The organism is Streptomyces sp. CB01373 (genome assembly GCF_002803075.1).
Lineage (GTDB): Bacteria > Actinomycetota > Actinomycetes > Streptomycetales > Streptomycetaceae > Streptomyces.
Window position 1 is genome coordinate 403462 of sequence record NZ_NNBK01000012.1, and the last position, 57671, is coordinate 461132.

A 57671-nucleotide genomic window follows, 5' to 3' on the forward strand; every position below is an offset into this window, starting at 1 on the left:
AGCGGGCCGCAGGCCAGGGCCACCACGTGCAGCAGTCCGCCGAGACCGTTCAGCACCAGCGCCGCCCACCAGGCGGGCCGGCGCAGCGGCGCGTACTGCTCGCCGGGCGAGGACACCGCGACCCGCTCCTGGACGATCGCACCGCCGGCGTAGGCGACGGCGGACACGAACGACAGCAGCACGGACAGCGCGAGGGCGCTCATGAGTCGCACCTCCGCGCGGGGCTGGGGCGGCGACCCCGGCGCGACGAACGGTCGGCTTCCATGGTTGACCACCCTGCCGTGCCGATCGCCTCACGTCGTCGTCCCTGAGCAGTCAATAGGTCCTACTGCCGATGGAGTACACCCCGCCCGCCGTCCTCCCCTGGGTGGGCGACACGGGACGGAGACACCCCCACGAATCCCCGGCGAATCCCCCTTGCGCGCCCCGGGACCGGCCTTGGTACTACTGCTTTCCGTGAACCTCGCGCCCGACCTCGCCGCACTGAACGACCTCGGCGGTTTCTTCGCCCTGCGCACGGGCACCCCGCCGCACGGCCCGCCGCCCACCCTCGCCCAGGCCTACGCGGACCCCGCCACGGATTCCGCGACGCATCCCCTAGTGGTCCGGGTCCGCCGGGTCGCCGACGGCATCGGCGCCCCCGAGGCGCGGGTCGCCGCCTCGGTCGCGCACCAGGCGCTCGCCGCCCGGCTGTGGTCGGCCGCACTCGGCTGCGCCGTGCTGTACGGGCGGCTCCCCGACCTGGACGCCCGCCTCATCCGCTGGGACCCCGCGGGCAGCGCCCCGGACGACCTCTGGCTCACCGAGGTGCGCGCCCGCCCCGCGGACCCGGAGACGGTCGCGGACGTCGTCCTGCACGGCCACCTCGAGCCGCTGGCGGCCGCCCTGCGCGCCCGGTACCGCCTCGCACCGGGGCTGCTGCGGGGCAACGCGGCCTCCGCGCTGGCGGCCGCCGCCCGCCTGCTGGAGAACCAGGTGCGCGCCGGCGGCCGTACCGAGGCGGCCGACCTCACCCGGGAACTGGCCGCGGGGCTCCTCGCCCATCCCCTCCTCGACGGTGCCGGCACCCTCACCGGCACAGGCTTCCGACGGCGCAGCTGCTGCCTGTACTACCGCGTCCCCGGCGGCGGACTCTGCGGGGACTGCTGCTTCACACGGGTGCCGGGCTCTTCCCCACGGGCCGCATCTGGGTGACCATGAATGCGACCGGCCGCTTCGGACAGGGGGTTGCGGGTGCGCGTGGGACTGCTGACCCGGGAGTACCCGCCGGACGTGTACGGCGGCGCCGGCGTCCATGTCGAGTTCCTGGCGCGGGAGCTCCGGCCGCTGGTGGACCTGGAGGTGCACTGCTGGGGCGAGGGCCGCGCCGACGGCGTCGTACGCCACCGGCCCTGGTCCGCGCTGGACGGCGCCAACGACGCGCTGCGTACCTTCTCCGTGGACCTCGCCATGGCCGCCGCGCTCAAGGGCCGTGACCTCGTCCACTCCCACACCTGGTACGCCAACCTCGCCGGTCACCTCGGCAAGATGCTGTACGGCGTGCCGCACGTGATGACCGCGCACTCCCTCGAGCCCCTGCGCCCCTGGAAGGCCGAACAGCTCGGCGGCGGCTACGCCCTGTCCGGCTGGGCCGAGCGCACCGCGATCGAGTCCGCCGACGCGGTCGTCGCGGTCTCCGGCGCCATGCGCGAGGACATCCTCGGCTGCTACCCGGCGCTCGACCCGGCCCGGGTGCACGTCGTCCACAACGGCATCGACACCACCCTGTACCGGCCGGACCACGGCACGGACGCCCTCGACCGTGTCGGCCTCGACCCGGACCGCCCGTTCGTGCTGTTCGTCGGCCGCATCACCCGGCAGAAGGGCGTGCCGCACCTGCTGCGGGCGGTACGGGGCATCGACCCGGCGGCGCAGGTGGTGCTGTGCGCGGGGGCGCCCGACACCCCGGAGATCGACCGGGAGTTCCGGGAGCTGTACCAGGAGCTGAGCCGGACCCGCGACGGAGTGCACTGGATCCCGCGGATGCTGCCGCGCCCGGACGTCATCCAGCTCCTCACCCATGCCGCCGTCTTCGTCTGCCCCTCGGTCTACGAGCCGCTGGGCATCGTCAACCTGGAGGCGATGGCGTGCGGCACCCCCGTCGTGGCCTCCCGGACCGGCGGGATCCCGGAGGTGGTCGACGACGGCCGCACGGGGGTACTCGTGCCGGTGGACGACGATTTCGAGTCCGGGCTCGCCCGTGCCCTGGACTCGGTGCTCGCGGACCGGGACGGCGCGCGCCGCATGGGCGAGGCAGGACGGCGGCGCGCGGTGGAGGAGTTCGGCTGGGACGCGGTCGCCCGGCGCACCGTGCGGCTCTACGAGGAGATCCTCGAACAGGCTTAGGGCTCAGTCCCTCCTGCTCAGGAGCGGGAGGCAGGCAACCGGGTGAGGGGAGCGGCCATGCGTCGTGGTGGACCTTCGGTCCTCGGGATCGTCCTCGCGGGCGGAGAGGGCAAACGGCTGATGCCCCTGACCGCGGACCGGGCGAAACCCGCGGTCACGTTCGGCGGCACGTACCGGCTCGTCGATTTCGTCCTGTCCAACCTCGTCAACGGCGACATCCTGCGGATCTGTGTGCTGACCCAGTACAAGTCGCACTCGCTGGACCGGCACATCACCACCACCTGGCGGATGTCCAGTCTGCTCGGCAACTACATCACCCCGGTTCCCGCGCAGCAGCGGCTCGGGCCCCGCTGGTACCTGGGCAGCGCCGACGCGATCCTTCAGTCGCTCAATCTGATCCACGACGAACAGCCCGACTACGTCGCGGTGTTCGGCGCCGACCACGTCTACCGCATGGACCCGCGGCAGATGCTCAAGGAGCACATCGAGGGCGGAGCGGGCGTGACGGTCGCGGGGATCCGGGTGCCGCGGGCCGAGTCGTCGTCGTTCGGGGTGATCACCCCCGGTACGGACGGGCAGACGGTGCAGCGCTTCCTGGAGAAGCCCGCCAACCCTCCGGGCCTGCCCGACGACCCGGAGAGTGTCTTCGCCTCCATGGGCAACTACGTCTTCTCCACCAAGGTGCTGATCGAGGCGCTCCAGCGGGACGCGGAGGACGAGCGGTCGGCGCACGACATGGGCGGCTCGATCCTGCCCCAGCTCACCGATCGCGGAGAGGCGCGGCTCTACGACTTCGGCGCCAACCACGTGCCCGGCGAGACCAGCCGGGACCAGGGCTACTGGCGGGACGTCGGCACGCTCGACGCGTACTACGACGCCCATATGGACCTGATCGCCGAGCGCCCGGCGTTCAACCTCTACAACCGCGACTGGCCGATCTACACCCACTCGGGGCAGCTCTCGCCCGCCCGGTTCAACGCGGGCGGGATCGCGGGCGAGTCGATCATCAGTGCCGGCTGCCTGATCCGCGGGCAGGTCACCCGCTCCGTGCTGTCGCCGGGGGTCCGGGTCGACCCGGGCGCGGTCGTCCAGGGCTCGGTGCTGCACGACAACGTCCGGGTGGGCCGGGGCGCCATCGTGCGTGGCGCGGTCCTGGACAAGAACGTCGAGGTGCCGCCCGGCGCGACCATCGGCGTCAACCCCGAGCGGGACGCGGAGCTGTACACCGTCTCCCCGGGCGGCGTCATCGCGCTGGGCAAGGGACAACTGGTCCCTTAGGGCCTCTCGTCCGGATCAGGCCGGATCCGGACGAAAGACCCTGGCCCGGCGGCCTCGAGCCCGGCGCGGCGGGTGGGGGCGCGCGCCGGGGGCGCGAACCGCGACGCGTCGCGTGCGACACCCGCCGGTTGCCGGGCTGACCGGCCTTCAGACCCGATCATGCAGGCAGTGACGTCTCCCTCGGAGGTCTTTCCTGCATGAGATGGACCCGGCGCCTGCGGCTGTGCGCGGTGGCGGCGGTGGCAGCGTCCGCGCTGACCGCCGCGCCCGTCGCCGCACCGGCCGTCGAAGCGCGCGACGACCGGCTCACCGATCTGGTCGACCCGTTCATCGGCACCGCCAACGAGGGCAACACCTTCCCCGGCGCGGCCGTGCCCTTCGGCATGGTGCAGCTCTCGCCGGACACCGGCCACAGCACCGGCTACGACCACACCCAGGACCGCGTCCGCGGTTTCTCCCTGATCCATCTCTCCGGCGTCGGCTGCCGCATCGGCGGCGACCTGCCGGTGCTGCCCACCACCGGTGACGTCACGCGGACGGACTACACCAAGTACGCGGCCCCGTTCGGCCACGACACCGAGCGGGCGAGTCCCGGCTACTACCGCGTCGGCCTGTCCTCCGGTGTCGGCGGTGTCGGCGGTGTCGGCGGTATCGGTGCCGAACTGACGGCGAGCGCGCGTACCGGGGTGCAGCGCTACACCTTCCCGGCCACGGCCAAGGCCAACGTCCTGCTCAACGCCGCCCAGGCGCTGCACAGACCGGTCGCGGCGACGGTGGAGATCCTGGGCGACCGCACCGTGCGGACCACGATCACGGGCCGCGGTTTCTGCCGGGACACCCGGCCCTACACCGTGTACACCGTCACCCGTTTCGACCGCCCGTTCACGGCGTACGGCTCCTGGGACGGCGCCACGGTCACGGCGGGGTCCAGAACCGGACACGGCGGCGCCTACGTCCGCTTCGACACCACCGAGGACCGCACGGTGGAGGCGACGACCGCCCTGTCCTACGTCGACGCGGCCGGCGCGGCGGGCAACCTGGCGGCGGAGGGCGGCCGTTCCTTCGACGCGGTGCGCGACGCCGCCCGGCGGTCCTGGGAGAGCCGGCTGGACGTCGTACGCGTCCGGGGCGGCGACGCGACCCGGCGCCGTACGTTCTACTCGGCCCTGTACCACGTGTTCCTGGCGCCGAACGCGGGCAACGACGCCGACGGCCGCTACACCGGCTGGGACGGGCGGATCCACCGCGCGCTGGGATTCACCTACTACCAGAACTGGTCGCTGTGGGACACCTACCGTACCCAGGCCCCGCTGCTCGCCCTGCTCGCGCCGCGCGAGTCCCGGGACATGGCGATCTCGGTGATCAGGGTCGCCGAGGAGAGCGGCTGGCTGCCCAAATGGGGCTACGGCACCGTCGAGACGAACGTCATGACCGGCGACCCGGTCACCCCGTTCCTGACCAACGCCTTCCAGCAGGGCCTGCTGCAGGGGTACGAGGAGCGGGCCTACCGGGCGCTGCGGCGGAACGCCGACGGGGTGCCGCCCGCCGGCTCCCCGGCGCTGGGCCGCGACGCCAACCCGGACTACCTCGCCCGCGGCTACGTCCCGTACCTCCAGGGCCACGAGCCCGCGAAGCCGGGCCACTCCGACTACGCGTTCGGCGCGTCGGCGACCCTGGAGTACGCCGTGTCGGACGCCGTGCTCGCCCAGATGGCCCGCGCCCTCGGCCACCACGCGGACGCCGCACGGTACGCCGCCCGCTCCCGCGGCTACCGCGCGCTGTTCGACCCCGCCACCGGCTTCTTCCGCGCCCGCGACGCCTCCGGCGCCTTCACCGGACCGGCGGACCCGTCCCGCGGCCCCGGTTTCCACGAGGGCACTTCCTGGCAGTACCAGTGGCTCGTGCCGCAGGACCTGCCCGGCCTGGTGGGCCTGATCGGCGGCCGGCGCGCCGCCAACGAGCGTCTGGACACGTTCTTCGCCTACGCCGGCCTGCTGAAGGACCCGGAGTGCACCGTCCGCGAGACCTGGGTCCGCGGGCCGTACGCCTACTACGGCAGGGCCACGTACAACCCGATGAACGAGCCGGACCTCGCCGCGCCGTACGCCTACCTCTCGACGGGGCAGCCGTGGAAGACCACCGACGTGGTGCACGTCGCGCTGACCCTGTTCACCGACGAGCCGGCCGGGCTGAGCGGGAACGACGACCTGGGCACCATGTCCGCCTGGAACGTGCTGGCCTCCATCGGCCTGTTCCCCGTCCAGCCGGGCTATTTCACCTGGGGCCTGTCCACGCCCGTCTTCGAACGCGTCGACCTGCGCCTGGACGACGGCCACCACCCGCGCGGCCTGACCATCACGGCGCCGGGCACCTCGCGGAAGGACCGTTACATCCAGTCGGTCTTGGCCGGCGGGGTGCCGCACGACCGGACGTATCTGACCACCCGCGCCCTGCGGTCGATCGGCACCCTGCGCTACACCGTGGGGCCGCGGCCCTCGGCGTGGGGCACGGCCGCGCAGGCCGCGCCACCCGCCCTGAGGTGACCCTTGCGGGGGCCCTGAGTGACCTCAAAGGCCCCATGTGTCCCACCCCTTTCCCCAGGGTCGGACTTAATCTGTTGTTAACTGAGCGTAGCTTGATCGTACTTGACTGTAATCGGTCGAGGGCGGTTGACTGCCAAAACACCCACCGCCGATGCGAGGCAAGCCATTGACTCCCGACCTGCTCGCTCCCCTCGACCTGGCGTTCTGGAACATCGAGTCCGCCGACCACCCCATGCACCTCGGCGCCCTCGGGGTCTTCTCCGCCCACTCGCCGACCGCCGGAGCGCACGCGGCCGACCTGCTCGCCGCCCGCGCGGCCGCAGTGCCCGGCCTGCGCATGCGGATCCGGGACGTGTGGCGGCCGCTCGACCTGCGCCTGTCCCTTGCCCAGGCACTCCGTCCGCCGCTCGGCTTCGGCGGCGCCGCCCGCGAGCCCGACCCCGGCTTCGACCCGCTCAACCACGTCCGGCTGCACGCCCCGGCCACGGACTTCCACGCCGAGGCGGGCCGGCTCATGCAGCGCCCGCTGCAGCGCAACCGCCCGCCGTGGGAGGCGCACGTGCTGCCCGGCGAGGACGGTGTCTCCTTCGCCGTGCTGTTCAAGTTCCACCACGCCCTCGCCGACGGCCTGCGCGCCCTGACCCTCGCCGCGGCCGTCCTCGACCCCATGGACATGCCCACGCCGCGGCCCCGCCCGGCCGCGCCCGCCCGCGGCCCGCTCCCCGACGTGCGCAAGCTGCCCGAGGCACTGCGTGGCGCCCTGTCCGACGTGGGCCGCGCCCTGGACATCGGCACCTCGGTCGCCCGCTCGTCCCTCGCCACCCGGTCCACCCCGGCGCTCACCGCCGAGCCCACCGGAACCCGCCGCACCGCCGGCGCGGTCGTCGACATCGACGACGTGCACCTGGTCCGCAAGGCCGTCGGCGGCACCGTCAACGACGTACTGATCGCCGTCGTCGCCGGCGCCCTGCGGCGCTGGCTCGACGAGCGGGGCGAGGGCACCGACGGGATCGCGCCCCGCGCCCTGATCCCGGTCTCCAGGCGCCGCCCGCGCGCCGCCCACCCGCAGGGCAACCGGCTCTCCGGCTATCTGATGGAACTCCCCGTCGGCGACGCGGACCCGCTGCGCCGGCTCGCCGCCGTCCGCGCGGCCATGGACCGCAACAAGGACGCCGGACCCAACCGGGGAGCGGGCGCCGTCGCGCTGCTCGCCGACCATGTGCCCGCCCTCGGCCACCGGCTCGGCGGACCGCTGGTCGCCCAGGCCGCCCGGCTGTGGTTCGACATCCTGGTCACCAGCGTGCCGCTGCCCGGCATCGGCCTGAGGCTCGGCGGCCACCCGCTGACCGAGGTCTACCCCTTCGCGCCGCTGGCCCGCGGCCAGTCCCTGGCCGTCGCGATCTCCACCTACCGCGGCCAGGTCCACTACGGGCTCGTCGCGGACGCCAAGGCCGTGCCCGACCTGAACCGGCTCGCCCGCGCCGTGACCGAGGAGGTGGAGACCCTGATCACGGTCTGCGGATCCTGATCAACGGCGTTTGGCCTACCGGCCCGGCGCTGCCGTAAAATCCCCCGTTCGAAAGCAGGCGCGAGTCCGAGCGCCGCACAGTGATCAGGGAACGGCAGCGCGATGACGGTGACAGACGAGGGCCCGACGGCCACGGACGAAGTGGTGTACGGGCCCGGGATCGACCCCGAACGCCTGGCCGTGTGCCTCGAAGTGCTAAAGGAGCTCGACGGGATCGACGTGGACCACCCGGACGCCGTCGCCGTGCGCCGGGCCACCTCGCAGATCTACCGCACGGTCAAGCAGCGCCGCCGCCAGGAGCGCCGGGCCGCCAAGACCGCGAACGACAAGGCGGTCACGGAGGCCACGGCCACCGGATCCGCGCAGCGCATCGACGACGAGACCGAGGGCATCCTGCCCTCGTCCACGACGGGCGCGGGACGGATCGCGGGCATACTCGAGCGCCCGCGCTCCTGCTACGTCTGCAAGACCCGCTACGTCGAGGTCGACTACTTCTACCACCAGCTCTGCCCGCGGTGCGCGCTCGAGAACCGCGCCCGCAGGGACGCCCGCGCCGACCTCACGGGCAAGCGCGCCCTGCTCACCGGCGGCCGCGCCAAGATCGGCATGTACATCGCGCTGCGGCTGCTGCGCGACGGCGCGCACACGACGATCACGACCCGGTTCCCGAGTGACGCCATCCGCCGCTTCAAGGCCCAGCCGGACAGCGACGAGTGGATCCACCGGCTGAAGATCGTCGGTATCGACCTGCGTGACCCGGCCCAGGTGGTGGCCCTGGCCGACTCGGTCGCCGCCGAGGGACCGCTGGACATTCTGATCAACAACGCGGCCCAGACCGTACGGCGCTCCCCGCAGGCCTACAGCGAGCTGGTCGCCGCCGAGTCGGCCCCGCTGCCGGCCGGTGAGCTGCCCGCGGCCGAGGTGATCGGCACATTCGGCTCGGGGGCGGTCGCGGAGCTGCCGGTGGCGGGCGGCGGCGCGCTCACCGCCCAGGACGTCACCGACCTGGCCCTGGTCTCCGGCTCGGCGTCCCTGGAGCGGATCGCCGCCGGCACGGCCATCGACGCCGGCGGTCTCGTGCCCGACCTGCACGACACCAACAGCTGGATCCAGGCGGTGGAGGACGTCACGCCGGTGGAGCTGCTCGAGGTCCAGCTGTGCAACTCGACGGCGCCCTTCATCCTGATCAGCCGCCTGCGTCCGGCGATGGCGGCCGCCGCGGCCCGCCGCGCCTACATCGTGAACGTCTCCGCCATGGAGGGCGTGTTCAACCGCGGCTACAAGGGCGCGGGACACCCGCACACCAACATGGCCAAGGCCGCCCTGAACATGCTCACGCGGACCAGCGCCGAGGAGATGTTCCAGAAGGACCGCATCCTGATGACGGCCGTCGACACCGGCTGGATCACCGACGAGCGCCCGCACCCGGACAAGGTCCGCCTCGCCGAGGCCGGCTTCCACGCCCCGCTCGACCTGGTGGACGGCGCCGCCCGCGTCTACGACCCGATCGTGCGCGGCGAGGCGGGCGAGGACCTGTACGGCGTCTTCCTCAAGGACTACGCGCCGGGCAAGTGGTGAGCCGGCCGCCGGTCCGATGCCTCTGACGAGGTATCAGTCCACGGTCCGTAGCCGGTAGTTGCCCGCCGCGACGAGTTCCAGGACCGTGCGCCAGTCCTCCAGGACGCCCGCGTCGAAGCCGGCGGCGCGGGCCTCCTCGGCCGCCTGGCGCAGCGACAGCGCGTCCTCCTCGGACAGGCGGCCGTCGGCGGGCGCCGCATGCTGTCGCAGGAGGCGGGAGACGCGCTCGCCGAGCAGGGCGCGCACCGCGTCCGCCGCCGGGTCGGCAGCACCGTCGACGCCGCCCGGCCGCAGCAGCCGGCCGATGCCGTGGACCAGGCCCGCCACCTGGAGCTCCTTGTCGGCCGGGTGGCGCCGGCGCAGCAGGGCGGCGGTGCGCAACGCGTGGGCGCGGGCGTCGGGCGGGCAGGCGTACAGCAGGTCCATGAGCTCCTCGGCGCTGCGCAGCTCCATGCGTCGGTCCTCCCGCGAGAAAGCCGTCGTGGTGGGTCAGCAGATCATGGCGAGCTTGCGGCGCGGCCAACGGAACCTGAACCCCGCCCGGCACATGATGCGACAAATCACCCCGCAAGTGGTCCAATCAACACGCGCGACGTCAGATAGTTACCTGGTCTTTGCCGCGCTATCGAGCGGGAGGCCGCTCATTTGGTTAATCTGGGGTGGACGGACAGCGACTACGGGTTCCATCCACACCCATGGTCCGTCCCGGGGCAAGCCGGTGCACCACGGCCTGCTCGCACCTCAGTTGCCGACGCCACCGCGTCCGAGATGCATACCAACCAGACCCGAGCGGGCTTGGGCGGCGCGGTGCGTACCGGCCGCATGCCCCGAGGGTGACCGACACATAAGGAGTGCGCGGTGACACCGGAGAAGACGAATCGCGAGCAGCGCCCCAACGAACGCATGGAGCGCGCGGGCCGAAGGCCCGCGGACCTGGGCAGCCTCGACGTGTGGGCCCGCTCGGCACCGATCCGCCTGGCGGGGTACGAGGACGACCTGGCCGAGCCCCACATCCTGCCCAGCGTGGACTGAGCGGCCAGAACCCGTCGCGATCGCCGACCGCATGGGCGTGCCAGACTCACGCCCATGCTGATCAGAGAAGCCACGGCCGGGGACTGGCCGCGGATCTGGCCTTTCTGGCACCGGATCGTCGCCGCCGCCGAGACGTACGCCTGGGACCCGGACACCTCCGAGGAGGATGCCCGGGCCTTGTGGATGGGCCCCGCCAAACGCGTGTACGTCGCCGAGGACGACACCGGCGCGGTCGTCGGCTCCGCCTACGTCACCCCCAACTACGGCGGTCCCGCCGCCCGCGTCGCCAACGCGGGTTTCATGGTCGACCCCGACCGGTCCGGCCTGGGCATCGGCCGCGCCCTGGCCGAGCACGTCCTCCGGGCCGCGACGGCCGCCGGCTACCGGGCGATGGTCTTCAACGCCGTCGTGGAGACCAACCCAGCCGTCGGGCTGTGGACCTCGCTCGGCTTCCGGATCCTCGGCACGGTGCCGGAGGCCTACGAGCACCCCCGGCACGGCCCGGTGGGCCTGCACATCATGTACCGGGCCCTGTAGACGAGGCGCTCCGAACGGGCCCTCCGGAGACCCGGTCCTACGACCCCGGCGGCAGGTCCGCCGTCCTCGGCCAGGGACGCAGCCGCTCGATCTGCTCCGCCAGGTCCAGCAGATCCGCCTCCGCGCCCGGACGCCCCACCAGTTGAACGGCGCACGGCGCGCCCGAGGGCAGCGTCCCGAACGGCACCGCCATCGCGGGCCATCCGGCGAGGTTCCACGGCGGGGTCATCGGCGAATAGAGGGTGTCGGCCAGCACATTGCGCAGCCAGCCCCGCTCGTGCCAGGGCCCGGCCTGCGGGGAGCGGCGGGCCAGCGCGGGGGTGAGCAGCGCGTCGTACTCGGCGAAGAACGGCTCCATCCGCCGCCGCAGCTCCTCCCGGCGCGTGTCCGCGCGCACCCCCTTCAGGAACCGGCGCCCCAGGGCGGCGTGCACCCGGGTGCGCCGGGTCAGCAGCCGCGGGTCAATGCCCGCCGCGTCCACGGCCGTGCCCGCCGTCCAGTGCCGCAGAGCCGTCACGCCCAGCGACACCGGATACGGCGGCTCGGCCCGGCGCACCCGGTGACCCGCCCCGGCCAGCAGCCGCGCCGCGTCCCTGGTGGCGGCGGCGTAGGGCCTGCTCACGCCCACCCCGGCGAGTGGGCTGCGCACGGACACGGCGATCGTGCGCGGGCTCGCCTCCCGACCGCTCTCGGCCTCGGTGCCGGCCAGCACGGAGAGCATCAGCCGGGCGTCCTCGACGGTCGTGGCGAGCGGCCCGTTCTCGGACATGCCGAACCAGTCGCCCTCGCCGATCCCGGCGGGCACCACCCCGTGCCCCGGTTTGACGGTGACCAGCCCGCAGTTGGCGGCAGGGATGCGCAGGGAGCCCATGCCGTCGTTGCCGAGGGCGAGCGGGACCATGCCGGCGGCGACCGCAGCCGCGCTGCCACCCGAGGAGCCGCCCGCGTTCCGGCTCGGGTCCCACGGGTTGCGGGTGATGCCGTGGACGCCCTCCGTGGTGCCGAACACGCACAGCTCGGGCACGTTCGTCAGCCCGACGACCACCGCGCCCGCCGCCCGCAGCCGGGCCACGGTGACATGGTCGCCGGCGGCCGGGGTGTCCGGGGTCGCGGCCGACCCCACGCGGCTGGACTCGCCCCGCACCGCCAGGTTGTCCTTCACGGCCACCGGCACGCCCGCGAGCGGCAGTACGGCCAGATCACCGCGGGCCGCCACCTCGTCGGCCTCCGCGAGCGCGGCCTCGGCGCGGACGGTGCGGAAGGCGCCGACGTGGCCGTCGAGCCGCTCGATCCGGGCGAGGTGCTCGGCCACCACCTCGCGGGGCGTGGCCCGCCCGTCGCGTACGGCGGCGGCGATCTCGGCGGCACTGCGGCCGGCCCACTTGGTCACGGGCGCTCCTCGGAAAGGGGACGGACGGTTGGGTACTCGCGAGTATGCAGGCACGACCGTGCCCGGCGGCAGGTGCCGCGTCGAGACGTGCCCGCCGGTGGAAGGGCCGGTGGAATGGCCCGTGCAGCGCCGTATGCGGGCCGTCCGAGTGGGTCTAAGGTCGAAGACAGAGGACGCGTACGAGGGGAACCGGTCGGCGATGGCACAGGACGAGGCCGTGATCGGCTGCACGGGGGAGATTCTCATCGGCACGCGCGGTTCCGCGGGCCCGGGCGAGATCCTGGTGCGGGTCAGAGGCGGCTGCGAGACCTTCCTCGCCTGGTCGCAGGAGCCGCTGCCGATCGGTGCGACGGTGCTCGTGGTCGAGTCACGCGGACGCCGCGAGGTCGACGTCATCGCGTGGGGCGACCCCTTGGAGAGATTGCGGGACGTTCCTGTCGATCCGGGGTGAGCCCCGGGCTGATCCCGGGCTGACCCGGGCTAAGGAGAACAAGGCCATGTTCGGTTACCGCGTTCCCGCCCCCGACGAGGCGATGCTGATCTCCGGAGGCAGGCGGGGACTGGGGGGCGCGCCGTTCCGGGTGGTGACGGGACACGGGAAGTTCGTGTTCCCCGTCTTCCGCAAGGTCCGCTTCCTGACCCTGTCGATGTGCGAGTCCGAGGTCGTGGAGACCTGCGTCACCAAGCAGGGCATCGCGCTGCACGTGCGCGCCGTCATCGCCTTCAAGGTCGGCAACGACACCGAGAGCATCATCAACGCCGGTCAGCGCTTCCTCTCCGACCAGGACCAGATGTCGGTCCTGACCGGCCGGATCTTCGCCGGCCATCTGCGAGCCATCATCGGCTCGATGACGGTCGAGGAGATCGTCACCGAACGCCAGAAGCTCGCCGCGGAGGTGCTGGACACCTCCAAGACCGAGATGGCGAAGATCGGCCTGATCGTGGACTCGCTGCAGATCCAGTCGATCGACGACGGGGACACCGGCTACATCGACGCGATGTCCGCGCCGCACAAGGCGGCCATCCGGCGGCAGGCCCAGATAGCGCAGGCCCAGGCCAACCAGGCCGCCGCCCAGGCCGAGCAGGAGGCGGCGCGCAAGCAGGCCGAGTACGCCCGGCAGACCGCGGTGGTGAAGGCGGAGTACTCGGCCGAGGTGGACCGGGCCCAGGCGCAGGCGGCCCAGGCAGGGCCGCTGGCGCAGGCGCACGCCCGGCAGGAGGTGCTCGACGCCCAGACCGAACTGGCCCAGCGGCAGGCCAGGCTGCGCCAGCAGGAGCTGGTGGCGGAGATCGTGAAGCCCGCCGAGGCCGAGGCCGAACGCGTCCGGGTCCTCGCCGCCGCCGAGGCGCAGCGGATGAAGGTCCAGGCCGAGGCCGCCGCGTCGTACGACCGCGTCGCCCTGGACCGGATGCTCATCGACCAGCTCCCGCTGATCGTGAAGGAGGCCGCGGGCGGTCTCTCCGGGGCCAACGTCAACGTCCTGAACGGCGCCGACGGACTCGGCGAGATAGCGGCCGGCCTGGTCGCCCAGGGCCTGACGATCCTGGACTCGGTCCGGCAGAACCTGAACGGCCAGGGCGATCGGCACCCCGGCGGCGCCCGCCCCGAGGAGGGCGACGGCAGGCCCGCACTGCGCGGCCCCGGCGCGCCGCGGCCCGGCACCGGGCAAGAGGAGCCGGGCGAGGGCACGTCCGACGGTGAGCGGCCCGATCCCCGCACCCGCTGAGGTCCGCGCCGGCCGCACCGCTGTCCGCCCACCCCACGGAGCCTGACTCATGCATGACGACCCCGGCCTGGTCGAGGCCCGCCTCCGGCGGGTGCTCGACGAGCGCATCCGCCCCGCCGTGTATCCCGAGTCCGTCCCGCTGGACGTCGCGGTCCGGCACGCGCCCGGCGAACCCGTACCGGTCGCCGAGGGCCTGGCCGCCGAAGCCGAGCCGATCGAGGCGGGCACCCGGTGGGGTGCGCCGTGGGGCACCAGCTGGTTCCGGGTGACCGGTACCGTGCCCGAAGCGTGGGCCGGGAGGACCGTCGAAGCGCTCCTCGACCTCGGCTTCGACCAGAACATGCCCGGCTTCCAGTGCGAGGGCCTGGTGTACCGGCCGGACGGCACCCCGGTGAAGGGGCTCAACCCGCGCACCTCCTGGGTCCGCGTCGGCGCCCCCGCCCGGGGCGGCGAGGAGGTGCGCCTGCACATCGAGGCCGCCTCCAACCCCGTCATCCCCGGCTTCCTGCCCACTCCGCTCGGCGACCCGGAGACGGCGGGCGACGAACCGCGGTACTCGCTCGGGCGCATGGACCTCGCCGTGTTCGACGAGAACGTATGGCGGCTGGTCATCGACCTGGAGGTGCTGGGGGAGCTGATGGCCGAGCTGCCGCCCGACGCGCAGCGCCGCTGGGAGATCCTGCGCGCGATGGACCAGGCGCTCGACGCGGTCGACCTCCAGGACGTGAACGGCACCGCCCGGCGGGCCCGGGCCCGGCTCACCGAGGTGCTTGCCGCGCCCGCAGCCGCCTCCGCGCACCGGATCAGCGCGGTCGGGCACGCCCACATCGACTCGGCGTGGCTGTGGCCGCTGCGCGAGACCGTGCGCAAGGTGGCCCGCACCGCCTCCAACATGACCGCGCTGCTCGAGGACGAGCCCGAGTTCGTCTTCGCGATGTCCCAGGCCCAGCAGTGGGCGTGGCTCAAGGAACGGCGGCCCGAGGTGTGGACACGGGTGAAGAAGGCCGTGGCGGACGGGCGGTTCGTTCCGGCCGGCGGCATGTGGGTGGAGTCCGACACCAACATGCCCGGATCGGAGGCGATGGCCCGGCAGTTCGTGCACGGCAAACGGTTCTTCCTCGACGAGTTCGGCATCGAGAACGACGAGGCCTGGCTGCCCGACACCTTCGGCTTCGCCGCCGGACTGCCGCAGATCATCAGGGCGGCGGGCTCCACCCGGCTGCTCACACAGAAGATCTCCTGGTCCCGCACCAACGCCTTCCCGCATCACACCTTCTGGTGGGAAGGCATCGACGGCACGCGGATCTTCACCCACTTCCCGCCCGTCGACACCTACAACTGCTCCATGACGGGCCACGAACTCGCCCACGCGGCACGCAACTTCAAGGACAAGGGCGCCGCCCGGCACTCCCTCGCCCCCACCGGCTGGGGTGACGGAGGCGGCGGCACCACCCGGGAGATGGTCGCCAAGGCGGCCCGGTTGCGCGACCTGGAGGGCTCGCCGCGGGTGGTGTGGGAGACGCCGCGGGAGTTCTTCGACCGGGCCCAGGCCGAGTACCCGCAAGCCCCCGTCTGGGTCGGCGAGTTGTACCTGGAACTGCACCGCGCCACCCTCACCAGCCAGGCCGGTACCAAGCGGGGCAACCGGCGCAGCGAACACCTGCTGCGGGAGGCGGAGCTGTGGGCGGCGACTGCTGCCGTACGCACCGGATTCGCCTATCCCTACGACGAGTTGGACCGGATCTGGAAGACGGTGCTGCTGCACCAGTTCCACGACATCCTGCCCGGCTCCTCCATCGCCTGGGTGCACCGCGAGGCACGCGCCACCTACGAGCGGATCGCCGGGGAACTGAACCGGATCGTCGAGTCGGCCCAGCGCGCGCTGGCGGGCGAGGGCGCCGTACCGCTGGTCTTCAACGCGGCCCCACACGCACGGGCCGGCGTCCCGGCCGGCGGCGCCGCCACCCCGGCCACCGAGGGCCGCACGGAGCTGAGGTTCCGCGCGGGCGGCGGATTCGTCCTGGACAACGGTCTGCTGCGGATCGGGATCGACGAGCGGGGCCTGGTCGTCTCGGCGTACGACATCGAGGCCGGCCGCGAGACGATCGCCGAGGGCCGGGTCGCGAACCTCCTCCAACTGCACCCGGACCTCCCGAACATGTGGGACGCCTGGGACGTGGACGAGTTCTACCGCAACACGGTCATCGACCTCACCGACGCCGAGTCCGTCACGGCCCGCGAGGACGGCGCCTCGGTAGGTGTCGTACGGAACTTCGGGGACTCCAGGGTCACCCAGGTGCTGTCGCTTCCGGCGGGGGAGCGGCGGCTGGTGCTGGACACCGGGGTGGACTGGTACGAGACGGAGAAGTTCCTCAAGCTGGCCTTCCCGCTCGACGTGCACGCCGAACGGTACGCGTCCGAGACGCAGTTCGGGCACTTCTACCGCCCCACCCACACCAACACCTCGTGGGACGCGGCCAGGTTCGAGGCCTGCAACCACCGTTTCGTGCACGTGGCCGAGCCCGGCTGGGGTGTTGCCGTCGTCAACGACTCGACGTACGGCCACGATGTGACCCGCACGGTCCGCACCGACGGCGACCGGGGCACCACCACCACGGTCCGGATGTCCCTGCTGCGTGCCCCGCGCTTCCCCGACCCCGCCACCGACCAGGGCGTCCACCGCTTCCGGCACGCCCTGGTGCCGGGCGCGGACATCGGGGACGCGGTCCGCGAGGGCTGGCGGATCAACCTGCCCGAGCGGCGGCTGACCGGCGGCGGGGACGTCGCTCCGCTGGTGACGGTGGACGAGGACGCGGTGGTCGTGACGGCGGTGAAACTCGCGGACGACGGCAGCGGCGACGTGGTGGTCCGCTTCCACGAGGCCCACGGCGGCCGGGCGCGGGCGATGCTCACGGCCGGGTTCGACGTCGCGGACGTGACGGTGACGGACCTGCTGGAGCGGCCCCTGCCCCAGGAGGCGCCGGAGCGGGACGGCGGCCGGATCGCCCTGCGGCTGCGGCCGTTCGAGCTGATGACGCTGCGGCTGCGGCGCGCGTGAGGTCCTGCGACAGGGGGGCGACTCGGCGGGATCGCGCCGTGCCGCTCTTTCCCGGTGGGGCGCGCGGCCACGATGATGTGGCGATGACACGAAGAACGGTGCCCGACCACTCCTGGGCCGCCCAGCCGGACCCCCTGCTGGCGCTGGCCGAACGTGAGTTGGCGTTCTACAGCCGGTCCTGCGACCGCGCCAGGCGGCTGCACCGCGGTACGGAGCTGGGCGCCCTCACCACCACCTCGGTGACGGTCGTGGCCGCCGGTCTGCACGCGCCGGCCTGGCTGACCGCGATGATCGCGGGCGGCGCCGTGTTCTTCACCGGCATGCGCCAGCTGTTCGACCCCGGCTCCCGCTGGGTGCTCACCGCGCAGGCACGCGAGACTCTGCGCCGGGCCGTCGACCGGTACCTGCTCCTGCCCGAGGCAGAACGCGACGCAGCGGCCCGGCAGACCCTGCGGCACGTGATCGAGGAGGTCGGCGCCGACGAACTGCGCGAATGGTCCGATTCCCGGACCCGTCGCCCGGAACCACCGGTGCCGGCCGCCGGCCCCTGACGGCCCCCGGCCCCTGACCACGACCGGAACGCGGGGACGACCGCGAGCGTTCCCCCATCGAGCGAAAGGACTTCCGTGCCCCCGACGCCCGTCCGCACCCGAGCACGTGACGCCCACGACACCCGTCATCCCGCCCCGCACCAGCCCGACGTCGGCGGTCCGGGCCCACGGCCGTGCCCGGAGGCCCGGTGAGGACGCTGGGCGGGAGCGGGGTCGAGGTCAGCGCCCTCGGCTTCGGCGCCGCCGCCATCGGCAACCTCTACTCCGAGGTGGACGAGGAGCAGGCGCGGGCGGCCGTGGCCGCCGCCTGGGAGCAGGGCATCCGCTACTTCGACACCGCCCCGCACTACGGCCTCGGCCTGTCCGAACGCCGCCTCGGCGCTGCCCTGCGCGGCCTTCCGCGCTCCGCGTACACGGTCTCCACGAAGGTCGGGCGGCTGCTCGCACCCGCGGACACGGGCGGGAGCGATCTCGCCCATGGTTTCGCGGTGCCCGCCGCCCACCGCCGCGTGTGGGACTTCAGCGCGGACGGGGTACGGCGCGGACTGGAGGCCAGTCTCGAACGGCTCGGCCTGGACCGCGTCGACGTCGTCTACCTCCACGACCCCGACGACCACGCCGAGCAGGCCTTCCGCGAGGGCTACCCGGCGCTGGAGGAACTGCGCGCCCAGGGCGTGGTCGGGGCCATCGGGGCGGGCATGAACCAGTCGGAGATGCTGACCCGCTTCGTCCGCGACACGGACGTGGACGTGGTGCTGTGCGCCGGCCGGTACACCCTGCTCGACCAGCGCGCCGAGTCGGAGCTGCTGCCCGCGGCCGCCGAGCGCGGCGTGTCCGTCGTCGTCGGCGGCGCCTTCAACTCCGGCCTGCTGGCGGACCCCAGGCCCGGTGCGACGTACAACTATGCCAGGGCGGCACCCGAGTTGGTGGAGCGCGCCCAGCGCATGAAGGCGGTGGCCGGCCGGCACGGAATCACCCTGCGGGCCGCGGCCCTGCGCTTCTGCGCCGGCCACCCGGCCGTGGCCTCCGTCCTGGTCGGCACCCGCTCGGCGGCTGAAGTCCGCGACTGCGCGGAGCAGTTCGCCGCACCCGTGCCCGCCGCCTTCTGGCAGGAGCTGAGGGACACCGGTCTGCTGCCCGCCTCCGGGACCTGACGGGGACCGGTCACGGCTCCCGGGTGCCGGTGCCCAGCCGGGTCGGCGGCAGGAAATCGCGCACGTAGGAGCGGTCCCAGCAGGCACCGGTCGCCCGCAGCTGCCGCCAGGTCGTGAAGTGGTAGCGGAACAGCCGGGCGCGGACGTAGCGCGGCGGCTCGTCCGGCGGGAAGGGGGAGCGGCGCAGCAGCCTGAGGGTGTCGCGGTCGTTCTCCAGGAGCCGCTCCACCATCGCGCCGAACCAGACGCCCGCGTAGGCCGGGGAGAGCGCGGCGAACCACATCATCCAGTCCAGGCGCAGATGGTACGGCGCGAACTGGCGCGGCCAGTGCCGGGTATCACCGGGCTTGCCCCGGAACTCGTACTCCCGCCAGTCCGCGTCCTCGTGCGGCACCTCGTCCAGCGTGCCCTCCACCACCACCTCGTAGCGGACACGGCTGACGCTGCCGAACGCGCCGTAGGTGTTGACCAGGTGCAGCGGGTCGAAGGAGCGGTTCATGACCTGGCGGCGGGAGACCATGTTGACCACCGGGCGGTAGCTGAGGAGCACCAGCAGCACGGCCACGGCGAGGACCACGACCTCGTACCACAGCGGCGCGGCCGGCCCGGACGGCGCGCTCCCCGGGAAGCGGACCGCCGACAGCGCCAGCACGATCGCGATCCAGTTCAGCCAGGAGAAGTTCCCGGACAGCACCAGCCACAGCTGGGTGACGATCATCAGCGAGGCACCGATCGTGGCGATCGGCTGCGGAGCGAACAGCAGGAACGGCACGATCAGCTGCGTGACGTGGTTGGCGGCCACCTCCGCCTTGTGCAGGGGCCCCGGCAGATGGTGGAAGAACCAGCTCAGCGGGCCCGGCATCGGCTGCGTCTCGTGGTGATAGTGCAGACAGGTCAGCTTGCGCCAGCAGGCGTCGCCGCGCAGCTTGATCAGCCCCGCGCCGAACTCGACGCGGAAGAGGATCCAGCGCAGCAGGAACAGCACGAGCACCGGAGGGGCCACCTCGTCGTTGCCGAGGAAGACCGCGAGGAACCCGGTCTCCAGCAGCAGGGACTCCCAGCCGAAGCCGTACCAGGTCTGCCCGACGTTGACGATCGACAGGTACAGCGCCCAGGGGACGAACCACAGCAGCATCGCGGCCCACAACGGCACCAGCGAGTCCACGCCCGCGACCAGCGCCGCCGACACCGCGCACCCGGTCCAGGCGACCGCCGCGAAGAGCCGGTCGGAGTAGCGCAGGTGGAACAGGCTCGGCGCCCGGGTGAACGGCACCCGCTGCAGGAAACGGGGGATCGGCAGCATGCCCCGTTCGCCGAGCAGCGCGCGGAACTGGAGCGCCGCCGTCAGAAAGGCGACGAGATACACCACGGCCAGCGCGCGCTGGAAGACCAGCCGGCTCAGCCAGTACTCGGGTGCGGTGAACCAACCCACGGTCGAGCGCTCCTCTCCTCTCGTCCTCCGGGAAAGTCACGGCCCGGCTACCCCACCCCCGGCTCGAAGAATCAGCCGATCCCTGGCAAGGTGTCCTGCATGGCTGAACAGGGAGCGCCCGCCCTGTCACTCCCGGAGGACTGGCCCGCCCGCCCGGATCCCATTCTGGCGCTCAACGGCATGGGCACCTTCGACTGGGACCTGGACGCCGGGCTCGTGCACCTGGACGCCCAGGCCCACCGGATCTTCGACCTCAGCCCGGAGGAGAACGACCGCCGTCCGGGCACCGTGGGCAAGCGGCTGCTGCCGTCCGAGCGCGATCGCCTGGACGCCCTGGTCGCCCGGGCGATGAAGGAGGGCCGCCGGAACTACGGCACCTACGTCCGCCTGCGCCTGCGCGACGGCGGCCTGCGCTGGGCCCACGTGCAGGGCTACATCCAGCGCGACGGGACGGGCCGGCCGAGCAGGATCACCGGGATCCTCCGCGACGCCTCCGAGGAACTCGGCGACATCGCCGCCCGCCGGGAGCGGGCCGCCCAGGCCGCGGCCCGGCGCAGGCAGACCAACGTCGTGGAGGCCGCCACCGCCGCCCTCGCCCACGCGCGCACCGTGCAGGACGTCATCGAGGTCGTCAAGGACTCCCACGGACTGGCACTCCTCGGCTCCAAGAGCCTGGTCCTCGGCCTGGTCGAGGCCGGCCGCATCCGGCTCGTCGCCGAGGGCCCCGAGGGCTCCTCCGTGCCGGGCACCCGCGTCACCCGGATCGACGAGCCCTACCCGATGAGCGAGGCCGTGCGCACCCTCAGCCCCCGCTTCATCGAGTCCCCGGAGGAGTTCGCCGAGCGCTACCCCATCCTGTGGCCGCGCATCACCGGACTGGACATCACCTCGGCGGCCTATCTGCCGCTGATCGCCCAGGCGCGCCCGATCGGCGGAATGGGCCTGCTCTACAGCGACCGCCGCGGCTTCACCCCGGACGAGCGCGACGTCCTGATCGCCCTCGGCAGCAGCATCGCGCAGAGCCTCCAGCGGGCCATGTTCTACGAGCAGGAGAAGGACCTCGCCCAGAGCCTGCAACAGGCCATGCTGCCGCGCACCATCCCCAGCGTGCCCGGAGCCGACATCGCCGTCCGCTACCGCTCCGGCTACGCGGGCGGCTCCCTGGGCCGCGACATCGGCGGCGACTGGTACGACCTGATCCCGCTGCCCGGGGGCCGGGTCGGCGCCGTCATCGGCGACGTCCAGGGCCACGACACGCACGCCGCCGCCGTCATGGGCCAGCTCCGCATCGTGCTGCGCGCCTACGCCGCCGAGGGGCACGCACCGGCCACCGTGATGGCCCGCGCCTCGCTCTTCCTGCACGAACTCGACACCGACCGCTTCGCCACCTGCCTGTACGCGGAGGCCGACCTGTCCACCGGCGTCGTGCAACTGGTCCGGGCCGGGCACATCGACCCGCTGGTCCGGCACAGCGACGGAAGCTGCCACCTGATAGGCGTCGACGGGGGGCTGCCGCTCGGCCTGTCCGCCGAGTTCGGCAGCCTGGAGTACCCCGTCGGCACCATGGAGCTCGACCCCGGTCAGACCCTGGTGCTGTGCACCGACGGCCTGGTCGAACAGCCCGGCGCCGACCTCGACGACGGCATGCGGGCGCTGGCGCGGTCCGTCGCCGACGGGCCCGACGACGTACGGGACCTCGCCGACCGGCTGATCACGATGGCCGAGGCGCGCGGCGGCGACGACGACGTGGCCCTGCTCGTCCTGCGCCGCCAGGTGCCGGCCGAGCGGCAGCCCGTCGGCCGGCTCCAGCAGTACGTGGCCCCCGGGGACCCCGAGGCCCTCAGCCGCGCCCGGCACATGATCCGCACGGCGGTGCGGGCCTGGGGCGCCGAGGAGGACTCGTACGAGATCGAACTCGTGGCCGACGAACTGATCACCAACGCCCTGATGCACACCGAGGGCGCCGCGATCGTCACCCTGCGGGTCCTCAGCGGGTCCGGACGGCGGCTGCGGATCGAGGTCGAGGACTCCTCCAGCGCCCTGCCGCGCCGCCGCGAACCGGGGGCGGACGGCGTCTCCGGCCGGGGGCTGCTGCTCGTGGACCGGCTCACCGACGTGTGGGGCGTGGAGGCGCGCGGCGGCGGCAAGTGCGTGTGGTGCGAGTTCGCGGTGCCCGGCGAGAGCTGACGTGGCGCCCCGCGGCCGCGTGGCACTCTGGACCTATGCCGGAACTGCCCGAGGTCGAAGCGCTGAAGGACTTCCTGACCGACCATCTGGTCGGCCACGGGATCGTGCGCGTGCTGCCCGTCGCGATCAGCGTGCTGAAGACGTACGACCCGCCGGTCACCGCCCTGGAGGGCCGCGAGGTCACCGCGGTGCGCCGGCACGGCAAGTTCCTGGACCTGGAAACCGGCGGCGGCGCGCACCTCGTCACCCATCTGGCCCGCGGGGGCTGGCTCCAGTGGAAGGACCCGCTGCCCGACGGCGTGCCCCGGCCCGGCAAAGGTCCGCTGGCCCTGCGCGTCGCCCTGGAGACCGGCGCGGGCTTCGACCTCACCGAGGCCGGCACCCAGAAGCGGCTCGCGGTGTACGTCGTACGGGATCCGGCGGAGGTGCCCGGGGTGGCGCGTCTCGGTCCCGACCCGCTGGCCGACGGCTTCGACGAGGAGCGGTTCGCCCGGCTGCTCGCGGGGGAGCGGCGGCAGATCAAGGGCGCCCTGCGCGACCAGAGCCTGATCGCGGGCGTCGGAAACGCCTACAGCGACGAGATCCTGCACGCGGCGAGGATGTCCCCGTTCAAGCTGGCCGCCTCTCTGACGCCGCAGGAGACGCACACCCTGTACGAGGCACTGCGCACCACCCTGACGGAGGCGGTCGCGCGCTCCAGGGGCCTTGCGGCCGGGCGGCTGAAGGCGGAGAAGAAGGGCGGCCTGCGCGTGCACGGCCGCACCGGCGAGCCCTGCCCGGTGTGCGGGGACACCGTCCGCGAGGTGTCCTTCAGCGACTCCTCGCTCCAGTACTGCCCGACCTGCCAGACGGGCGGGAAACCGCTGGCCGACCGGCGCCTGTCCCGGCTGCTCAAGTGACGGACCGGCCGGCGGCTCACCGCGAGTCGAGGGTCACCAGGGGCCGCCCGTCCGCGGTGCGCACCTCGAAGCGGTCGATCTGCCCGGGATGCATCGTCGTGCCGCCCGCCACCGTGCTGGTGCCCGCGTCGTGCGCGAGGACGCTCCACGTGGTCACGGTCTGCTCCGAGCCGTCGCGGCCGACCACGACCAGTCGGCAGGAATGGGGACCCGAGCCGTCCCTGACCCGCACCTCCAGATCGCTGCCCCAGTCCCGGTCGGCGGCTTTGATCTCGGCCCACACACCCGTGGTCGCGTCGGTCGCCGCGTACCGGGCGGGGCCGCCGTGGTGTCCGGCGACGGCGGCCACCGCGGGTCCGCACACGGCGAGCACCACCGAGGCGGCCAGACCGTAGAGGAACCGCCGGCGTCCGGCCCGGCGCCGCCGGGCGACCTCGCCGACCAGCCGGTCCAGCAGCCCCGGGCCGGGCCGGGTCATCGGGTGCACGAAGCGCGGCGTGGCCCGCCGGTACAGCATCAGCTGCCGGGTCGTGGGGCCGAACTCGGTGACGTGCGCCGCGCAGCGAGGGCACTCCGCGAGGTGGTCCTCGAAGCGGAAGGCGTCCGCCTCGTCCAGCATGCCGAGCGCGTACGCGCCGGCGTCGCGATGCCGTTCCAGGGACCTCATGCCGAATCCTCGTGCCTGTGAGTGCGGGTGGGGTTACTCGTTGCTCCCACCCGTACGAGCCCGGCACCGGAATCACTCAGCCGCGTTCCGAATCGTAATCAAGACGTTCGGAGCGGCCGGTCCCGCGGATTGGTCGGAATCCGGCCGCGTTCCGAGAGGCCCCGAATCCGGGAAGAACCCGGGTCTAGAAGAGGTGGATGGCCAGATGTCCGAGGGGCAGTCCGAGCTGCCAGGCGGGCGTCCACACCTTCGGTCCCTCGTCCTCGCCGAACACGCTCGCGCCGCCCGGCACCGCGTCCAGATCGGGCGCGAGCAACTCGGTCTCCTCCAGCCAGCGCCAGGCCGCCTCGGCCAGCGTCAGGTCGGGCGAGGGCATCCCGCGGGCCTCCGCCTCGTCCGCGAGGCCGGCCATCCGCTCGCACACCCAGTCCTGCCACGGCTGGTCGTACGCGGTCAGCGACAGCCAGGTCTCCAGCTGGGAGACCACCCGGACGCGGGAGAGCTCGCCGCCGGTGTCGGACAGGAAGATGGTGAGCGCCAGCGCGTCCCGCCCGGCGCGGAACTCGAACGACGTCGGCGGCATCAGATCGCCGGTGCGCAGCAGCTCGTCGGCGATGTACTCGGCGTACAACCAGGCCATGGGTACGGCCAGTTCGCCGCCGTCCGGGCCGTCCGTGCTCTCGTGACCTCTGTGCAGCATCCCTTCCTGCCCTCCTCCGGTGCGTTCTCCTCGCCCGACCCCGGGTCCCGGGGTCCCGCCCCCTGTCGGAACACGGATGAGGACAGCCGATTACTCAACAGCGGTCCACGGCAAGGCGCTTTACGGAGGTTTGACCAGGCGGCCGGTTTCACCGCAGGTCGGCCGCGTATCCCGGAAGCATCCGGCGCAGGGCGCGCAGCGCGTAGTACGCGCGGGACTTCACGGTACCGGGCGGGATGCCCAGGGCCTGGGCGGCCTCCGCCACACTGGCCCCCCGGAAGTACACCAGCACCAGGACTTCACGGTGCTCGGGAGTGAGAGTCTTCACAGCCTCCCGGACGTCGAGCGTCGCGGCGGACCGCTCGGCGTGGTCGGCGATGACCCGCGCGTTCTCCAGGTCCGCGTCCCCGACCTCCGGCGGCCGGGCCTGCCGGGCGCGGCGCGCGTCGATGGCGAGCCGGCGCGCCACGGTCAGCAGCCAGGGCCGCACCGAGTCGAAGGCGTCGGCGCGCAGCGCCTCGGGGTGCTGCCAGGCGCGCACGAGCGTCTCCTGGAGCAGGTCCTCGGCGCGCTGGCGGTCGCCGTCGCACAGGCGCAGCAGCAGCGCGAAGAGCGGTCGGCCGTGCTCGCGTTGCAGCGCGGCGAGCTCGTGCTCGGCGGTCGTCGTCCCGTGCGGGAGGGTGGTTCCGGCCGTCATGGCCGTATGGCATCGCAGGGGGCCGCGCGGGGACAGGGCGTGCACACGGCTGTGCGACGGACGGTCGATCGGGTCGGCGAACGGTACGACGAACGGTCCGTCAGGCCCCTTCTCTTACACGAACGGGCCAACGCGGCGCCCATACCGTTTGCGAAAGCCGTCAGATTCGTACCCATTTGTCTGTCCATACGACCGCCATGGGGTGAACTGATGATCGCACGCAGACAGCAGGTGTCCCTGGTCGTGACGGCCCTCCTCACCGCGGCCGCCGCCTGCCAGGCCCACCAACGGGAACAGCAGACTCCGCCCGGACGAGCCGCCCCGACCGCCCCGAACTCCGCGAGCGCGCCCGGCGCGTTCACGCTCGTCGCCTCCGGCGGCATCCTGCCGGACGCCTCGGTGCTGGAGCGGGCCGCCTTCGACGCGGGCGGCGCGGGCCACGACTTCCGGCCGATGCTCGAAGGCGTCAAGGACATCGTCTCCCGGGCCGACCTGGCGCTGTGTCACCTGGGCACCGCCTTCGGAGCGGGCGCGCCCTACACCGGCGCCCCCCGCTACAAGTCCCCGCCCGAGCTGGCGTCGTCCCTCGCCGCGGCGGGCTACGACAGCTGCGCCACCGCCTCCGAGCACACCCTGGACGACGGCGCCGACGGCGTCCGGCGCACCCTGGAGGCCCTAGACGGCGCCGGCCTGCGGCACGCAGGCTCGGCGCGGGGCGAGGGCGAGGCGCGCGGCACCCTCCTCCGGGCCGGACGCGCCGTGGTGGCCCACCTCGCCTACACCTACGGCACCAACGACCCCCTCCCACCCGATCAGCCGTGGGCCGTCCGTGTGATCGACGAGAAGCGGATCGTCGAGGACGCCCGAGCCGCCCGCAAGGCGGGTGCCCAGGTCGTGGTCGTGTCCCTGAACTGGGGCCGGGCCTGGCAGGACGCGCCCGACGCCCAGCAACTGGACCTCGCCCGGAAGCTGACCGCCTCGCACTCCGGCGGCCGGCCCGACGTCGACCTGATCCTCGGCAGCCATGCCCATGTCCCGCAGGCCTACGAGAAGGTCAACGGCACCTGGGTGGTCTACGGGCTCGGCGACCAGATCGCAGGCGCCACCACCGACGACAGCGGCCGGCGCAACCCGCGCGCCAACCAGAGCACGCTGGCCCGCTTCACGTTCTCCCCGCCCGCCAAGCAGGGCGGGCGCTGGGAGGTGGCCCGGGCCGAGTTCGTCCCCGAGGTGTTCGACCTGGACGCCGGCCGGGTGGTGAACCTCGGCAAGGCCATCGCCCGCGGCGCCGACCTCCAGGGCGTGCGCGACCGGATCCGCACCGCGGTGCTCAGCCGGGGCGCGGCGAAGGACGGGCTCGTCATGGGGGAATGAGGCCGGCCGACCGGCCGGGGGAGCGGGGCCGGCCGGTCGACCGGGGCGTGGGGCCGGTCAGTCGACGTCCACGTGCTCGAAGAGGTCGAGCATCTCACCCAGCACGCGCAGGCACGCCCGTACCTCGGAGTCCGTCAGATCGCCCCCGACCCGGCGCAGCAGCAGGTGCTCACGGTCCAGCACCGAGGTGATCGCCGCCCGGCCCGCGTCCGTGAGCCGGATCAGCGACGAGCGCTGGTGCGCCGGGTTCGGGACGCTGATCACCAGGTCGCGGGCCACCGCGTCGTTCACCATGCGCTGCACGAACTGGCGGCTGATCGCCTGCGCGCGTCCCATCTGGGGGACGGTCATCGGGCCGTGCTTGTGCAGCAGGTCGAGCACGGCCCGTACGCCGACGGACAGCCCCTCGACGGCCTCGCCCTGCTCGACCTTGCGCTGCACCCGCCGGTACAGCGGGCCCACCAGATCGAACACCGCGGTGAGGCGATGGCCGAGTTCGTCCGGCGGGAGAGGGGCGTCGGGCCCGTCGTCGAGGTCGCTGTCGATGTCGCTCATCGCACCATCATGACACCTTGGTTGCCAAACAGGTCCGCACAATGACACCCTGGTTGTCATGAATGCTGCTGCGGATCTGCGTTTCGCGCCGTCCTCCGACGGCGACCTCGCCTACCTCGACACCGGCAGCGGGGACCTGGTGGTCCTGCTGCACTCCGGCTGGGTCGACCACCGCGTCCTCGACGCGGCGACCTCGGCCCTCGCCGCCGAGTTCCGGGTCGTCGCCCCGGACGTTCGCGGCCACGGCCGCTCCGCCAACGCGACCGGGCCGTTCCGCTGGGCCGACGACGTGGCCACGCTGCTGCGCCACCTCGACGCCGGCCCGGCGGCCCTCGTCGGTGTCTCGATGGGCGGCGCCATCGTCACCGACACCGTGCTCGAGTACCCGGAACTGGTCCGCGGGGTGGTCGTCTGCGGTGCCGCGACCAGCGAGTTCCAGTACACCGACCCCTGGGCGCGGCAGACGCAGGCGGAGTCGGCACGTGCGCTGGGCGCCGGTGACATCGAGGGCTGGCTCGCGTCCTTCCTGCGCTTCGCGCCCGGCCCGCACCGCACCCCGGACGACATGGACCAGGACATCCTGCGCCGACTGCGCGACATGGCCCTGCACACCCTGTCCAAGCACACCGCCGACGAGAAGAACTGGCACGTGCCCCTGACCGGCACCTGGGACCGCGTGCCGAAGATCGGCGTCCCCGTGCTCACCGTCAACGGCGCCCTCGAGACACCCGACCTCATCGCCGAGGCCGAGCGCCTCGCCCGTACCGTCCCCGACGGCCGCTCCGTCACGATCGAGGGCACCGCCCACTACCCGAACCTGGAGAGGCCGGAGGAGTTCAACGGGATCGTCGCGGACTTCCTCCGCGCCCTCCCGGCCTGATCCGGACGAAGGACGCTAACGCCGGGCCAGCTCCGAGCGCTTGTACGAGTACCCGAAGTAGATCACGCACCCGATCAGGAACCACACGGCGAACCGCACCCAGGTCTCCCACTTCAGGAACGTGATCAGCCACAGCGAGAAGACGACACCCAGCGCCGGCACGAACGGCATCCACGGCGTACGGAAACCGCGCGGCAGGTCCGGCTGCCGGTAGCGCAGCACGATCACCGCCGTGCACACCACCACGAACGCCAGCAGAATGCCGATGTTGGTCAGTTCGGCCGCCTCCGCGATCGGCAGGAACCCCGCGATGGCGGCCGACGCCACCCCGACGATCCACGTCACCCGCGTCGGCACGTGCCGCGTGGGGTGCGTCTTCGCGAACCACTTGGGCAGCAGCCCGTCCCGGGACATGGCGAACCACACCCGGGTCACTCCCAACATGAACGTGAACATGACAGTGAGGATGCCGATGATCGCGCCCACCGCGATCACGTCCGCCAGCCGGCTCAGCCCCACCGACTTGAACGCGGTGGAGAAGCCGCTCTCCTTGTTGATGTCCTTGTAGTTCTGCATGCCGGTCAGCACCAGGCACGCCGCCACGTACAGCACCATCGCGATCGCCAGCGAGTAGATGATCGCCTTCGGCATGTGCCGCCGCGCGTCCTTGGACTCCTCGGCCGCCGTCGACATCGCGTCATAGCCGAAGACCGCGAAGAACACCGTCGCCGCACCGGTGAACGCCCCGCCGACGCCGTAGGGGAAGAACGGGTGGTAGTGGGCGGTGTTGATGTGGAACACGCCGACCACGATCACCACCAGCACCACGACCACCTTCAGCGCCACCACGATTGTCTCGAAGCGGGCCGCGCTGCGAATGCCGAGGTTCAGCAGCCAGGCGATCAGCAGGCACAGGATCGCCGCGAACAGGTCGACCCTGTGCCCGGCGCCGGTGCCGGGCGCGCCCAGCATCCAGGCGGGCAGATGCGCGCCCATGTCCTCGACCAGGAAGCTGAAGTACCCGGAGATGCCGATCGCGACCACCGCCACGATCGCCGTGTACTCGAGGAGCAGGTCCCAGCCGATGAACCAGCCGGCGAACTCGCCGAGCACCGCGTAGCCGTAGGTGTAGGCGGAGCCCGCCTTCGGGATCAGGCCCGCGAACTCGGCGTACGACAGGGCCGCCGCCGCGCTGGCCACACCCGCGATCAGGAAGGACACCAGCACCGCGGGACCCGCCGTCCCGTTGGCCACCGTGCCGGCGAGGGTGAAGATGCCCGCGCCGATGATGCCACCCACACCGATCGCGGTCAGCTGCCACAACCCGAGTGATCGCTCAAGGCGTGGTCCTTCGCCGGCTTCCGTCTCCTCGATGTGTTCGATGGGCTTGCGGCGGAGAATGCCCTCACCCATCCGGAGCCCGGCCATGCGTCTCACCTCTTCCCGTACGGCAAACGGCTGACGCCCGATCATGATGACCCAGGTACCGCCGGGTACGGAAGACGCCACGCACGGATCCGACGCCGCCCGGCGGCCGCCCGCCGCGGTGTCCGGACACCGGGAGAGTACCTACGGAACCACCGTCACCGGCCAGCGTCCCGCCTTCACCAGTCGGACCGCGACCGAGCCGATGATCCGGTGGCCGGCCTGCTCGGAGGCGCCCACGACCACCGCGTCCGCCCGCAACTCGTCGGCGGCCTTCACCAGCCCGTTGAAAGGGTCGCCGCGGAAGGTGTGGAACTCCCAGCGGACCTCGAATATCCCCTTCAGCCGCTCCGTGGACTCCCGGATGTACCGCACCAGGTCCTCGGCGATCTCGTCGGTCGTCTCCGCCACCGGCGCCCCGAGCGCCGCCCCCGCCGTCATCACCGGCTGCACGTACACGAGAGCGAGCAGCGCGCCCTGCCGCCGGGCGAGACCGGCGGCGTACGCGGCGGCCCGCAACGAGGACTCGGAGCCGTCCACGCCGGCCACGATGACCTTCGGCCCGTCCGTGCCCCGCTCGAACCGGTGCGCGGGCCGCTCGTGCTGCTCGTGCTGTTCCGTCACATGTGCGAGGCTATCGGAATCCCCGGTTCCCACCGCCGCCCGGGGCACGCTCCGACGGGCGCCCCGCCCGCCCTGTTCCTACAGTCGGAAGCATGAGCGCCGCCACCGGCGCCGTCCCCTCCCGGGGCGCCGCCGACCCCGCCCGGCCGCCGCGCAGGAACGGCCTCCTCAGCAGGGTGCCGGAGGGCTTCGCCACCTTCTTCGGCGCTCTGGCCGTGCTGTGCGCGCTGCTCGACCTCATCGCCCCGCTGCGGGTCCTGCTCCATCCCGTCGTCCGCGTCCTGGACCTGCTCCTCGTCCCGGTCAGCGTCAACCTCGCCTACGCCGTCTTCCTCGTCCTGCTGGCCGGCGCCACCGCCGCCCGCAAGAAGGTCGCCTGGTGGCTCGTCGTCGGCTACCTCGGCCTGGTGATCCTCGGCGACGTCGTCGGCCTCGCCGCCGGCGAGTACGCCGAGTCGGCGCCGTCCCTCGTGCTGTGCGGCCTGGCACTGGTGCTGCTGATCGCGGCCAGAGGCGAGTTCTACGCCGCCTCCCGCCGCGGCGCCTGGTGGCGGGCGCTGGCCGTGCTGGCCGCCGGCCTCGCCGTGGCCGTCCTGGCCGGGTGGGGCCTGGTCGCGCTCCTGCCCGGCACCCTGCCCTCCGGCCTGCACCTGGCGTGGTCCGCCAACCGGGTCCTGGGCGGACTCGTCTCCGCCCAGGACTTCGCCGGCCGCCCGCCGCGTCCGGTGACCTTCCTGCTCGGCCTGTTCGGGGCACTCGCCCTGCTCAACGCCGCCGCCACACTGTTCCGTTCGCAGCGCCTCGAGGCGGCCCTGCACGGCGACGAGGAACCCCGCATCCGCGCCCTGCTCAAGGCCTACGGCGAGGACGACTCCCTCGGCTACTTCGCCACCCGCCGCGACAAGGCCGTCGTCTTCTCACCCAGCGGCAAGGCCGCCGTCACCTACCGCGTCGAGACCGGTGTGTGCCTGGCCAGCGGCGATCCCGTCGGTGACCGCGAGGCCTGGCCGCACGCCATCGCCGCCTGGCTGGACGTCGCCCGCCGCTACGCCTGGGCGCCCGCCGTCATGGGCGCCTCAGAGGAGGGCGCCCGCGCCTACGCCCGCGCCGGGCTCGGCGCCCTCCAGCTCGGCGACGAGGCGATCGTGCACGTCGCCGGCTTCGACCTCGACGGCCGGGACATGCGCGTGACCCGCCAGGCCGTGCGCCGCGTCCGCCGCACCGGCGCCACCTGCCGCATCCGCCGGCACGCCACCCTCACCGACGCCGAGATGGAGGAGATCGTCGACAAGGCGGACGCCTGGCGCGACACCGAGACCGAGCGCGGATTCTCCATGGCACTGGACCGCCTGGGCGACCCGGCCGACGGAGACTGCCTCCTGGCCGAGGCCCTCGACACGGAAGGCCGGCTCCTCGCCCTGCTGTCCTTCGTGCCCTGGGGCCGCGACGGCGCCTCCCTCGACCTGATGCGCCGGGACCGCACCGCGCCCAACGGCGTCATGGAGTACATGGTCGCCGAGCTCTGCGCCACCGCCCCGAAACTCGGCGTACGCCGCCTCTCGCTGAACTTCGCGGTGTTCCGCTCGGTGTTCGAGGAGGGCGCCCGGATCGGAGCCGGGCCCGTGCTGCGGCTCTGGCGCGGCCTGCTGCTGTTCTTCTCCCGCTGGTGGCAGCTCGAAGCCCTGTACCGGTCCAACGCCAAGTACCACCCCGAGTGGTACCCGAGGTTCCTCTGCTACGGCGAGACCGCCTCCCTCGCCCGGATCGGCCTGGCCTCCGGCATCGCCGAGGGCTTCGTCGCCGTACCCTCGCTGCGCAAGCTCTGGGGCAAGGGCCACCCGGCCCACCCCGCCACCGGACCGCGCCCGGCCACCACCGAGGGCCTGCCCCCGCTCACGGCGCTCGGACTCGACGCGGGGGCACGGGCCGAAGCCGCCCGGACACACGCCGGCCTGCCCGAACAGGTCCGCGTCCGGCACGCGAAACTCGACCGGCTGCGCGCCGCCGGTACCGACCCCTACCCCGTGGGGACGAACACCCGCACCCGCACCCTCGCCGAGGTCCGCGAAGGGGAGCAGCTCACCGTGGCCGGCCGCGTCCTGTTCGTCCGGGACTTCGGCGGCATCGTCTTCGTCGTGCTGCGCGACTGGTCGGGCGACCACCAACTCGCCCTCACCCGCGACCGGACAGGACCCGCCGCGCTGAAACGCTTCACCGCCGACACCGACATCGGCGACCACATCAACGCCACCGGCCGGGCCGGACGGAGCGACCAGGGCGAACCCACCGTCTTCGTCACCTCCTGGCGGCTGCTCGGCAAGTGCCTGCGCCCCCTGCCCGACAAACACCGCGGACTGGCCGACCCCGAGGCCAAGGTGCGCCTGCGCTACCTCGACCTGGTCACCAGCCCCCGGGCCCGCGAGGTCGTCCGGATCCGCTCCACCGCCGTACAGGCCCTGCGCCAGGGACTGCTGGACCGCGGCTTCCTGGAGGTCGAGACGCCGATGCTCCAGCAGATCCACGGCGGCGCAAACGCCCGGCCCTTCACCACCCACAGCAACGCCTACGACCTCGACCTGTACCTGCGCATCGCACCCGAGCTGTATCTGAAGCGCCTGTGCGTCGGCGGTCTGGAGAAGGTCTTCGAGATGGGCCGCACCTTCCGCAACGAGGGCGTCTCCCCCAAGCACAACCCCGAGTTCACGATGCTGGAGGCCTACCAGGCCCACGCCGACTACGACGTCATGCTCGACCTCGCCCGCGAGCTGGTCCAGGGCGCCGCCACCGCCGCCTTCGGCAGCCCGGTCGCCCACAAGGACGGCACGGCGTACGACATCTCCGGGCCCTGGCCGGTCAGGACCGTGCACGGCGCGATCTCCGAAGTGCTCGGGGAGGAGATCGGCCCGGGCACCGGCCCGGAGGCACTGCGCCGGCACTGCGACCGCGCCGGCGTGCCGTACACCGCGGACGACACACCCGGCGAGATCGTCCTGGAGATGTACGAGCGGCTGGTGGAGGAGCGCACCGGACCGCCGGTCTTCTACAAGGACTTCCCGACCGAGGTCTCCCCGCTCACCCGGCAGCACCGCACCGACCCGCGGCTCGCCGAACGCTGGGACCTGGTGGCCTTCGGCACCGAACTGGGCACCGCCTACTCCGAGCTCACCGACCCCGTCGAACAGCGCCGCCGGCTGACCGCCCAGTCCCTGCTCGCCGCCGGGGGCGACCCGGAGGCGATGGAACTGGACGAGGACTTCCTCGACGCCCTCGAGTACGCCATGCCGCCCACCGGCGGCCTCGGCCTCGGTGTCGACCGGCTGGTCATGTTCCTCACCGGCCTGACGATCCGTGAGACGCTGCCGTTCCCCCTGGTGCGCCACCGCTGAGGCACCCTCCGCGGCACATCCGCGGCACCCGCCGAAGCTCCCGTCGAGGCACCCGCGCGCAACTGCCGCCGGGCGCTGGGCCGGGCGGGTGCTTTCGTCGCGCCGTCCCGGGGGAGGGGCACAACGCCCGGACACTGATGACTCATGAAGAAGGATCAGTTGCTCACCCGGCGCCGGGCGTTGCTCGCCGGTGCCGTCGCGCTCGGAGCGGCGGGAGCGGCCGGCACAGCCGGTCTGCTTCTCTCCGGTTCCTCCGACACACCGGTACCGCCCGCCCCCGCCGCGGGCCCCGAGGCGCGCAGCGCCCTCAAGCCCTCCGCCTACCGTCTGAGCCCCCTGGCCGGCGACGCCCCGCAGCGGGCGGCGCCGCTGCCGGCCAGGGTGCGGACCTCGCCGATCCTGCGGTTCTCCGGACGCGGCGACACCATGATGCTGACGTTCGACGACGGACCCCACCCCGAGTTCACCCCGCACGTCCTGGACATCCTGGCCCAGTACGACGTCCGGGCCACCTTCATGGTCTGCGGGGAGATGGCCGACTGGAACAGGGACCTGCTGGCCCGGATGGCCGACGAGGGACACGTCGTCGGCAACCACACCTGGAGCCACCCGCTGCTCACCCAGCTCGACCGCCGCGGCATCCGCAGCGAGCTCGAACGCACCAGCGACGTCATCGAGAAGGCCTACGGCGAACGGCCGTTGTGGTTCCGCGCCCCCTACGGCGCCTGGAACCGCGACGTGTTCAAGCTCAACGCCGAACTGGGCATGGAGCCGCTGGCCTGGAGCGTCGACAGCCTCGACTGGACCACGCCCGGCACCGGCGCCATCGTGCGCCGGATCGAGAGCGGCGCCGCCCCCGGGGTCGTCGTGCTCTCCCACGACGCCGGGGGCGACCGCTCGCAGACCGTCCGCGCGCTGCGCAAGTACCTCCCCAAGCTCCTCGACGACGGCCGCCACTTCACCGTGCCGCGCCGGCAGTACACCTGAGCCGGCCCCCGCGCACGGCCCGCCGCCCGCCCGGCCGGGGTCCGCTCAGCGGACCTCGACCAGGCGGGCGAACACGACGACGTTCCCCTGATATCCGGTCTGCTTCGTGTAACCGCCGCCGCAAGTGATGACCCGCAGTTCCGGAGTTCCCTTCGAGCCGTACACACGGTCTCCCGGGAAATCGTCCTTCTGGAACACCTCGACGCCGTACACCTCGAACACGGCCGTCTTTCCGTCCTGGCGGTCGATTTCGACGCGGTTTCCCTTCTGCAGGGCGCCGAGCCCGTAGAACACGGCGGGTCCCGCCTTGTTGTCCACATGGCCGACGACGACCGACGTGCCGTCTTCCCCCGGCGTGACCGCGCCGTTGAACCAGCCGGCCAGATTCGGGTCCTCCGGCGGCGGCGCGGCGACCCAGCCGTCCGGGTCCACGCCGACCGGTGTGACGGGCGCGTCGACCTGGATCACCGGGATCCTGATCCGGTCCGGCACCGAGCGCGACACGGACTGAAGGCCCGTCGCCGAGGGGAGCGGCGTGTGCCTGATGTCCGGCGCTGCCGCCGTCGCGGGCTGGGGCGGGCCGACGTCGAACTCCCCGGAGCCGTTGCGGATCAGGGCGAGTCCGGTCAGCAGGGCCAGCGCTATCACGCCCCACGGCGCACGCCTCCTCCGTGGCTCCCGCTCCTCCTCCTCGATGAATCCGGTCAGCTCTCTCGCAGGCATTCGACAACCCCTCTCGACCCGGCCGTCGCCGTGTCAGTCGCGCATGCGAGAACGCTAATTCCGGCGCGCGCAACCGGCGACGTGGCGCATGCGAACGGGTGGCGGGGCGGTTTTCCCGTGCGCCATCCGAGGCGGTCCGTAAGGGTCATTTCTGACGGTCCGTGACCTGCGTCGATCTTCAATGGGGTGAAGGTCCCGGTGGATTCGCTCACCGAGACGGACCAGCCCCGAAATGCGCCCGCGTGGAGTGCGTCCGAGGGTCGGTAGCGGGAGGTGCTTTCTCACCGATCGACCGGGTACGGGTCCCCGGGGCGCCTTCCGCGGAGGATCACATGCGTACTGCTCGTACCCTCTTGGCCCCCTCGGTCCCCTTGGTGGTGCTGGCCGCGGCGGTCGCCGCGGTCGGGATCGCCGCCCCGGCGGCCGCGGCGAAGGGCGGCGAAGTCCCCGGCGTGGCACGGGACGGCGGGGTGGGAGGCGCCCACGGAGGCGGTGGCCACGGAGGAGGTGGCCCAGGGGGTGGACCCGGAGGCGGCCCCGGAGGGGGTCCGGGATTCGGGCCGGGGTTCGGACCCGGAGTGGGTCCGGGGTTCGGATTCGGTCCCGGGGTCGGCCCAGGGTTCGGATTCGGTCCCGGGGTCGGCGGCTTCGGCGAGTTCCGCGGCTTCGGCGAGTTCGGCGAGTTCCGTGGCTTCGGCGAGTTCCGAGGTCGCCCGGGGGACCGGTTCGGTGAGTTCCGCGGGTTCGGTGAGTGGCGCGGTCCCGGCCGGGGTGAGAGGTTCGGCGAGTTCCCCGGCTTCGGTCCGGGGCCCGGAGTCGGCGGCTTCGGCGGGAACTTCGGCGGTCCTGGCGGCTTCGGCGGTCCGGGCGGTCCCGGTGGTCCTGGCGGTCCTGGCGGTCCTGGCGGTCCTGGCGGTCCCGGCGGGCTCGGCGGCGTGGGGGGCTTCGACAAGGGAGGCGAGGGCGCGGCTCCCGGCGTCGGTCCTGGTGGCGGTCTGGGCGTCGGTCCCGGTGGCGGTCTCGGCGTCGGTCCCGGGAACGGTTCTGTCGGTCGCGGCGGTGCTCCCGGCCACGGTGCGGGCGGCCTCAACAGCATCGTGCCCATGCCCGGTGTGATCGCCCGCGGCGGTCAGCTGGTGGTCACGATCGACGGCTGCCGCAACGGCGGGACCATGTCGTCGAACGTGTTCTCCCGGGCCACGGTGCGGCCGTTCGACGAAGCCGGCGAGCGCGCGCAGGGTGTCGTGACCATCCGCGACGACGCCCGTCCCGGCACCTACGACATCACGGTCGACTGCAACGGCCGGCGGCTGACCCGGCCGGCGGCCTTCACCGTCGTCGGCGGTGTCCGCGGTGGAGTGGGCGGCGGCATCACCACCGGTGCCACCCCGGCCGACATGGCCATCGGCGGCGGGCTGATGGCCGCGGGCGCGGTCGGCGGCGGCGTCCTCTGGATGCGGCGCCGCGCCGACAAGCGCTCCTGACGGCCCCGCCCCGGATCCGGCCCCGCTCCCTGTGCGGGGCCGGATCTCTTCGTGCCCGCGGGGACTTCGTCCAGGGCCCGCGCGCACCGGGGGCGTCCCGCGCGCACCGGGGGCGTCCGCTCACACCGACAGGCCTTCGCCCGGACCTGGAGAGGTCCGGGGCGAAGGCCTGTCCCTGGGAAGGGGCGCGGTCAGGCGGCGCCCTCCTCGCCGGTGCGCCGGCGGGAGAGGCAGTACGCCGTGCCGAGCGAGCCGCCGATGAGCGCGGTGCCCATGCCGATCTGCTTCAGGTCGAAACCGCCCACGGTTCCGCCCACACCCGCGCGGACGCCGTGCCGGTAGTGGTCCGATCCGCCGCCGCGGCCGCCGAAGCGGCCCTCGTCGTCGTCATCGCCGTAGCCGGAGCGGCCGTTGCCGCCGCCGTGGGAGCGTCCGCCCCCACCGGAGTAGCGGCCCTCGTCACCGCCGCCACCTCCGTACGAGCGGCCGTCGCCGTTGCCGTAGGAGTGGCTGTCACCGGCGCTGGCGACGGCGGCCGGCGCGCAGAAGGTGAGGGCGCAGACGCCCAGTAGTGCGGCCGAGACAACACCTGTTACGCGCATGATGGGTCCTCCGGTCCCCGAGGAGCAGCAGCGGTCCTGTTCCGCTTGTGCCGGATATGCGCCTCGCTGACCAAAACGCTAGGGAGGTGTGCACCGCGGCGCGATTGCACCCGGGCGAACGGGGCAACGGTTGCGCCGCCCAGGGGATTCGCGGGTCACGTCACCGCGTCAGATGGGGGAACAGGTCCAGGAACGGTCCGGCGGTGGCCGAGACTCCGCGGCTGTAGGGGGCGTCGAAGTCCCAGATCAGGAAGAGGAGGAAGGTGATCAGCGCGGAGAACAGCCCCGCGAGGATCAGCTCCCGCCTTGTGCGCCGGATCTGGAGCGCGAACACCATGCCGATGGTGATGACGCCCCCCGAGAGCAGGCCGAACCACACCACCCCCGGCATCGTCGCCCCCATGGAGCCTGCGCGTGCGGTGCGGGCCTGGGAGGCGGCGGCCACCTGGTCCACCAGCGGCTGGTAGGCCTGCGCCTCGAAGTCCGTCTTGGGCTGGTAGTCGGTGACGTCGGCGCGGACGCGTTCCATCAGTTCGTCGCCCCGCGTGGTGACGCGGCCGTGGTCGGCCATGGTCTTCCACTCGGTGGTCACGACGTGTCCGGCGTAGGCGTCGACGTCGGCGCGGATGCGGTCGCGGACGTCGGCCGGATAGACGCGGACGCGTTCGGAGACCTCGTGCAGCGCCTGGGCCTCCGCCTGGACGTGGTCCTGGGCGGCGACGCGCGCCTCCCAGACTCCGGCGATGGCCAGACCCAGCACGATCGCGTAGACCACGCCGATCCACATGGTCATGTACTCGATGACGTCCGGAGTCTCGCTGGGATCGTCGTCCACGGCCTTCGTGCGGTGCCGCAGGACGGTGATGACGACGACCACCGCACAGGCGGCCAGCATCGCGAGAAGGAGAACAAGCCATTCCGACAACGGGTTCCTCCAGGGGTCAGCGCGGGCGGAGCGCGGCCACGGCGGCCAGTGCGGGCACCGCGATGAGCAGGACGTAGGTGAGGGGCGAGGGGCTGCGCCGGGGTGTCGCCCGGTGCGGCTGGGCGTGGTGGCGCGGGAAGGTCACCGGTGCCACGGACGGGCTGGGACGGGGCTTGGGGGCCGGTCTTGGGGCCGGCGGCGGAGGCGGTGCGGGCGGCGGGGGTGGTGGGGGAGCAGGCCGGGCCTGCGGAGCGGCCGGGGCCGGGCGCGGAGGTGGCGGGGGTTCGGGAGCGGGGGTGGGCCTGGGCTTCGGTGGCGGGGTGTGCTCGGGCGGCGGCGGCGGCGGCGGAGGCGGAGGCGGAGGTGGCGTGGGCGTCGGGGTGGGCGTGGGCGTCGGTGTCGGGGTGGGGCTCGGGCTGGGCGTCGGCGTCGGTGTCGGCCTCCGGCACGGCGGTGGAAGGGGCGGAAAGGAGGGCCAGGAGCCGCCGGCCACCGCCACCGCCTCCATGCCGTCCGGGCCCGTGGAGGCGTACGCGCAGGCGTCGGCCGCAGCCGGGGCGGCTCCGCCCACACACGTCCATGCCAGCAGGGCCGGCGCCAACACCCGCAGCATCAGGGCGGATCGCGTCGGTTCGGGTCGTTGCACGAGCGAGATCATGAGCTGTCGTGGACCAGGGCACGCCGCGGTGGGCGCGGATTGCCCCGAAGGGGGGAAACCACAGGTCGGAGGGTTTGATCGGCGGTCCGGTGCGCCGCCCCCGATGGGTACGCGCGTACGGGGTGGCACGAGGCGCGTCACAGGTTGCGGAAATAAATCGCGGCCGCGGTTGAACACAACCGCCTGTGCCGTCCGTACCCAGTGTCGTGCGGCGGCGCAGTAGGGCGTTGCAACACCATAAGGATTATGAGGAGTTGACGATGAACACCTCCTGGCGGAGCGCCTCACTCGTGGCGGCGGCCGCGGCCGTGCTGGCGCTGACGACGGCGTGCGGTCAGGAAAGCGCCCCTTCGGCGGGCAGCCAGAACGTGGGCGCGACCGCCCAGGCCGGCGGATTCGGCAGCGCCGGGACGAGCGCCGGCACCGCTACGGGAAGCGCCGCCGGCAACGGTTACGGCGCCGACGGCCAGCAGGCCGCCCCCAAGCCCGCCGGGCAGCTCACGGTCGCCACCAACGTGAAGCTGGGCAAGGTGGTCACCGACAGCGCCGGAATGACGCTGTACCGCTTCGACGCGGACACGGCCCAGCCCCCCACGTCCAACTGTGACGGCGACTGCGCCACGGCCTGGCCGCCGGTTCCCGCCGACGACGCCGCCGCCGGGCCCGGTATCGACAAGGCCCTGCTCGGCGAGGTCACCCGCTCCGACGGCACCAAGCAGCTCACGATCGGTGGCTGGCCCGCGTACCGCTACGCGAAGGACACCGAGGTCGGTGACGCCAACGGCCAGGGCGTGAACGACAAGTGGTTCGCCCTGGCGGCCGACGGCAAGAAGGCCTCACTGGCGGACCTGCCGGGCCTGTCCGTGAAGAAGACCGAACTGGGCAACGTCGTCGTCGACCGGAACGGCATGACGGTCTACCGGTTCTCGAAGGACCAGGCGTGGCCGAAGTCGGTCTCCGCCTGCACCGGTTCCTGCCTGGAGAAGTGGCCGGCCGTGGCCCCCGTCGCCGTGAACGACACCAAGGGCGTGCTGACGAAGGGCATGATGCCCTTCACCCGGCCCGACGGCGTCAAGCAGATGACCATCAACTGCTGGCCCCTCTACACCTTCTCCGGGGACAAGGCGCCCGGGGACGTCAACGGCCAGGCCGTCGGCGGTACTTGGTTCGCCGTCTCCCCCGAGGGAAAGGCGATCGGCGCCCCGCAGTAGGGACAACCGCCTCCGGCAGACCGGACCCGAACCGGACCGCCCCCTCCGCGCCGCACGGAGGGGGCGGTCCATCGTGTGCGCAGACCATGGCAATTCACCGCGATGCGGATGCGAGGGCGGACCGGAAGCGCAGGTGGTGACCGGGAACGGATGGTCAATTTCCGTTTCCACTCGCCCGTTCGGCGGGCGATCAGTAGCCTCTGCTCGAACACCGGATCGCCTACGCAGTGGAGAGATGGATGGAGCGTCCCGCCTGGGCTCCGCGGAGCATCGACATCTCGGTGCCGAGCGTCGCCCGCATCTACGACTTCTACCTGGGCGGTTCGCACAACTTCGAGGTCGACCGGCAAGCGGCCCGCAGGGCCATGGAGTTCATGCCGGGGCTGCCCAAGATCAGCCAGGCGAACCGGGCGTTCATGCGCCGGGCCGTGGAGTTCGCCGTCGAGGAGGGCATCACCCAGTTCCTGGACATCGGGTCCGGCATCCCCGCGTTCGGCAACGTCCACGAGGTCGCCCAGGCCGCCCGGCCCGGCGCGCGGGTGGTGTACGTCGACCATGACCCGGTGGCCGTGAGCCACAGCAAGGCCGTTCTGGCGGGCAACGAGGACGCGGATGTGGTCGCGGCCGACCTGCGCAAGCCCCAGGAAATCCTCGCGAGCCCCGAGTTGGGGCGGCTGATCGACCCGAATCGGCCAGTCGCGCTGCTTCTCGTTGCCATACTGCATTTCGTGGAAGACGCGGACGACCCCTACGGCGCGGTGGCCGAGCTGCGCGACGCGCTCGCGCCGGGCAGCCTCCTCGTCCTCACCCATGCCTCGTACGAGGGCATCCCGCTCCCCGCGAAGCGGAGCCGGTCCCTGGTGGACGTGTACGAAAACATTCGCAACCCGCTGATCATGCGCTCGCGCGAGGAGATCGCGCGGTTCTTCGAGGGGTACGACATGGTGGAACCCGGGCTGGTGCCGATGCCGAACTGGCGGCCGCGTACGGCGCCGGAGGACGAGGACCCCTATGCCTTCTCCGGTTTCGCGGGCGTGGGGCGTACGGCGTGATCACGGCATCGGACGGGCCGGAGGGCAGACTGCGCCGGCTGACGACGATCTGGAGCCGGGCCGTCTTCCCGGTGACCTCGACGTCGCTGACCCGCCCGGAGTTCGAGGAACTGCTCCTGCCGCTCGCCCGCCGGCTGAGATCGGCGCTGCGGGACCGGGTCTTCGACGCGCGGGAGGGCGAGGCGGTCGGCGCCGCACTGGTCGACGCGCACTGCACCGCGCCCGAGGCGCTCAGCCACTCCCTGGACTGCCTCGACGCCTACCTCGTGCTGTACTGCGGCGAGGACGGCGACAGGGAGGACCTGCGGGCGCGGTCCGCGCGGTTGCAGCACTCGATGGCGGCCGGGTTCGCACGGGCGCTGCGCGAACGCACGCTGGCCGAGCAGGAGGCGATAGCCCAGGCCGCGCTGCGTGCCCAGGGCGTGGTCGCGCTGGCGCTGCACGCCAGCGAGGCCCGCTTCCGCGCCGTGTTCGAAGGCGCCGCGATCGGCATCGCCATCGCCGACCTCCAGGGCAACGTCCTCCAGGTCAACAGCGCGCTGCTGCGCATGTTCGGCGGCGCGGAGCAGACCGTGCGCGGCCGCAACGTACGGGAATGGACCCACTCCGACGACGCCCCGCATCTGTGCCGGCTGTACGAGGAACTGGTGCGCGGCGAGCGCGAGCACTACCACGTGGAGAAGGCCTTCTACCGGCCTGACGGAACGGTTCTGTGGACCAACCTGACCGTCTCCCTGCTCCGCGACGCCGACGGCTGTCCCCAGTACCAGCTCGCCCTCATGGAGGACACCACCGAGCGGCGGCTGCTGAACCTGAGGCTGCGGTACGAGGCCACCCACGACGCTCTGACCGGACTGCCGAACCGCACCCTGTTCTTCGAGCGCCTGGAGAAGGCGCTGAACGCGGGCGAGGGGCAGCGCTTCGGCCTGTGCTACCTCGACCTGGACGGCTTCAAGACCATCAACGACAGCCTCGGCCACGCGGCCGGGGACCGGCTGCTGGTCGAGGTCGCCGACCGGCTCCAGGCGTGCGCGACCGCGCCCGGCGAGATGGTCGCCCGGCTCGGCGGTGACGAGTTCGTCGCGCTGACCACCGGCCCCGGCACCCGGCAGGAGGTCGACGAGCTGGCCACGCGGATCACGAACGCGCTGGTCGCCCCGGTCCGCATCGACGGCCGGGAACTGGCCGTGCGCGGCAGCATCGGCATCGTCGAGGGGCCGGCGGGCGAGCGCAGCGCGGCGGAGGTGCTGCGCAGCGCGGACATCACCATGTACCGGGCCAAGTCGGCCGGCGGCAACCGCTTCGAGCTCGCCGACCCGGAGGCCGACGCCCGCGCCATCACCCGGCACGGACTGACCACGGCGCTGCCGACCGCGCTGGACCGGGGTGAGTTCTTCATCGAGTACCAGCCGCTGGTGTGCCTCGGCGACGGCAGCGTGCGCGGAGCCGAGGCGCTGGTGCGCTGGCTGCACCCGCAGCACGGTGTCCTCGGTCCCGACCGGTTCATCCCGCTCGCCGAGCACACCGGGCTGATCGTCCCGCTGGGCCGCTGGGTCCTGGAGCAGTCGGTGCGCCAGGCCGGCCGGTGGCGGGAACTGCACGGGGACGGCGGCGAGGGTCCGCTGCGCATCAACGTCAACCTCTCGCCGTGCCAGCTCACCCACCCCGGGCTCGTCCAGGACACCGTCGACATCCTGGAGCGCGCGGGTGTGCAACCGGACGCGCTGTGCCTTGAGGTCACCGAGTCGGCGCTCATCGGCGCCGACGACGACCTGCTCAAGCCGTTGCGCCGACTGGCCGAGATGGGCATCGACATAGCCCTGGACGACTTCGGCACCGGCTACTCCAACCTGGCCAACCTGCGCCGGCTGCCGGTGAGCGTGCTCAAGCTGGACCGTTCCTTCACGCAGGGTATGCAGCAGTTCCCGGCCGACCCCGTCGATCTGAAGATCGTCGAGGGCATCGTCGCCCTCGCCCACAGCCTGAACCTGGCGGTCACCGTGGAGGGCGTGGAGACCGGCGCCCAGGCCGAACAACTCCGCGTCCTGGGCTGCGACACGGCCCAGGGCTGGTACTACGCCCGCCCCGGCCCCCCGGACCGCCTGCACGACCTGGCCCTGGCGGACGCGACAACCTGACCGGCAAGCCGCGGACGGACATGTTCCTGGGAGCCCGGAGGGCCTCTCAGGGGCGCGGGGAACTGCGTGCCCAGCCCCCTACGGACCCGCGGACGAACGCAGCCCTCGCCACCGGCGAACGGGCGGGGGCGCGACGCGGTCGAGGGTCTGCCGACACCCCGTCGGCAGGCCCTCGACCGCGTCGCTCGAACCCATCTCACTCGAACCCGCGGCACCGCTGCCACGTCCCTGGGAGCGGACACCGCCTCACCGCTCCAGCAGCATCCGCTGGAGTTCCCTCGCGGCCCTCGGCGGAGCCACATCGCTGCGGTGGGCCAGCGCGATCGTACGGTGCAGTCCGGGACGGGCCAGCGGCGTGACCCGCAGGCCGTGTCCTGAGCGCGTCGCGACCATGCGCGGGACGACGGCCACCCCGAGCCCCGCCCGCACGAACCCCAGCACCGCGTCCATCTCGCCGCCCTCGACGGCCAGGTCCGGCTCGAAGCCCTCCGCGCGGCACGCGGCGACCGTCAGCTCCCGCAGGTCGTAGCCGTGCCGGAACATCACCAGGCGCTCGCCCTCCAGGTCCGCGATGCCGACCGAGCGCCGTCCCGGGCCGCCGGGCGCCGGCGCCTCCGGCGAGGAGACCACCACCAGGTCCTCGCGCAGCAGCTCCACCGTGGTCAGGGCGGGGGACGGGGTGGGCAGCGGAAGCACGACCAGCGCCAGGTCGAGGGCGCCGCGGGCCAGCTCCCGCACCAGGTCGTGGGAGCCTCCCTCCTCGACCAGCAGCCGGATGCCCGGGTAGCGGTCGTGGAAGGCGCGCAGCACGTCCGGCAGCAGGCCGGTGCACAGGCTCGGGGTGGCGCCGAGCCGCACCCGGCCCCGGCGCAGATGCACCAGTTCCTGCACCTCGTGCCGCGCTGTGTCGGCGTCGGCGAGGATGCGCCGGGCCAGCGGCAGCAGCGCCTCCCCGGCGTCGGTGAGCGTGATGTTCCCCCGCGCCCGCAGGAACAGATCGGCGCCCAACTCCCGTTCCAGCGCCTTGATCTGCTGCGACAGCGACGGCTGGGCGACATGGACCAGATCGGCCGCGCGGGTGAAGTGCCGGGTCTCGGCGACCGCCACGAAGTACTGGAGCTGCTGGAACTGCACGAGACCATCATAGCCAGTCCCTATCGAAACGAGCCGGACCATGTCTTGGACCGATGGGGTCCTTCGGCCCTACCGTCCTGAGACATGGCACTGGCAACGCGGACGGACCGACGGCCGTCCATGGCACGCACCGTGTGGGGCTCGACCGTCGGCAAGAAGACCGTGATGGCGGTCAGCGGCCTGATCATGCTGCTGTACCTGGTCGTCCACATGATCGGCAACCTGAAGATCTTCTTCGGGGCGGGCGAGTTCAACCACTACGCCCATTGGCTGCGCACGGTCGGCGAGCCGTTCATGCACTACGAGTGGACGCTCTGGCTGGTCCGCGTGGTGCTCGTGGTCGCCGTCGTCGCCCACGCCGTCTCCGCCTACCAGCTCAGCCGCCGCGACATCAGGGCGCGGCCCAGCAAGTACGTGCACGCGAGGCCAAGGGCCAGTTACGCCACCCGCACCATGCGCTGGGGCGGGATCATCCTCGCCCTGTTCATCGTCTGGCACATCCTGGACCTGACCACCGGGACCGTGCACTCCGGCGGATTCCAGCCGGGCCACCCGTACCAGAACGTCGTGGACACCTTCTCCACCTGGTACGGCAACGTCATCTACATCGTCGCCATGCTGGCGCTCGGCCTGCACATCAGGCACGGCTTCTGGAGCGCCGCCCAGACCCTCGGCGTCGGCAGCCGCACCCGCGACCGTGCCCTCAAGACCGCCGCCAACGTTCTCGCACTGCTGCTCACGGCCGGCTTCATCGCCGTCCCGGTGGGCGTCATGACCGGAGTGGTGAGCTGACATGACCTCCTACGCCGACTATGCGACCGGTGCGCCGGTCGCCGACACCAAGTCCCCCACCGGGCCGATCAACGAGCGCTGGGACAAGCGCCGTTTCGAGGCCAAGCTGGTCAACCCCGCCAACCGGCGCAAGCACACGGTCATCGTGGTCGGCACCGGCCTCGCGGGCGGCTCGGCCGGCGCCACCCTGGCCGAACAGGGCTACCACGTCGTCCAGTTCTGCTACCAGGACTCCCCGCGCCGCGCCCACTCCATCGCCGCGCAGGGCGGCATCAACGCGGCGAAGAACTACCGCAACGACGGCGACTCCGTCCACCGCCTCTTCTACGACACCGTCAAGGGCGGCGACTTCCGCGCCCGCGAGTCCAACGTGCACCGCCTCGCGCAGATCTCGGTGGAGATCATCGACCAGTGCGTGGCGCAGGGCGTGCCGTTCGCCCGCGAGTACGGCGGACTGCTCGACACCCGCTCCTTCGGCGGCGTCCAGGTCTCCCGCACCTTCTACGCCCGCGGCCAGACCGGCCAGCAGCTCCTGCTCGGCGCCTACCAGGCGCTCTCCCGGCAGATCGCCGCCGGCAACGTCGAGATGCACCCGCGCACCGAGATGCTCGACCTGATCGTCGTCGACGGCCGGGCCCGCGGCATCGTCGCCCGCGACCTGATCACCGGGAAGATCGACACGTACTTCGCGGGCGCCGTCGTCCTCGCCTCCGGCGGCTACGGCAACGTCTTCTACCTGTCGACCAACGCCATGAACTCCAACGCGACCGCCGTCTGGCGGGCGCACCGGCGCGGAGCGTACTTCGCCAACCCCTGCTTCACCCAGATCCACCCCACCTGCATCCCGCGCACCGGCGACCACCAGTCCAAGCTCACCCTGATGAGCGAGTCGCTGCGCAACGACGGCCGCATCTGGGTCCCGAAGGCCAAGGGCGACAACCGCCCGCCGAACGAGATCCCCGAGGACGAGCGCGACTACTACCTGGAGCGCATCTACCCCTCCTTCGGCAACCTCGTCCCCCGCGACATCGCCTCCCGCGCCGCGAAGAACGTCTGCGACGAGGGCCGCGGCGTCGGCCCTGGCGGCCAGGGCGTGTACCTGGACTTCGCGGACGCGATCAGGCGCATGGGCCGGGGGAAGGTCGAGGAGAAGTACGGCAACCTCTTCGACATGTACGAGCGGATCACCGCGGAGAACCCGTACGAGGTGCCGATGCGGATCTACCCCGCCGTGCACTACACGATGGGCGGCCTGTGGGTCGACTACGACCTCCAGACCACCGTTCCCGGACTGTTCGCGATCGGCGAGGCCAACTTCTCCGACCACGGCGCCAACCGCCTCGGCGCCTCCGCGCTGATGCAGGGCCTGGCCGACGGCTACTTCGTCCTCCCGGCCACGATCAACGACTACCTGGCCCGCAACCCGCACCAGGAGGCCGTCACCGAGGACCACCCCGCCGTCCAGGAGACCGTCGCCGGGACCGAGGACCGCCTCAACCTGCTCCTGTCCGTCGACGGCGACCGCACCCCCGACTCCTTCCACCGCGAAGTCGGCGAACTGATGTGGGAGTTCTGCGGCATGGCCCGCACCGAAGAGGGCCTGCGCAAGGCGCTGGACCGCATCCCGCAGATCCGCGAGGAGTTCTGGCGGCGCATCAAGGTGCCAGGCACGGGCGAGGAGTTCAACCAGTCCCTGGAGAAGGCCAACCGCATCGTCGACTACCTGGAGCTCGCCGAGCTCATGTGCCTCGACGCGCTGCACCGCGCCGAGTCCTGCGGCGGCCACTTCCGCGAGGAGTCCCAGACCCCCGACGGCGAAGCGGCTCGCAGGGACGAGCAGTTCTCCTACGCGGCGGCCTGGGAGTTCACCGCCACGGGCGAAGCGCCCACCCTCCACAAGGAAGACCTGGTCTTCGAGTACGTCCACCCCACCCAGCGGAGCTACGCATGAGGCTCACCCTGCGCGTATGGCGGCAGAAGAACGCCGACGCCGACGGCGCCATGTCCACCTACGAGGTGGACGACATCTCGCCCGACATGTCCTTCCTGGAGATGCTGGACGTCCTCAACGAACGGCTCATCCTCTCCGGCGAGGACCCCGTCGCCTTCGACCACGACTGCCGCGAGGGCATCTGCGGCGCGTGCAGCCTGGTCATCAACGGCGACGCGCACGGCCCCGAACGCACCACCACCTGCCAGCTCCACATGCGGTCCTTCAAGGACGGCGACACGATCGACATCGAGCCGTGGCGCGCCGCCGCCTTCCCGGTGGTGAAGGACCTGGTCGTCGACCGCTCGGCCTTCGACCGGATCATCCAGGCCGGCGGCTACGTCACCGCACCCACCGGCGCCGCGCCCGAGGCCCACGCCACACCCGTACCGAAGCCGGACGCCGACTTCGCCTTCGAGCACGCCGAGTGCATCGGCTGCGGCGCCTGCGTCGCCGCCTGCCCCAACGGCGCGGCGATGCTGTTCACCTCCGCCAAGATCAACCACCTCAACGTGCTGCCGCAGGGCGCGCCCGAGCGCGAGACCCGCGTCCTGGACATGGTGGCCCAGATGGACGAGGAGGGGTTCGGCGGCTGCACCCTGACCGGCGAGTGCGCCACCGCCTGCCCCAAGGGCATCCCCCTCGTGTCGATCACCAGCATGAACAAGGAGTGGCTGCGCGCGACCCGCAAGGCGTCCAAGCGGTAGCCCATCACAGAACGTTCGCCGAGGGGGCGGACGGGCGGGGCCGGGAGTGGTGCTCATCCCCGGCCCCGCCTCGAATTTCCCCCCAGGGCAACCGCCCGCGCCGTTCAACATCCCCACATCCGTTCTCCCGGCAGAGGTCACGCGGACGCAAGCCGGCATCGGAAGAACAGGGACGACGGACCGCACCGCCGGTCCGCCGTCCCTCTTCCGTAGCGGGTCCACGACCAGGAGAGAACATGACCGGCGTCCCCACCCTCGAAAGCCCTCCGCAGCCCGCGCCGCCCACCCGTTACACCGTCGCCCTCGCCCGTGACGAGGCGGACGTGCGGGCCGCGCAGCGGCTGCGCCACGACGTCTTCGCCGGGGAGATGGGCGCCCTGCTGTCCACCTCGCAGCCGGGACACGACGTCGATCCCTTCGACGTCTACTGCGACCACCTGCTCGTGCGCGACACGACCACCGGGCAGGTCGTCGGCACCTATCGGCTGCTCCCGCCGGAGCGCGCCGCGATCGCCGGACGGCTGTACGCGGAGGGCGAGTTCGACCTCACCGCGCTGGCCCCGATCCGCCCCGGCCTGGTGGAGGTGGGCCGCTCCTGCGTGCACCCCGACCACCGCGACGGCACCGTGATCGGGCTGATCTGGGCCGGGCTGGCCCGCTATATGGTGGACCGCGGCCACGAGTGGCTGGCGGGCTGCTGCTCCATACCGCTCGCCGACGGCGGCGCCCTCGCCTCCGCCACCTGGGAGCGGGTGCGCGAGAAGAACCTGGCACCTCAGGAGAACCGGGTGCGCCCGCTGCTCCCGTGGATCCCGCGGGCCGGCCTTCCGGCCGCTCCCCGCACCGAACTGCCCGCCCTCCTGCGCGGCTACCTCCGGCTCGGCGCCCAGGTCTGCGGCGCGCCCGCGCACGACCCCGACTTCGGGGTCGCCGACCTCTACGTCCTGCTGTCGATGCGCCGGGTCAGCCCCCGCTACCTGCGGCACTTCCTCTCCCTCGTACCGGCCTGATGAGCCTCTGGCTGCCCAGCGCGCCCTGCACCCCGACGGCGTGCGTGGAGACGGGAACGAGGTCCACGACGGCCGTACCGCGTGCCGTGCTGCGGCTGACGCTGGTCGTGTTCCTCGTACTCGCCGGGGTCGCGCTGTCGCCGCTGGGCGCCCGGATCCCCGCCGGATGGGTGCGGCGCTGGTGCCGGGCGGTCGTCAGGGCCTCGGGGGTCCGGGTCCGCTTCACCGGCGCCGCCCCGCCCACCGGCGGCCTCCTGCTGGTCGCCAACCACATCTCCTGGCTGGACGTCCCGCTGCTGGCCGCCGTCCGCCCGGCCCGGATGCTCGCCAAGACGGAGATCCGCGGCTGGCCGGTGGCCGGCGCGCTCGCCGCGCGCGGCGGCGCCCTGTTCATCGAACGGGACCGTCTGCGCGCCCTGCCCGCGACGGTGGCGCACATCGCCGGGGAACTGCGCGCCGGCGCCGCGGTCGCCGCCTTCCCCGAGGGCAGCACCTGGTGCGGCCGCGCCCAGGGTGCCTTCCACCGAGCCGTCTTCCAGGCCGCCCTCGACGCCGGGGTGCCCGTCCAGCCGGTCCGCATCCGCTACCTGAGCCACTCCGGGGGAGCGGCCAGCACGGCCCCTGCCTTCGTCGGCGACGACTCCCTGATCACGTCCCTGTGGCGGGTGGCCACGGCACGCGGCCTGGTCGCCGAGGTCGACGTGCGCCCCGTGCTTCCCCCGGGCACCTGCCCCGACCGCCGCACGCTGGCCCTTGCGGCCCGGCAGGAGCTGCCCGACGGCCGCGACCACGGTGCCGATCCGAGCTCGACCCCGACCCGCGGTCACGCCCTCGCGGGTCAGGCGTCCGCCGGGCATGCGTCTGCCGGTCACGCCCCCGCCGGGGCGGCCACCAGGCCGCCCCGGCCCCAAGTGCCGGCTCAGACCCTGCGCACGGTGTGCAGGGACTCGGCGTAGAGACCCGTGCCGTCGAGCAGTGAGGCACCGGCCAGGTCGGCCATGGTGGGCCCGTTGACCGTCTTGCGGCTGGACAGGAAGCGCCGGTTGCCGGCCGAGTCCCGTCCGAGGTAGATCCCCACGTGGTCGACCGCGGCGGTCCGCGGGTCCCCGTCGTCCCCGGAGTCGGCGTTGAACAGCACGAGGTCACCGGGCTGGAGCAGGGTCGCGGCCGGCGGACGCACGCCGTCGGTCCGGTCGATCAGCACACCGGGTGTGTAGTCGGCCATGTCGCGGGATTGGCGCGGTATCCGGTTCCCGGACGTGTCCGCCTTCGCGGCCATGGGCACGCCCATGTGGTAGCCGTAGACCATGCGCGTGTAGCCCGAGCAGTCGAGATTCCCGACATCCTTACTCGACGGCCCGGTGTAGGCGCCGTCGGGGAAGGTCCAGCCGACGTTCATGTACTCGTGGAAGTCGGCGCCCACCATGCGGTACCCCTGCGCGTTCAGGTAGCCGTAACCGGCCTCGCCCAGGACCTGCTTGCCCTTCGCCGGTCCGTCCCCGGCGGTGACCGCGGGGGCGCCCGGAAGGAACATAGCCGCGAAGGAGAGCGCGTCCGGCACGGTGGAGCCGGCCCAGCCGCGGATCGTCCGCTCCAGCTCGGCCGTCCAGGTGCCGTCGAAGGGCTCGGGCAGCACCCGCACCCAGTCGCCGTGGGTGACGCTCGGCGGGGTGTGCCAGTTGGCGGCACTCACCTCGAAGCGGCTCGCCTTCAGGGTGACGGGCAGATTGGTGCAGCCGGTGTTGGCCAGGGCGCGCAGACCCACCCGGCCCTTGCCGAACGTCGAGTCGTTGACGTCGAAGGACCACGCGGACGGCTCGGCGGTGGCGGAACGCCATGCCTTCGCCCGGATCCGGGAGCCCTCGCGGCGCACCCGGATCGTCCAGTCCGTGTTCGCCGGATTGCCCGTCGCCAGCGTGACGGCCGTGGCCAGCTGGGTGACGACGTCGTCGACCTCCTTCTCGACGCGGAACTCGATCGCCCCACTGGTCAGGAAGGACAGCCGGGCCCGGTAGTTCTTGTGGGTCGTCTGATAGCCGAAGGTCAGCCCGTACGAACAGGCCTGGCCGGTGGGCACCTTGTCGAACCGGGCCACGGACCGCGCGTCGAGGTCGGCGACCTCGTCGTCCCGCAGATTGGCGTGCCGGCTGACACCCGTGGTGGTGAGGGTGATCAGGCCGGTGCCCGGTACGACCGAGTAGTCGTCGGAGCCGGAGGGGAGCGTGTTCCAGCTGCCGCCGCCCGGCGAGCTGCCCCAGCCCGTCAGCGTGCGCTGGAAGTCGTCCACGAAGGGCCGCTTGTTCTCGGTGAACGTTCTTCGCGGACCCGGCAGGACGACGGTCCGGGCGCCGTGGGTCAGCAGCGCGACCCGTCTCCCGTTCGAAAGGACCTCCGTGCGGGCCGGGGTCCCGGACAGCACGGAGACGGTGAGCGGGGAGACCAGCGTCACCGGTGTGAAATAGGAGGCGTCCAGCGCGGGCAGAGTCACCGAGGAGCGGGCCGAGGTCAGGCCCGCCGGTGCCGGGAGGGGATCGACGGGCGCGGGGGCGGCGTCGGCCTGGGCGGGAGCCGCGGCCAGGCCAGCGAGCGGGACGGAGGCCGCGGAGGCGGCGAAGGCGGCGAGCAGGCCGCGACGAGAGGTGTGGATCATGGACGTCATGATCTCCTCCGTACGGTGACCGGACCTGTCGAACCCGTCAATTCGCCTCAGTTGACCCGGTGTTGAGCGGACGAGCCCCCCGTACGGTTCTGGACGCCACGCTGTACGGCCCGTGCCAGATAAGGAGCCGTGGCGCTGCCCGCCGCCCGGGCGACCTCGGCCGGCGGTCCCGCCGCCACGATCCGGCCGCCCTCGTCGCCGCCGCCCGGCCCGAGGTCGACGACCCAGTCGGCGCCGGCCACGACGGACATGTCGTGCTCGACGACGATCACGGTGTGCCCGGCGTCGACCAGACCGTGCAACTGCCGCATCAGCACCTCGACATCGGCCGGATGCAGACCGGTCGTCGGCTCGTCCAGGAGGTAGAGGGTGTGGCCGCGGCGGCCGCGTTGCAGTTCACTCGCGAGCTTGATGCGCTGGGCCTCACCGCCGGACAGCTCGGTGGCGGGCTGACCGAGGCGCAGATACCCGAGGCCGACGTCGAGCAGGGCGCCGAGACTGCGGGCCACCGCCGGGACGTCGGCGAAGAACTCCGCCGCGCTCTCCACCGTGAGGTCGAGCACCTCGCCGATGTTCCGCCCTCGGTACGTCACTTGGAGCGTCTCGGGGTTGTAGCGGGCCCCGCCGCAGTCCGGGCACGGGGCGTACGTGCTCGGCAGGAACAGCAGTTCCACGCTGACGAACCCCTCGCCCTGGCAGGTCTCGCACCGGCCTCCCGCCACGTTGAAGGAGAACCGTCCGACCCCGTAACCGCGCCCGCGCGCCTCGGCGGTGTCCGCGAACACCTTTCGTACCACGTCGAACAGTCCCGTGTAGGTGGCCAGGTTGGAGCGCGGAGTGCGCCCGATCGGCTTCTGGTCCACCGAGACCAGCCGCCCGACCCCTGCCAGCTCCGGCGTGATCGCACCGATGAGCGTGGACTTGCCCGACCCCGACACCCCCGTGACCGCGGTGAACGCGCCGAGCGGGAACCGCGCCGTCACGGCCCGCAGGTTGTGCCGGGTGACCGGCCCCACCGTCAACTGGCCGCGCGCGTGGCGCACTTCCCGCAACGGCGCGGGGGAGCGGTCGAACAGGAACCGGCCCGTCGCCGACTCCGCGACCTGCGCCAGCTCGGCGACCGGCCCGCTGTGCAGCACCCGCCCGCCGTGCTCACCGGCCAGCGGACCGACGTCGACGACCCAGTCGGCACCGCGTACCACGTCGAGGTGGTGCTCCACCACGAACACCGAGTTGCCCGCCGCCTTGAGCCGCTGCAACACCGTGAGCAGGGCCTCGGTGTCCGCCGGGTGCAGGCCCGCAGACGGCTCGTCGAGCACGTACACCACCCCGAAGAGCCCCGACCGCAACTGTGTGGCGAGCCGCAGCCGCTGCAACTCGCCCGCCGACAGCGTGGGCGTGGACCGGTCCACGCTGAGGTAACCGAGCCCGAGCTCCACGACGGGCACAATGCGTGACCTCAGATCCTCGGTGAGGACGCGAGCGGCCTCGGACGTGCCCCGCAGGTGCCCGGCGAGCTCGGTCAGCGGCAGTGCGGCCAGCTCGGCGATGGTGCGCCCCGCGAAGGTCACGGCCAGTGCCTCGGGCCGCAGCCGGCTGCCGCCGCAGGCCGGGCAGGGCGCGGCGGTGAGGAACCGCTCGGCCCTGGCCCGCAGGGCGGCGCTCTTCGAATCGGCGAAGGTCTTCATCACATACCGCTGGGCGCTCATGTACGTACCCTGGTAGGGCCGTTGGATCCGCTCGGCGTCCCGCACCGGGTGCACGGTCACCACCGGCTGCTCGTCCGTGAACAGGATCCACTCCCGCTGCCCGGCGGGCAGTTCGCGCCACGGCCGGTCCACGTCGTACCCCAGCGCGTCGAGGATGTCCCGCAGGTTCTTGCCCTGCCAGGCACCCGGCCAGGCGGCGATCGCGCCCGCACGGATCGACAGCGAGGGGTCGGGCACCAGCAGTGCCTCCTCCGTCCGGTGCACCTGCCCGAGACCGTGGCACTGGGGGCAGGCCCCGGCCGCGGTGTTCGGCGAGAACGCGTCCGAGTCCAGCCGCTCGGCCCCCGGCCTATAGTCCCCGGCCCGGGAGAACAGCATCCGCAGCGAGTTCGACAGGTTGGTGACGGTGCCCACGGAGGACCGCGACGTCGGCGCCGCGCGCCGCTGCTCCAGCGACACGGCCGGCGGCAGCCCGGAGATCTCCCCGACCTTCGGCGCCCCCACCTGGTGGATCAACCGCCGCGCGTAGGGCGCCACCGACTCGAAGTACCGCCGCTGAGCCTCCGCGTAGATCGTTCCGAACGCCAGCGAAGACTTCCCCGACCCCGACACCCCCGTGAACACCACGAGCGCGTCCCGCGGAACATCGACGTCCACCCCCTGGAGGTTGTGCTCACGAGCACCACGGACACGGACGTACGGGTCATGGGGGCTGTGCATGGAGAGGCTCCGTACGAGGCGCGGGCGGCAAGGGGGCAAACCCCGCAATTCTATGCAACCCGCGGCCGGTCGCCCGGCAGGGGCGGAAGAAGTGTCGGTGACGTGAAGGGGGTGTGCTCGTTGGGCTGTCCGGGGGAGCCGCGAGCAACCGCATGAAGACGTTGTCAACGGACCTGGGTGATCACGTTGCCGCGAAGAGACCCGTCAGAGAACACCAGTCGAGAAAAGGGAAGTGATGCCGCATGAGCCTACGAGACGACCCACGTGAAGCTCGCCCGATCCGTTCCGTGGGAAGGTACGTTCCCGCCAGAGGGATCTATACGGAGTCGGCTCGGCTTCAACGGCTCGACTGGATCCGCTCCGTGACCGGGACCGGTCTGCCTTCCATGGATCGGACGCAACTCGACGCCGGGAGACTGACCGGAAACATCGAGGGGTTCGTCGGAAGCGTCGAGATCCCGGTCGGCCTGGCAGGGCCACTGCTGTTCTGCGGGGAGAACGTACAGGGCGAAATCTACGCGCCCATGGCGACCACCGAGGGCGCCCTGGTCTCTTCGGCGACCCGTGGATCGCTGGCCGTCACCATGGCGGGCGGAGTCAGCACCTGTGCCGTCGCGCAGAGCATGACCCGCGCACCGGTGTTCGCCTTCTCCAGGATGCCGGCAGCCAGGCTCTTCGCGTTGACGATCAGCCAGTACCTCAACGATCTCCGAACCGTAGTCCGGCAGGTGTCGAAGCATGCCGAACTCGTCTCGATCGAGCCCGCCGTGCTGGGCAGGACCGTCCACCTGAAGTTCACCTACACCACCGGTGACGCGGCCGGCCAGAACATGACCACTGCCTGCACCTGGCATGCCTGCCAATGGATCCTGGAACAGGAGCACTTGGTGGACAGTCAGGAACTCGAGTCCTTCATCATCGAGGGAAACACGTCCGGCGACAAAAAGGCGTCCTTCCAGAGGATGACGGAAGGCCGCGGAATCAGGGTGACCGCCGACTGCGTCCTTCCCGAAGGCATCATCAAGCGTGTTCTGAACACGACGCCGGACGAACTGACCATGGGCTATCACCACATCGCGTCCGGGGCCGTCCACGGCGGAGTGCTGGGCTCCACCGCGAACGCCGCCAACATCGTGGCCGCGATTTTCACCGCGACGGGTCAGGACATCGCATGCGTTCATGAGTCGAGCGTGGGGCAGTTCATCCTTGAACCGACATCGGACGGCGGCGTCTATGCCAGCATGACCCTCCCCGGACTGGCGCTCGGGACGGTCGGCGGCGGCACCCACCTTCCCGCTCAGCGTGAACTCCTGGAGATGATGGGCTGCACGGGGAAGGGGAGCGCCGCCCGCCTGGCCGAGGTGATCGCCGGTTTCGCACTCGCCCTCGATCTCTCGACGGTCTCAGCAGCCGTCTCCGGGCATTTCGTCAGCGCCCACGAACGACTCGGCCGCAACAGACCCGGTGCGGTCCCCTGCGCGTAACCGTCCCCCAGCGCCCCGCTCGCGCCGCAGGACAGCCCGACGATCCCCGCGCGCCACTGCCCGCCCGTTCCCAGCGTGCGTGGGGTGGGTGCGGGAGACAAGTTGCCGTCCACACCACACTCTTGGAGGGGCGAGTGGCAACCACAAGCTCGTGCACGGAACGCCTCACCCCGGCTCACGTCGCGGGATGCGCCGGGTCGGGCAAGTCGGAGGCCGGCAAGTTGCTGGCGGCGGCCCACAGCCAGTACGACCACTGAGAACAGCAAGCGGCAAGGAGCGTCAGGAAGTAGGCGGCGCCGTCCACTCACCTGGGTGTTGAGTCAGAAACTGGACGTTCACCCACCGCAATTCTGTATGAGCTGCGTCGTCAGCCGCCCAACCCGCCCGAGGCGAGCCTGTCGCTCACGTCGCTTACCAGCCGGCGCCCCAGGTCCTCGGCGCGCGTGAGGAGGTCCTCGAAGTCGGTAAGGCGACGGAAGGCCATGGCGTAGGCCGCCTGTTCCGCCAGGGGCAGGGGCAGCACCTGCAGGCGCCGGATGTCCACCCGGGACGAGCTGGAGGCGTGGGTGCCGGCCTGGCGTCCGTTGGCGGGGGCGCGCAGGCAGCCGGCCAGGAAGTGGGCGTCCAGTTTCTCCGGGTCCACCCGCAGCGCGTACAGCTGCGGGCCCAGCGCCGTCGGTGGCCCTTGGTGCACCCAGGCCCTGAAGGCCCGGATCACTCCGGCGACCACCACGTCACCCTCCTCGGCCACGGCGTGGGCCGAGCCTTCGGGGACACGCCCGCTGGGAGCGCCGTCCATGAGCAGGTCGGGCACGGTGAGCATGGGCAGGCCCGCCGCGCCGGCCGACGGGGTGCTGTCCAGTGGTTGCTGCCCGGCGATCAGGGTGAGGGCGCTCGCCTTGACGAGGTCACCGACCGTGGTCGTGGTCTGCGGTGTCCGGGGCTGAAGGTCCAGTCCGGCCAGGTACTGTGCGCAGCCGGTGAGGTCGGCCAGACGGGTCGTCAGCTCGCGCCAGGATGACGCGAGTTCAGCGTGGGAGGGCTCCTTGCCGGAGGCGGCGTAGCGGCCCGGGGTGACGTCGACCTCGTCGTCCAGAAGATCGAGCAGAGGAACCCGGACGGCGCCCTCCGGCGGGTTCCGGTCCGGTTGGTCGATGACTTCCAGGGCGGCGAGGACGAACGATCGGAGGGCATCCCAGTCGGGTCCGGGCTCGCGCGCACCGGGCCTGGCGAACCGCGTGGCGTCCACCAGGAGGGCGTCCTGCCCGACAGGAGTCGCGGAGGGACTGTCCGGCAAGGCGCGCAGAATCCACAACTGGAGCGAGACGCTGTGCGGTTGCGCGCTCCCGGGCGGCAGCGCCACAACCGCCCGCAGTACACCGGTGCGCAGCAGGGAGGCCCGGATGCGGCGGCCCGCCTTGCGTGAGGCGACGGCGGGCGGCAGCACGACGACCGCCGTCCCGCCGGGCCTGAGGTGGGACAGCAGGTGTTGCACCCAGGCCAGTTCCGGCTCGGTGCGTGGTGGCAGACCGTGCGTCCAGCGCTGGTCCGTTGCCAGTTCCTCGTAGCCCCAGTCGCGCTCGTTGAACGGCGGATTGCACAGTGCTATGTCGGCGAGTGTCCCGGCGAAGCAGTCCTCGCGCAGCGCGTCGGCCGTGGCGACCTCCGTACGGATGTCGCGGTCGTCGGCGATGAAGCCCAGACGGGCGGAGGTCAGCGCGGCGAGCGCCGGGTCCCGTTCGCAGGCGAACACCGTCAGACCGGTCCCGTCGTACTCGTGGGCGACCGCTGCGGGCAGGTGCCCGGTGCCGCAGGCCGGGTCGAGGACCGTCAGCCCGTCCTCGTCACCGTCGAGCCGGACAGCGAGAGCTGCCCGTGCCATCAGCGCGGCGAGCTGTGCCGGCGTGGTGCTGAGTTGCCGTACATGCGTCTCCAACCACCGCTGCAGCAGGAACTCGAAAGTCTCGCGAGGGCCCTCCCTGCGTCCCAGCTTGGCCGCCTCGATCACCAACTCACCAGCCTGTGAAGACAGTTGAGGGTGAATGGTCCGAGTCCGGGAGGAGCGCATCCGGCGGGCCGCCTCGGCCACTGCCAGCCCT

General features: G+C 72.4%; 49 protein-coding genes (2 of these 49 only partly in view). 30 read left to right on the forward strand and 19 right to left on the reverse strand.

Annotated elements, in window-relative coordinates:
- Positions 1-203 carry the 5' end (the start) of a DMT family transporter gene (locus CG719_RS21200; RefSeq protein ID WP_107488231.1) on the reverse strand. Its footprint begins 1027 nt before the window's first position, so only the first 203 of its 1230 coding nucleotides appear in the window; the start codon lies at positions 201-203; the stop codon falls past the left edge of the window.
- A 253-nt stretch (positions 204-456) separates the two neighbouring features.
- Here CG719_RS21200 and CG719_RS21205 point away from each other — a divergent pair, with 253 nt between their 5' ends.
- The 6 genes from CG719_RS21205 to CG719_RS21230 all read left to right on the forward strand — a co-directional run bounded on the left by CG719_RS21205 (position 457) and on the right by CG719_RS21230 (position 9312).
- Positions 457-1194, forward strand: coding sequence for a (2Fe-2S)-binding protein (locus CG719_RS21205; protein WP_100570231.1), 738 nt, complete (start codon positions 457-459; stop codon positions 1192-1194).
- 39 nt (positions 1195-1233) lie between these two features.
- The gene (glgA, locus tag CG719_RS21210) at positions 1234-2385 is read left to right on the forward strand and encodes a glycogen synthase (protein ID WP_100570232.1); all 1152 of its coding nucleotides are present in this window, start codon (positions 1234-1236) and stop codon (positions 2383-2385) included.
- A 57-nt stretch (positions 2386-2442) separates the two neighbouring features.
- The gene (gene glgC, locus CG719_RS21215) at positions 2443-3663 is read left to right on the forward strand and encodes a glucose-1-phosphate adenylyltransferase (RefSeq protein ID WP_100570233.1); all 1221 of its coding nucleotides are present in this window, start codon (positions 2443-2445) and stop codon (positions 3661-3663) included.
- Between the two features lie 197 nt (positions 3664-3860).
- Positions 3861-6206 (forward strand): GH92 family glycosyl hydrolase, encoded by a 2346-nt coding sequence (locus CG719_RS21220; RefSeq protein WP_100570234.1) that lies wholly within the window; start codon positions 3861-3863, stop codon positions 6204-6206.
- A 166-nt stretch (positions 6207-6372) separates the two neighbouring features.
- On the forward strand, positions 6373-7734 hold the full coding sequence (locus tag CG719_RS21225; RefSeq protein ID WP_100570235.1) for a wax ester/triacylglycerol synthase family O-acyltransferase: 1362 nt from the start codon (positions 6373-6375) through the stop codon (positions 7732-7734).
- Between the two features lie 102 nt (positions 7735-7836).
- Complete coding sequence (locus CG719_RS21230) at positions 7837-9312, forward strand: SDR family NAD(P)-dependent oxidoreductase (RefSeq protein ID WP_100570236.1); 1476 nt, start codon at positions 7837-7839, stop codon at positions 9310-9312.
- 33 nt (positions 9313-9345) lie between these two features.
- On the opposite strand, the gene CG719_RS21235 is transcribed toward CG719_RS21230, so the two are convergent.
- Positions 9346-9765, reverse strand: coding sequence for a hypothetical protein (locus CG719_RS21235; protein WP_100570237.1), 420 nt, complete (start codon positions 9763-9765; stop codon positions 9346-9348).
- Positions 9766-10170: 405 nt separating this feature from the next.
- Here CG719_RS21235 and CG719_RS21240 point away from each other — a divergent pair, with 405 nt between their 5' ends.
- Both CG719_RS21240 and CG719_RS21245 read left to right on the forward strand, forming a co-directional pair.
- Complete coding sequence (locus tag CG719_RS21240; protein ID WP_100570238.1) at positions 10171-10344, forward strand: hypothetical protein; 174 nt, start codon at positions 10171-10173, stop codon at positions 10342-10344.
- A 54-nt stretch (positions 10345-10398) separates the two neighbouring features.
- Entirely contained in the window at positions 10399-10881 is a 483-nt protein-coding gene (locus tag CG719_RS21245; RefSeq protein ID WP_100570239.1) for a GNAT family N-acetyltransferase, read from the forward strand.
- A 37-nt stretch (positions 10882-10918) separates the two neighbouring features.
- Here the strand turns inward: CG719_RS21245 and CG719_RS21250 are convergent, their stop codons facing one another.
- On the reverse strand, positions 10919-12271 hold the full coding sequence (locus CG719_RS21250; RefSeq protein WP_100570240.1) for an amidase: 1353 nt from the start codon (positions 12269-12271) through the stop codon (positions 10919-10921).
- A gap of 199 nt (positions 12272-12470) precedes the next feature.
- Between CG719_RS21250 and CG719_RS21255 the strand changes: the two genes are divergently transcribed.
- From CG719_RS21255 to CG719_RS21275, 5 genes are all read left to right on the forward strand, one after another.
- Positions 12471-12722 carry a hypothetical protein gene (locus CG719_RS21255; RefSeq protein ID WP_100570348.1) on the forward strand — a complete coding sequence of 84 codons (252 nt, stop codon included), beginning with the start codon at positions 12471-12473 and terminating at the stop codon, positions 12720-12722.
- A gap of 46 nt (positions 12723-12768) precedes the next feature.
- Positions 12769-13998 (forward strand): SPFH domain-containing protein, encoded by a 1230-nt coding sequence (locus CG719_RS21260; protein WP_234375685.1) that lies wholly within the window; start codon positions 12769-12771, stop codon positions 13996-13998.
- 49 nt (positions 13999-14047) lie between these two features.
- A complete protein-coding gene (locus tag CG719_RS21265) occupies positions 14048-17056 on the forward strand; it encodes an alpha-mannosidase (protein ID WP_100570241.1) in 3009 nt (1002 codons plus the stop codon).
- A gap of 83 nt (positions 17057-17139) precedes the next feature.
- On the forward strand, positions 17140-17607 hold the full coding sequence (locus CG719_RS21270; protein WP_100570242.1) for a DUF4231 domain-containing protein: 468 nt from the start codon (positions 17140-17142) through the stop codon (positions 17605-17607).
- Positions 17608-17795: 188 nt separating this feature from the next.
- Complete coding sequence (locus CG719_RS21275; protein WP_100570243.1) at positions 17796-18761, forward strand: aldo/keto reductase; 966 nt, start codon at positions 17796-17798, stop codon at positions 18759-18761.
- A gap of 10 nt (positions 18762-18771) precedes the next feature.
- On the opposite strand, the gene CG719_RS21280 is transcribed toward CG719_RS21275, so the two are convergent.
- Positions 18772-20193 carry a lipase maturation factor family protein gene (locus CG719_RS21280; RefSeq protein WP_100570244.1) on the reverse strand — a complete coding sequence of 474 codons (1422 nt, stop codon included), beginning with the start codon at positions 20191-20193 and terminating at the stop codon, positions 18772-18774.
- 99 nt (positions 20194-20292) lie between these two features.
- Between CG719_RS21280 and CG719_RS21285 the strand changes: the two genes are divergently transcribed.
- Both CG719_RS21285 and CG719_RS21290 read left to right on the forward strand, forming a co-directional pair.
- Complete coding sequence (locus tag CG719_RS21285) at positions 20293-22380, forward strand: SpoIIE family protein phosphatase (protein ID WP_100570245.1); 2088 nt, start codon at positions 20293-20295, stop codon at positions 22378-22380.
- A gap of 35 nt (positions 22381-22415) precedes the next feature.
- Positions 22416-23279: an Fpg/Nei family DNA glycosylase gene (locus tag CG719_RS21290; protein ID WP_100570246.1), complete on the forward strand. Its 864-nt coding sequence runs from the start codon at positions 22416-22418 to the stop codon at positions 23277-23279.
- A gap of 16 nt (positions 23280-23295) precedes the next feature.
- Here CG719_RS21290 and CG719_RS21295 read toward each other — a convergent pair whose 3' ends face one another.
- The 3 genes from CG719_RS21295 to CG719_RS21305 form a co-directional block, all read right to left on the reverse strand.
- On the reverse strand, positions 23296-23946 hold the full coding sequence (locus CG719_RS21295) for an anti-sigma factor family protein (protein WP_100570247.1): 651 nt from the start codon (positions 23944-23946) through the stop codon (positions 23296-23298).
- Positions 23947-24130: 184 nt separating this feature from the next.
- Entirely contained in the window at positions 24131-24646 is a 516-nt protein-coding gene (locus tag CG719_RS21300; RefSeq protein ID WP_100570248.1) for a hypothetical protein, read from the reverse strand.
- Positions 24647-24794: 148 nt separating this feature from the next.
- A complete protein-coding gene (locus CG719_RS21305; RefSeq protein ID WP_100570249.1) occupies positions 24795-25343 on the reverse strand; it encodes a sigma-70 family RNA polymerase sigma factor in 549 nt (182 codons plus the stop codon).
- A gap of 210 nt (positions 25344-25553) precedes the next feature.
- On the opposite strand from CG719_RS21305, the gene CG719_RS21310 reads away from it, so the two are divergent.
- Positions 25554-26717 (forward strand): CapA family protein, encoded by a 1164-nt coding sequence (locus CG719_RS21310; protein WP_100570250.1) that lies wholly within the window; start codon positions 25554-25556, stop codon positions 26715-26717.
- Between the two features lie 57 nt (positions 26718-26774).
- Here the strand turns inward: CG719_RS21310 and CG719_RS21315 are convergent, their stop codons facing one another.
- The gene (locus CG719_RS21315; RefSeq protein WP_100570251.1) at positions 26775-27272 is read right to left on the reverse strand and encodes a MarR family winged helix-turn-helix transcriptional regulator; all 498 of its coding nucleotides are present in this window, start codon (positions 27270-27272) and stop codon (positions 26775-26777) included.
- Between the two features lie 58 nt (positions 27273-27330).
- On the opposite strand from CG719_RS21315, the gene CG719_RS21320 reads away from it, so the two are divergent.
- The gene (locus CG719_RS21320; RefSeq protein ID WP_100570252.1) at positions 27331-28152 is read left to right on the forward strand and encodes an alpha/beta fold hydrolase; all 822 of its coding nucleotides are present in this window, start codon (positions 27331-27333) and stop codon (positions 28150-28152) included.
- 15 nt (positions 28153-28167) lie between these two features.
- Here CG719_RS21320 and CG719_RS21325 read toward each other — a convergent pair whose 3' ends face one another.
- Positions 28168-29580 (reverse strand): amino acid permease, encoded by a 1413-nt coding sequence (locus tag CG719_RS21325; protein ID WP_100570253.1) that lies wholly within the window; start codon positions 29578-29580, stop codon positions 28168-28170.
- A gap of 141 nt (positions 29581-29721) precedes the next feature.
- Positions 29722-30201, reverse strand: coding sequence for a universal stress protein (locus CG719_RS21330; RefSeq protein WP_100570254.1), 480 nt, complete (start codon positions 30199-30201; stop codon positions 29722-29724).
- Between the two features lie 92 nt (positions 30202-30293).
- On the opposite strand from CG719_RS21330, the gene lysX reads away from it, so the two are divergent.
- Positions 30294-33587, forward strand: coding sequence for a bifunctional lysylphosphatidylglycerol synthetase/lysine--tRNA ligase LysX (gene lysX, locus CG719_RS21335; protein WP_100570255.1), 3294 nt, complete (start codon positions 30294-30296; stop codon positions 33585-33587).
- Positions 33588-33731: 144 nt separating this feature from the next.
- Positions 33732-34574: a polysaccharide deacetylase family protein gene (locus tag CG719_RS21340; protein ID WP_100570256.1), complete on the forward strand. Its 843-nt coding sequence runs from the start codon at positions 33732-33734 to the stop codon at positions 34572-34574.
- A gap of 45 nt (positions 34575-34619) precedes the next feature.
- Here CG719_RS21340 and CG719_RS21345 read toward each other — a convergent pair whose 3' ends face one another.
- Together CG719_RS21345 and CG719_RS36585 are read right to left on the reverse strand one after the other, a co-directional pair.
- Positions 34620-35297, reverse strand: a complete 678-nt coding sequence (locus CG719_RS21345) for a class F sortase (RefSeq protein WP_100570257.1) — start codon at positions 35295-35297, stop codon at positions 34620-34622.
- A gap of 281 nt (positions 35298-35578) precedes the next feature.
- On the reverse strand, positions 35579-36370 hold the full coding sequence (locus CG719_RS36585) for a hypothetical protein (RefSeq protein WP_234375698.1): 792 nt from the start codon (positions 36368-36370) through the stop codon (positions 35579-35581).
- On the opposite strand from CG719_RS36585, the gene CG719_RS21355 reads away from it, so the two are divergent.
- Positions 36293-36781 (forward strand): hypothetical protein, encoded by a 489-nt coding sequence (locus CG719_RS21355; RefSeq protein WP_234375696.1) that lies wholly within the window; start codon positions 36293-36295, stop codon positions 36779-36781. The genes CG719_RS36585 and CG719_RS21355 overlap by 78 nt on opposite strands.
- A gap of 191 nt (positions 36782-36972) precedes the next feature.
- On the opposite strand, the gene CG719_RS21360 is transcribed toward CG719_RS21355, so the two are convergent.
- From CG719_RS21360 to CG719_RS36590, 3 genes are all read right to left on the reverse strand, one after another.
- Positions 36973-37383 (reverse strand): hypothetical protein, encoded by a 411-nt coding sequence (locus CG719_RS21360; RefSeq protein WP_100570259.1) that lies wholly within the window; start codon positions 37381-37383, stop codon positions 36973-36975.
- Between the two features lie 160 nt (positions 37384-37543).
- The gene (locus tag CG719_RS21365; RefSeq protein ID WP_100570260.1) at positions 37544-38308 is read right to left on the reverse strand and encodes a bestrophin-like domain; all 765 of its coding nucleotides are present in this window, start codon (positions 38306-38308) and stop codon (positions 37544-37546) included.
- 16 nt (positions 38309-38324) lie between these two features.
- Entirely contained in the window at positions 38325-38462 is a 138-nt protein-coding gene (locus CG719_RS36590; RefSeq protein WP_159024930.1) for a hypothetical protein, read from the reverse strand.
- A gap of 764 nt (positions 38463-39226) precedes the next feature.
- Between CG719_RS36590 and CG719_RS21375 the strand changes: the two genes are divergently transcribed.
- From CG719_RS21375 to CG719_RS21385, 3 genes are all read left to right on the forward strand, one after another.
- Positions 39227-40177 (forward strand): SCO0930 family lipoprotein, encoded by a 951-nt coding sequence (locus CG719_RS21375; RefSeq protein WP_100570261.1) that lies wholly within the window; start codon positions 39227-39229, stop codon positions 40175-40177.
- 239 nt (positions 40178-40416) lie between these two features.
- Positions 40417-41229 carry an SAM-dependent methyltransferase gene (locus CG719_RS21380; RefSeq protein WP_100570262.1) on the forward strand — a complete coding sequence of 271 codons (813 nt, stop codon included), beginning with the start codon at positions 40417-40419 and terminating at the stop codon, positions 41227-41229.
- Entirely contained in the window at positions 41226-43367 is a 2142-nt protein-coding gene (locus CG719_RS21385) for a putative bifunctional diguanylate cyclase/phosphodiesterase (RefSeq protein ID WP_100570263.1), read from the forward strand. Before CG719_RS21380 ends, CG719_RS21385 begins: the two co-directional genes overlap by 4 nt.
- A gap of 246 nt (positions 43368-43613) precedes the next feature.
- Here CG719_RS21385 and CG719_RS21390 read toward each other — a convergent pair whose 3' ends face one another.
- Complete coding sequence (locus tag CG719_RS21390) at positions 43614-44501, reverse strand: LysR family transcriptional regulator (RefSeq protein WP_100570264.1); 888 nt, start codon at positions 44499-44501, stop codon at positions 43614-43616.
- A 120-nt stretch (positions 44502-44621) separates the two neighbouring features.
- Between CG719_RS21390 and CG719_RS21395 the strand changes: the two genes are divergently transcribed.
- The 5 genes from CG719_RS21395 (at position 44622) to CG719_RS21415 (ending at position 49956) form a co-directional block, all read left to right on the forward strand.
- Positions 44622-45293, forward strand: coding sequence for a succinate dehydrogenase (locus CG719_RS21395; RefSeq protein ID WP_100570265.1), 672 nt, complete (start codon positions 44622-44624; stop codon positions 45291-45293).
- Between the two features lies 1 nt (position 45294).
- A complete protein-coding gene (locus CG719_RS21400) occupies positions 45295-47244 on the forward strand; it encodes a fumarate reductase/succinate dehydrogenase flavoprotein subunit (RefSeq protein ID WP_100570266.1) in 1950 nt (649 codons plus the stop codon).
- Positions 47241-47990, forward strand: coding sequence for a succinate dehydrogenase/fumarate reductase iron-sulfur subunit (locus CG719_RS21405; RefSeq protein WP_100570267.1), 750 nt, complete (start codon positions 47241-47243; stop codon positions 47988-47990). The genes CG719_RS21400 and CG719_RS21405 overlap by 4 nt, the downstream gene beginning before the upstream one ends.
- Positions 47991-48226: 236 nt before the next feature.
- A complete protein-coding gene (locus CG719_RS21410) occupies positions 48227-49000 on the forward strand; it encodes a GNAT family N-acetyltransferase (protein WP_100570268.1) in 774 nt (257 codons plus the stop codon).
- Positions 49000-49956, forward strand: a complete 957-nt coding sequence (locus CG719_RS21415; RefSeq protein WP_100570269.1) for a lysophospholipid acyltransferase family protein — start codon at positions 49000-49002, stop codon at positions 49954-49956. Before CG719_RS21410 ends, CG719_RS21415 begins: the two co-directional genes overlap by 1 nt.
- On the opposite strand, the gene CG719_RS21420 is transcribed toward CG719_RS21415, so the two are convergent.
- Together CG719_RS21420 and CG719_RS21425 are read right to left on the reverse strand one after the other, a co-directional pair.
- Positions 49920-51659, reverse strand: coding sequence for an NlpC/P60 family protein (locus CG719_RS21420; RefSeq protein ID WP_234375686.1), 1740 nt, complete (start codon positions 51657-51659; stop codon positions 49920-49922). The genes CG719_RS21415 and CG719_RS21420 overlap by 37 nt on opposite strands.
- 47 nt (positions 51660-51706) lie before the next feature.
- Complete coding sequence (locus CG719_RS21425) at positions 51707-54088, reverse strand: ATP-binding cassette domain-containing protein (protein ID WP_100570270.1); 2382 nt, start codon at positions 54086-54088, stop codon at positions 51707-51709.
- A gap of 362 nt (positions 54089-54450) precedes the next feature.
- Here CG719_RS21425 and CG719_RS21430 point away from each other — a divergent pair, with 362 nt between their 5' ends.
- Positions 54451-55572 (forward strand): hydroxymethylglutaryl-CoA reductase, encoded by a 1122-nt coding sequence (locus tag CG719_RS21430; protein WP_234375687.1) that lies wholly within the window; start codon positions 54451-54453, stop codon positions 55570-55572.
- Positions 55573-55706: 134 nt separating this feature from the next.
- Complete coding sequence (locus tag CG719_RS37170) at positions 55707-55829, forward strand: hypothetical protein (RefSeq protein WP_267895365.1); 123 nt, start codon at positions 55707-55709, stop codon at positions 55827-55829.
- A gap of 110 nt (positions 55830-55939) precedes the next feature.
- Here CG719_RS37170 and CG719_RS21440 read toward each other — a convergent pair whose 3' ends face one another.
- On the reverse strand, positions 55940-57671 hold the 3' portion of the coding sequence (locus CG719_RS21440) for an N-6 DNA methylase (RefSeq protein WP_100570271.1). The gene runs 254 nt beyond the window's last position; the window shows 1732 of its 1986 coding nt (coding positions 255-1986); its start codon lies beyond the right edge, outside the window; it ends in the stop codon at positions 55940-55942.

What these genes read in the sequence shown, in the direction of transcription:
- glgC (WP_100570233.1), top strand. Translation starts at nt 2,443, where the DNA reads ATGCGTCGTGGTGGACCTTCGGTCCTCGGGATCGTCCTCGCGGGCGGA.
- CG719_RS21220 (WP_100570234.1), top strand. Translation starts at nt 3,861, where the DNA reads ATGAGATGGACCCGGCGCCTGCGGCTGTGCGCGGTGGCGGCGGTGGCA.
- CG719_RS21230 (WP_100570236.1), top strand. Translation starts at nt 7,837, where the DNA reads ATGACGGTGACAGACGAGGGCCCGACGGCCACGGACGAAGTGGTGTAC.
- CG719_RS21235 (WP_100570237.1), bottom strand. Translation starts at nt 9,765, where the DNA reads ATGGAGCTGCGCAGCGCCGAGGAGCTCATGGACCTGCTGTACGCCTGC.
- CG719_RS21245 (WP_100570239.1), top strand. Translation starts at nt 10,399, where the DNA reads ATGCTGATCAGAGAAGCCACGGCCGGGGACTGGCCGCGGATCTGGCCT.
- CG719_RS21255 (WP_100570348.1), top strand. Translation starts at nt 12,471, where the DNA reads ATGGCACAGGACGAGGCCGTGATCGGCTGCACGGGGGAGATTCTCATC.
- CG719_RS21260 (WP_234375685.1), top strand. Translation starts at nt 12,769, where the DNA reads ATGTTCGGTTACCGCGTTCCCGCCCCCGACGAGGCGATGCTGATCTCC.
- CG719_RS21265 (WP_100570241.1), top strand. Translation starts at nt 14,048, where the DNA reads ATGCATGACGACCCCGGCCTGGTCGAGGCCCGCCTCCGGCGGGTGCTC.
- CG719_RS21270 (WP_100570242.1), top strand. Translation starts at nt 17,140, where the DNA reads ATGACACGAAGAACGGTGCCCGACCACTCCTGGGCCGCCCAGCCGGAC.
- CG719_RS21285 (WP_100570245.1), top strand. Translation starts at nt 20,293, where the DNA reads ATGGCTGAACAGGGAGCGCCCGCCCTGTCACTCCCGGAGGACTGGCCC.
- CG719_RS21290 (WP_100570246.1), top strand. Translation starts at nt 22,416, where the DNA reads ATGCCGGAACTGCCCGAGGTCGAAGCGCTGAAGGACTTCCTGACCGAC.
- CG719_RS21295 (WP_100570247.1), bottom strand. Translation starts at nt 23,946, where the DNA reads ATGAGGTCCCTGGAACGGCATCGCGACGCCGGCGCGTACGCGCTCGGC.
- CG719_RS21300 (WP_100570248.1), bottom strand. Translation starts at nt 24,646, where the DNA reads ATGCTGCACAGAGGTCACGAGAGCACGGACGGCCCGGACGGCGGCGAA.
- CG719_RS21305 (WP_100570249.1), bottom strand. Translation starts at nt 25,343, where the DNA reads ATGACGGCCGGAACCACCCTCCCGCACGGGACGACGACCGCCGAGCAC.
- CG719_RS21310 (WP_100570250.1), top strand. Translation starts at nt 25,554, where the DNA reads ATGATCGCACGCAGACAGCAGGTGTCCCTGGTCGTGACGGCCCTCCTC.
- CG719_RS21315 (WP_100570251.1), bottom strand. Translation starts at nt 27,272, where the DNA reads ATGAGCGACATCGACAGCGACCTCGACGACGGGCCCGACGCCCCTCTC.
- CG719_RS21320 (WP_100570252.1), top strand. Translation starts at nt 27,331, where the DNA reads ATGAATGCTGCTGCGGATCTGCGTTTCGCGCCGTCCTCCGACGGCGAC.
- CG719_RS21325 (WP_100570253.1), bottom strand. Translation starts at nt 29,580, where the DNA reads ATGGCCGGGCTCCGGATGGGTGAGGGCATTCTCCGCCGCAAGCCCATC.
- lysX (WP_100570255.1), top strand. Translation starts at nt 30,294, where the DNA reads ATGAGCGCCGCCACCGGCGCCGTCCCCTCCCGGGGCGCCGCCGACCCC.
- CG719_RS21340 (WP_100570256.1), top strand. Translation starts at nt 33,732, where the DNA reads ATGAAGAAGGATCAGTTGCTCACCCGGCGCCGGGCGTTGCTCGCCGGT.
- CG719_RS21345 (WP_100570257.1), bottom strand. Translation starts at nt 35,297, where the DNA reads ATGCCTGCGAGAGAGCTGACCGGATTCATCGAGGAGGAGGAGCGGGAG.
- CG719_RS21360 (WP_100570259.1), bottom strand. Translation starts at nt 37,383, where the DNA reads ATGCGCGTAACAGGTGTTGTCTCGGCCGCACTACTGGGCGTCTGCGCC.
- CG719_RS21375 (WP_100570261.1), top strand. Translation starts at nt 39,227, where the DNA reads ATGAACACCTCCTGGCGGAGCGCCTCACTCGTGGCGGCGGCCGCGGCC.
- CG719_RS21380 (WP_100570262.1), top strand. Translation starts at nt 40,417, where the DNA reads ATGGAGCGTCCCGCCTGGGCTCCGCGGAGCATCGACATCTCGGTGCCG.
- CG719_RS21395 (WP_100570265.1), top strand. Translation starts at nt 44,622, where the DNA reads ATGGCACGCACCGTGTGGGGCTCGACCGTCGGCAAGAAGACCGTGATG.
- CG719_RS21400 (WP_100570266.1), top strand. Translation starts at nt 45,295, where the DNA reads ATGACCTCCTACGCCGACTATGCGACCGGTGCGCCGGTCGCCGACACC.
- CG719_RS21405 (WP_100570267.1), top strand. Translation starts at nt 47,241, where the DNA reads ATGAGGCTCACCCTGCGCGTATGGCGGCAGAAGAACGCCGACGCCGAC.
- CG719_RS21410 (WP_100570268.1), top strand. Translation starts at nt 48,227, where the DNA reads ATGACCGGCGTCCCCACCCTCGAAAGCCCTCCGCAGCCCGCGCCGCCC.
- CG719_RS21415 (WP_100570269.1), top strand. Translation starts at nt 49,000, where the DNA reads ATGAGCCTCTGGCTGCCCAGCGCGCCCTGCACCCCGACGGCGTGCGTG.
- CG719_RS21420 (WP_234375686.1), bottom strand. Translation starts at nt 51,659, where the DNA reads ATGACGTCCATGATCCACACCTCTCGTCGCGGCCTGCTCGCCGCCTTC.
- CG719_RS21425 (WP_100570270.1), bottom strand. Translation starts at nt 54,088, where the DNA reads ATGCACAGCCCCCATGACCCGTACGTCCGTGTCCGTGGTGCTCGTGAG.